Genomic DNA, 56,409 nt, shown 5'->3' with positions numbered 1-56,409 from the left:
CCGCCACCTCCTCGTCGGGCAGGCCGCGCAAGGGCAGGAGCCGCTGCTCCACCCACTCCGCCAATCCCACGTCCGAAGGCGCGTCGCCGCGCGGCAGCACCAGTGCGATGGTCTCCGCGAGGTCGCCCACCTGCTGGTAGCACTCGTCGAACAGCCAGTCCTCGACCTGCGCCAGGTGGCAGGCCAGGCCGACCAGCGAAGCCGTCCTGACCACCTGTCGCGGCTTGCCGCCGGCAAGGAAGTACACGGCCCAGGCGGCGTCGCGCGCCGGCGCCTCGTCGAAATAGCGCGTGAGCGCCTCCACCTTCTCGTTGGTGGAGGTGGTGGCGTCGAGCTCGCTGAAGAGGCGGGAGAAGCGCTTCATCGGGCCACCGCAACACCAGACAGCCGAACGCAGAGGGCGCAGAGAAAGCGCAAAAGACGCAGAAGGATTCCATCCAGAAAAGGGCTGTTCCTTCTGCGTCTTCTGCGTAACCTTTGCGCCCTCTGCGTTCGGTATCTGGTTTTGAGGGACCTCACGATACCTCTCCGCCCGCCTCCAGGTCGGCCTCGACCACGTCGTCGCCGTACTCGGTCTCGAACGCCTGCGCCTGCAGGCCGCGCTCGCGCAGGTGGCGCACCATGGCCGGGGAACTGCCGTGGGTGACGATCACGCGCTGCGCGCCCGTGGCGGCGATGGCTTCGTGCAGGCCGGGCCAGTCGGCGTGGTCCGAGAGCACGAAGCCGCGGTCGTAGCCGCCGCGGCGGCGGTTGCCGCGCACCTGCATCCAGCCGCTCGCGAAGGCGGTCTGCGCGGCGCCGAAGCGGCGCATCCACGGGCTCGCCGCGGCGCTGGGCGGGCAGATGACGAGGCAGCGCCGCAGGTCCGCCTTGTCCTTCACGTCGGTGACCATTGTCGTGTCCGGCAGCGACACGCCCGCCGCGCGGTAGGCCTCGTTGAGCGGCTTCACCGCGCCGTGCACGACGATGGGCGCGATGGAGGGATCGACCCCCGCGAGCACCCGCTGGGCCTTGCCGAAGCTGTAGCAGGCCAGCACGCTGGCGCGCCCGTGGTCCACGTTGCGGGCCCACCAGGCGTTGATGTCGCCGAACACCTCCTCGTCCGGGCACCAGCGGTAGATCGGCAGCCCGAAGGTGGACTCGGTGATGAAGACGTCGCAGCGCACGGGCTCGAACGGCGTGCAGGTCGGGTCGGGCGCCACCTTGTAGTCGCCGCTCGCCACCCACACCTGCCCGCCGTGCTCCAGCCGCACCTGCGCGGACCCGAGCACGTGGCCGGCGGGATGCAGCGAGACCGTCACCCCGTGGTGCTGCAGCGTCTCGCCGTAGGGCAGCGTCTGCAGCGCGATGTCGCCCAGCCGCGCCCGCAGCACGCCTTCCGCGGGCGCGGCGGCGAGGTAGTGGCCGTTGCCGTGGCGCGCGTGATCGGAATGCGCGTGGGTGATCACGGCGCGGGCCACCGGGCGCCACGGGTCGATGTAGAAGTCGCCCGGCGGGCAGTAGAGTCCCTCGGGCCGCTGGACCACGAGATCGCCGTTCACAGGTACTTCTTCCCCTGGATCGCCAGCAGCGCCCGCATCACGATCAGCGCGAGCCGTTCCTTGGCGCGCTGCAGCGGCGGCCGCCGCTCGTAGGCCGCCGCATCCATGCGCTGGCCCTCGTGCTGCATCGCGGCCACCAGCCGCTCGCGCAGCCGCGCGGCGAAGCCCCGGTCCTCGACGACGACGTTCGCCTCCCGCGCCAGCAGCAGGCTCAGCGGATCGAGGTTCGACGAGCCCACCGTCGCCCAGCGGCCGTCGATCACCGCCACCTTGGCGTGCAGGAAGCTCGGCGCATATTCGTGGATCTCCACGCCCGCGCGCAGCAGCGCGCCGAACACCGGACGCGAGGCGTAGTACTGCATGAAGTACTCGTAGCGTCCTTGCAGCAGCAGGCACACCCGCACGCCGCGCCGCGCCGCGCTCACCAGCGCCCGCCGCATGCGCCCGCCCGGCACGAAGTAGGCGTTGGCAATGAAGATCTCCCGGTGGGCCCGGCCGATGGCGCGCAGGTAGGCGCGCTCGATGACCGCGCGCCGCCGCAGGTTGTCGCGCAGCAGCAGCGCGGCCCGCACGTTGGCATGCACCGCGTCGGGCGGCACCGGCGGGGCGGCCGTGCGGCCCGCGGCGGTGCGCAGCAGCTCGAAGGCCCCACTCCACTTCGCGCGGCGCAGTTGCCCGACGGCCGCGATGCGCGACCACTGCCGCACGATGGTGGCGCGCATCTCCTGCACCAGCGGACCCTCGACGCGCAGCGAGAAGTCGAGGCGCGGCGAATCGAGGGGCCCGTGGTTCGGGTCGTGGTAGTCGTCCAGGATGTTGATGCCGCCGCAGAAGCCTGCCGCGCCGTCCACCACGCACAGCTTGCGGTGCAGGCGCCGCCACTGCCCCGGCCACAGCAGGCCGAAGTACCCCAGCGGCGAATAGACCACCCATTGCACCGGCGCCTGCTCGAAGCGGTCGCGCCAGAACGGCGGCAGCTCCGGCGTGCCGACGCCGTCGACGATCAGGCGCACGAGCACGCCGCGCCGGCCGGCGCGCTCCAGCGCGTAGGCCACCTCGGCCCCGCTGCCGGTGAAGTCGAAGATGTAGGTCTCCAGCAGCACCTCGCTGCGCGCCGCGTCGATCGCGGCGATCAGCGCCGGGAAAAACTCGCGGCTGCCCTCGAGCAGCTGGAGGTGGTGGCCGGGGCGCAGGGGCGGGACTGCGTGCGGCATGCGGGCCTACAGCTTGAAGTCGGCGATCAGGGGCAGGTGGTCCGACATGCGCCACCAGATCCGGCCCCGCGGTATGTGCATGCCCGCGGGCTTCATCCCGCGCGCGTAGACGAAGTCCAGCTGCGTGAGCGGCAGCCGCGACGGATAGGTATGCGTGCGCTCGCCCACGAAGTCCTGCAGGCCCAGCTTGTTCATCGCCGGGCGCAGCTTGGCGCCCCAGTCGTTGAAGTCGCCGGCCACCACGATGGGGGCCCTGCGCGGGATCTCGCGCTCGATGTAGCGCCCGAGCTGCTCGACCTGGCGCAAGCGGCTGCCGGCGATGAGCCCCAGGTGCAGCACGATCACGTGCACCTTGTGGCGCTTGACCTCCAGTTCCACGTGCAGGAGGCCGCGCTGCTCCCAGCGGTGGTCCGACATGTCTTCGTGCCCGTGCGACACCACCGGCCAGCGCGAAAGCAGCGCGTTGCCATGTTCGCCGTGCCTGGTGCGCGCGTTGGTCTGGTAGACGGCGAAATAGCCTTCGGGGCACAGGAACTCGGCCTGCGGCAGCTCGGGCCACTGGGTGAAATAGCGCTCCTCGCGGCGATGGACCTTGCGCACTTCCTGCAGGCAGACGACGTCGGCGTCGAGCTGCTCCACGGCGTGGCCGAGGTTGTGGATCTCGAGCCGCCGCACGGGGCCGAGGCCCTGCACGCCCTTGTGGATGTTGTAGGTGGCGACCCGCAGCACGCTCATGGCATGAATTCTGGCAGCATCAGGATCGCTTCGGCGTTCGAGGGCGAGAAGCAGGCATCCGCCGCGTGCCGGTACGGCAGCCACTGCCAGGCCGTGTGCTCGCGCGGGTTCAGCGTGACCGGCGTGCCGGCCGGCACGCACAGGCCGAACACGTGCTCGCGGTTGCGCGTCACGCCGGGGGCGTAACGGTGCAGGTAGCGCGGGTAGATGTCGTAGACGTTCTCCAGGCCCCAGTCGGTGAGCGTGCCGGTCGCGGCGTCGATGCCGGTTTCCTCGCGCACCTCGCGGATCGCGGCTTGCTCGAAGGGCTCGTCCTCTTGGTCCTTGGAGCCGGTCACGGATTGCCAGAAGCCGGGCGAGTCCGTGCGGTTGATCAGCAACACCTCCAGGGCCGGCGTGTGGATCACGACCAGGACCGAGAGCGGGATCTTGAACGGCTTGGACATGCGCGGGATCATTCTGCCGCAGGGGCAGGAAAAAGGTTCCTCGCAGATGTCCGGGGGCTTCTGGCGAGGGAGTTCTTGCGTGCAGTGGCTTTCTTGCCGGACCAGAGCGGGGCTGTCCGTCTCTGCGACTGTCCCCCGGCGCGGATGAGAACCGCGCCCCGGGTGAGCGCGGCGCCCGCGCCTCCTCCTTTATGTCGCCGAGCCGGACAGCCCCGCCCTGGTCCTGCGCCGCGCCAGGTACATGCGCAGCGGCTCCGTTGACGCGTGCTGCAAGCGGTGCGTCGCGAGAAGCAGGCCCGTCCTGGTCCGGCCCACAGGCAACAAAAAGGGCGCTTGCGCGCCCTTTGCCGGATCCCGCCCTGCGGGAATGACGGCCCTTCGCCGTGACGAGGCTTACGCCGCGCCCGGATTGCGCAGGCGGATGTGCAGTTCCCGCAGCTGCTTCTCGTCGACCGGGCCGGGGGCCTGCGTGAGCAGGTCCTGCGCGCGCTGGGTCTTGGGGAAGGCGATCACGTCGCGCAGCGACTCGGCGCCCGTCATCAGCATCACGAAGCGGTCCAGGCCGATGGCGATGCCGCCGTGCGGGGGCGCGCCGTACTGCAGGGCGTCCAGCAGGAAGCCGAATTTCGCCTTGGCCTCCTCCGGGCCGATCTTCAGCGCGCGGAACACCTTGCTCTGCACGTCCTCGCGGTGGATCCGGACCGAGCCGCCCCCCAGCTCGATGCCATTGAGCACCGCGTCGTAGGCCTTGGCCACGCAGCGGCCGGGGTTGGTCTCGAGCCAGTCCTCGTGGCCTTCCTTGGGCGAGGTGAACGGGTGGTGCACCGCGTTCCAGCGCTGGGCGTCCTCGTCGAACTCGAACATGGGGAAGTCCACCACCCACAGCGGCTGCCACTGGCCTTCCAGCAGGCCGTGCGTCTTGCCGAACTCGCTGTGGCCCACCTTCACGCGCAGCGCGCCGATGGCGTCGTTCACCACCTTCGCCTTGTCGGCGCCGAAGAAGACCAGGTCGCCGTTCTGCGCGCCGGTGCGCCGCAGGATCTCGGCGATCGCGCGGTCGTGCAGGTTCTTGACGATCGGCGACTGCAGGCCGTCGCGGCCGGCGGCCACGTCGTTGACCTTGACCCAGGCCAGGCCCTTGGCGCCGTAGATCTTCACGAACTCGGTGTAGCCGTCGATCTCGCCGCGGCTCATCCCGCTGCCGCCCGGCACGCGCAGGCCCACGACGCGGCCGTCCTCGGCGTTGGCCGGGCCCGAGAACACCTTGAAGTCGACGTCCTTCATCACGTCGGTGAGCTCGGTGAATTCGAGCTTCACGCGCAGGTCCGGCTTGTCCGAGCCGTACAGGCGCATCGCGTCGACGTGCTTCATCACCGGGAAGGGCGGCAGGTCGACGTCGATGACGTTCTTGAAGGTGCTGCGGATCATGCCCTCGAACATCGTGCGGATCTCCTCCTCCGTCATGAAGGAGGTTTCCACGTCGATCTGCGTGAACTCGGGCTGGCGGTCCGCGCGCAGGTCCTCGTCGCGGAAGCACTTGGTGATCTGGTAGTAGCGGTCGAAGCCCGAGACCATCAGCAGCTGCTTGAACAGCTGGGGCGACTGCGGCAGCGCGAAGAACATGCCGTCGTGCACGCGCGAGGGCACCAGGTAGTCGCGCGCGCCTTCCGGCGTGGACTTGGTGAGCATCGGCGTCTCGATGTCGATGAAGCCGTTGACGTCCATGAACTTGCGCACTTCCATCGTCACCCGGTAGCGCAGCATCAGGTTGTTCTGCATGTACGGGCGGCGCAGGTCCAGCACGCGGTGCATCAGGCGCGTCGTCTCGGACAGGTTCTCGTCATCGAGCTGGAAGGGCGGCGTGACCGAGGGGTTCAGCACCTTCAGCTCGTGGCACAGGACTTCGATCTTCCCGCTCTTCAGGTTCTCGTTGGTGGTGCCGGCGGGACGCGCGCGCACGACGCCCTTGACCTGCACGCAGAACTCGTTGCGCAGGCCTTCGGCGGTCTTGAACATGTCCGGGCGGTCGGGGTCGCAGACCACCTGCACGTAGCCTTCGCGGTCGCGCAGGTCGACGAAGATCACGCCGCCGTGGTCGCGGCGGCGGTTGACCCACCCGCACAGGGTGACGGTCTGGCCGAGCAGTTCCTCGGTGACCAGGCCGCAATAGGTGGTACGCATGGATTGAGCAGTCACGGACATCACGCGCCCGCCTTGCGGCGGGGCGTCCTTCTACGGGTTCAGGTGGAGATTCGGGGGGAGACGACGCCCATGGAGACGACGTACTTGAGCGCCTCGTCGACGCTCATCTTCAGTTCGATGCAGTCGCTCTTGCGCAGCATCACGAAATAGCCGCCGGTGGGGTTCGGCGTGGTGGGCACGTAGACGCTGACGTACTCGTCGCCGCGCAGGTAGGTGGTGACGTCGCCGCCGGGAGTGCCGGTCACGAAGGCGATGGTCCAGACCTCGGGGCGCGGCCACTGCACCAGCACCGCGGTGCGGAAGGCATTGCCGCTTTCCGAGAAGAGGGTGTCGGAGACCTGCTTGACGCTGGAGTAGATGCCGCGCACCACCGGGATGCGGGCGACGATCCGGTCGCCCACGACCACCAGCTTCTTGCCGATGAAGTTGGACGCCGCCGCGCCCACCAGCAGCAGGATCGCCAGGGTCAGCAGCACGCCGAAGCCCGGGATGTGGATGCCGATGAGGCGGTCAGGCTGCCAGGCTTCCGGCAGGATCAGCAGCGTCTGGTCGAGCTTGTCGATGATCCAGCGCAGCACGGCGACCGTGATGGCCACCGGAACGATGACGAGCAGCCCCGCCAGCAGCCACTTGCGCAGGGCGTGCATTCAGCCTCCGCCGAGCCGTCTCAAGGAGGCTGAAGCCCCCGCGGGGGGCAGCGACCCACACGAAGTGGGGGAGCGTGGGGGCACCATTTCCTCAGTGGCAGGCGCAGGAGCCGCCGCAGCCGCCGGCGGCCGCCGTGGGCGAGGAGTCGGGAGTGCTCTCGGTCTTGCCGCCGTCGGCCGGCTTGTCCTCGGACTTGGATGCGGTGGAGGCGCTGCTGCCGCCGCGGAAATCGGTGGCGTACCAGCCGGAGCCCTTCAGCTGGAAGCCCGCGGCCGTGATCTGCTTGGCGAACTGTTCTGCCCCGCAGGCCGGGCAGGTGCCCAGGGCCGGATCGGAAATCTTCTGCAGGACGTCCTTGGCGTGGCCGCAGGAGCCGCACTTGTAAGCGTAGATGGGCATGGCTTCCGAGGTCGGGAATGCAAAGCCATCAATTATAGGTTACAGCCCGGAATTCAATCCCCGCTCTTCCGTCACCCCCGCCGGAGGCGGGAATGACGGCGGGGCGCCGGGTCGACGGCTTTATTGCGCCGACTGGGCGGACTGCGTCGGCAGTCCCGGCACGTGCCCGGCCGCCTCGTGGCGGTTGCGCAGCTTCTGCGGCGCCAGGGAGCCGAGGACCATGCCCAGGAAAGCGGCGATCAGGCCTGCCAGCTGGCCCGGGAAGCGGCTGGCCAGGAGTTCGCCGCCCACCTGCGGGAAGAAGACGATCCAGGTGCCGATCCCCAGCACGAGGGAGGTGATCGCGCCCTGGGTGGTGGAGCGCTTCCAGTACAGGCCCATCACCAGGGGCACGAAGGCGCCCACCAGGGTCACCTGGTAGGCGGTCGACACCAGGTCGTAGATCGAGGTGCCCTTCATGGCCATCGCGTAGGCCAGCACCAGGCCCGTGAAGGTGACGATGGTGGCGCGCATCGCGAACAGCCGCTCCTTGTCGCTCATGCCGGGCCGCATGTTGCGCAGGATGTTCTCGACGAAGCTGGTGGAAGGCGCCAGCAGCGTCGCCGAGGACGTGCTCTTGATGGCCGACAGCAGGGCGCCGAAGAACAGGATCTGCATGACCAGGGGCATCTTCGTCAGCACGAAGGTGGGCAGGATGCGCTGGTACTCGTTGCGCGCCATCTCCATGACGCTGTCGCCCATCACCACCATGGCGCTGGCGACGATGAACATCGGCACGAAGGCGAACAGGATGTACGACAGGCCGCCGATCACCGCGCCGTTGCGGGCGGTTTCGGCGTTGCGGGCGGACATCACGCGCTGGTACACGTCCTGCTGCGGGATGCTCCCCAGCATCATGGTCACGGCGGCCCCGAGGAAGAAGGCGATGTCGGTGAAGCGGGGGGGCGGCAGGAAGTGCCAGAGGTCCTTGGACTGGATCGCCGCCATCACCTTGTCGCTGCCGCCGGCGAGGTCGGCGGAGAACACGGCGATGATCGCCAGGCCCACGACCAGCACGATCATCTGGATGAAGTCCGTCCAGGCCACGGCCAGGAAGCCGCCGATCACCACGTAGACCAGCACCGCCAGGGTGCCGACGACCATGCCGGCGGTCTCGGACATCGCGCCGTTGGTGAGGACGGAGAAGACCAGGCCCAGGGCGGTGATCTGCGCCGCCACCCAGCCCAGGTAGCTCAGGATGATGGCGCTGGAGCAGAACACCTCGATGCCGCGCCCGTAGCGCTGGCGGTAGAAGTCGCCGATCGTCAGCAGGTTCAGCTTGTAGAGCTTGGTGGCGAAGAACAGGCCGACCAGGATCAGGCAGGTGCCGGCGCCGAACGGGTCCTCCACGATCGCGCCGAGCCCGCCCTGCACGAACTTCGCCGGGATGCCCATCACCGTCTCGGCGCCGAACCAGGTGGCGAAGGTGGTGGTGACCACCATGATCAGCGGCAGGCTGCGGCCGGCGATCGCGAAGTCGCTGGTGTTCTTGATCCGGGTCCCTGCCCAGACCCCGACCGCGAGCGTCCCGAGCAGGTACAGGACGACGAAGGTGATCAGCGTGTAGTTCATCGACGGTCCCCTGGCACCGCTAGTTTGGGCTGCGGAATTATGCCCGACAGTAGAGCAGGGACAAAGGGGCTTGGGCCTGCCTCAGAACAGCCGGACGCGCACCAGGAATTGCATCACGATCAGCCCCAGCGCGAAACCGATCGTGGTGAAGATGATCCCCTGCAGCAGGCGGTTGGTCTTGCGCAGTTCCACCACCAGTTCGTCGGTCTCGCGGTCCCGGTGGCCGCGCTGCTTGCGCAGGTACTGGTCCAGCAGGTGGGGCAGTTCCGGCAGGATCTTGGCGTAGCGGGGCGCCTGGTCGCGCAATTCCTCCCACAGCTTGTGCGGGCCGACCTGGTCCAGCATCCAGCGCTCCAGGAAGGGCTTGGCCGTGCTCCAGAGGTCCAGGTCCGGGTCGAGCTGGCGGCCCAGGCCCTCGATGTTCAGCAGCGTCTTCTGCAGCAGCACCAGCTGCGGCTGGATCTCCACGTTGAAGCGGCGCGAGGTCTGGAACAGGCGCATCAGCACCATGCCGAGCGAGAGCTCCTTCAGCGGCCGGTCGAAGTACGGCTCGCAGACGGTGCGCACCGCCGCCTCCAGTTCGTCGACGCGGGTGCCGGCCGGCACCCAGCCCGACTCGATGTGCAGTTCGGCCACCCGCTTGTAGTCGCGGCGGAAGAAGGCCGTGAAGTTCTGCGCCAGGTACTCCTTGTCGTACTCCGTCAGCGTGCCGATGATGCCGAAGTCCAGCGAGATGTAGCGGCCGAAGGTGCCCTGCTGCAGGCTCACCTGGATGTTGCCGGGGTGCATGTCGGCGTGGAAGAAGCCGTCGCGGAACACCTGGGTGAAGAAGATCGTGACGCCGTCGCGCGCCAGCTGGCGCAGGTCCACGCCGGCGGTCACGAGCCGGTCGACCTGGCTGATGGGAACGCCGGCCATGCGTTCCATCACCATCACTTCCGGGTGCACGAAGTCCCAGTACATCTCCGGCACCAGCACCAGGTGCAGGCCGGCCATGTTGCGGCGAAGCTGCGCGGCGTTGGCCGCCTCGCGCACCAGGTCCAGCTCGTCGTGCAGGTACTTGTCGAATTCGGCGACCACCTCGCGCGGCTTCAGGCGGCGGGCGTCGTGGGAGAGGCGCTCGACCCAGCGGGCCATCATCCGCATCAGGTCGAGGTCCTTGTCGATCACCGGCAGCATGCCGGGGCGCAGCACCTTGACGGCGACTTCCTTCAGCTCCCCGGTGCGCAGCCGCAGCGTGGCGAAGTGCACCTGGGCGATGGAGGCGCTGGCGATCGGCTCGCGCTCGAAGCTCTCGAAGATGCTGTCGAGCGGGCGGCGGAAGGCGCGCTCGATGGTCGCCACGGCGACTTCGGTGGGAAACGGGGGCACCCGGTCCTGCAGCAGGGCCAGTTCGTCGGCGATGTCCGCCGGCAGCAGGTCGCGCCGCGTGGACAGCACCTGGCCGAACTTGACGAAGATGGGCCCCAGGTGCTCGAAGGCCTGGCGCAGGCGCTGGCCGCGGGGCGCGTCGAGGCGGCGTCCGAGCCGCACGACCCGCGCCAGTCCGCGCGTGACGCGGAAGCCGGAGAGCGCCAGCTCGTCCAGCCCGTACCGCAGGATCACCCAGACGATGAAGGCGGCGCGCAGGTAGCGCGTCATCCGCCGGCCTGCCCCGGTGTCGTGGGACCGCCCTGCGGCGCGGGCGCGGGCGCGGGCGCGGGCGCAGGCGCAGACCCAGGCGCGGGCGCGGGCGCCGCGCCGCCGCGGCCGACGAAGCTTCGCAAGGCCTCGACCATCCGGCGGCCGACGCCGGCCACCGCATGCGCGGGCGCGTCGCCGAAGATGCGCGCGAGGTCTTCCTCGAGGTCCCAGCGGACGTGGTCCACCATCCACTGCACTTCGGCGGCGAGCTGCACGTCGCCCACGATGCGCACGGCGGGCTTCTCGCCGCGCAGCGCGCTCTGGGCCAGCGACCAGGGGGACTCGTCGGCGAGGGTCAGCGTCAGGTCGGCGTTCTGCGTGATCGGGCCCAGGTCCAGCAGGCCCGCCGGCGTGGCCAGCAGGCGCACGCTGAACCCGCGCCAGTGCGCCTCCACCACCCGGCCGGCCTGCCGTTGCAGGCGGGCCTGCGCCTCCGGCTCCTGCTGCAGCACGTGGTTGAGGGCCAGCACCAGGCGGCGCTGCAACTCCTCCACCAGCCACGGCGGCGGCTGAAAGAGCTTGCCGGCGCGGTCGAACAGCTGGTCCAGAAACGAAGCGGGGGATGGTGTGGCCATCCCCCGATTATCACGTCCGCGCCGAGGGCTATTGAAGCGCCTGCACGCCCGCGACCAGCCAGCCGGCGGAACCGTCCTTCGGCTTGACCATGTTCCACACCTCGCGGAACGGTGCCGGGCCGGCCGAAGGCTCCTCGCGGATCATGCCGGAGAACTCCACGCTGGCCAGGTACTCGGTGGGGAGCTCCTCGATCCCGAGCAGCTGCGCCTCCAGCATCGCGACATCCGTGTTCTGCGACGAGGCCTGCGGCTGGCGATCGCGCTCGGCGAGCTGGTTGCGGATCTCGCCCAGCATCTCGTCGGTCATCATGCTGCGCAGGGTGGTCATGTCGCCGCGGTCCCACGCGGACTGCAGGGTCGTGAAGTTTCGCTTGGCGGCCACCAGGAAGCCCTCGGTGTCGAAGCCCGCCGGCACACCCCAGGACTGCGACCCCCCCAGCCCGCCGCGCTGGACTTCCAGCCCCGAGCCGATGCGCAGGCCGCTGCCGCCAGGCGACGGGGCCGGCGCCTCGGCACCGAAGGTGGATTCCCACGGGCGCGCCGAGGCGTCGTTGCCCACCTTGGCCGGGTTGTACTGGCGCGGCGACGCGGGGGCGTCGGCGCTGGTGCCGGCGCCCTGGTAGGCATAGCCGCCGGGCCCGCCGGGCCCGCCGGCCGCCGCGGCCGCGTGACGACGGGCGCGCATCATGCCGATCACCGCCATGACAACCAAGGCCAGCAGGGCGAACAGCAGGAACTGGCTGAAGCCGGCGCCCAGGCCGAGCGAGTTGGCCAGCCAGGCGAGGCCCAGGCCGGCCGCGAGGCCGCCCAGGATGCCGCCCCAGCGGCTGCGCGCCGGCTGCTGCGCGGGCGTGGTGGCCGGCGCGGGCTGCGCCGTCGGGCTGCGCTGCGGCTGGGCGTTGGCCGGCGCCACCGGCGCGGCAGGCGGGGTGGCCTGCCGCTGCGTCACGTTGGACGACTGGCGGCCGAACGAACTGCCGCCGCCGAGGCGCCGGGCCGCATCCGCATCCGCGATGGCCCCCACGGTGAGGGCCACTGCCAGCAAAACGTTCCAGAGCTTCATGGTCGCACTCCTTGCCTGCCCGGATCGAGGCTCAGCACTTGATTCCAACATGCAGGGCCGCCACGCCCGCGGTCAGGTTGTGGTAGTCCACGTGGCCGAAGCCGGCCATCTTCATCATCCCCTTGAGCTCTTCCTGGCCGGGATGCATGCGGATCGACTCGGCCAGGTAGCGGTAGCTCGCCTCGTCCCGCGCGATGAAGCGGCCGAGGCGCGGCAGCACGTTGAAGGAATACCAGTCATACGCCTTTTCCAGCGGCCGCGCGACCTTGGAAAACTCCAGCACCAGCAGCTTGCCGCCCGGCCGCAGGACCCGGTTCATCTCGGCCAGCGCCTTGTCCTTGTGGGTCATGTTGCGCAGCCCGAAGCCGACACTGACGCGGTCGAAGCTGTTCGCCGCGAAGGGCAGTTTCTCAGCATCGCAGACCACGGTGGGCAGGACCAGGCCGGCATTCAACAGCCGGTCGCGTCCGACGCGCAGCATGGCGGCGTTGATGTCGGTGTGCACCACCGTGCCCGAAGCGCCGACCTTGCGCGCGAACGCCTGCGCCAGGTCGCCGGTGCCACCGGCGATGTCCAGCACCCGCTGGCCCGGCTTGAGGTCCGCGACCAGCACCGTGTACGCCTTCCAGGCGCGGTGCAGCCCCATGGACATCAGGTCGTTCATCACGTCGTAGCTGGACGCGACGGAATCGAACACGCCGCGGACGCGCCTGGCCTTTTCGCGTTCCTCGACGGTCTCGTAGCCGAAGTGGGTCTTGCTCATGTTGTTCTCGTCTTCAGTGGCCGCAGGCGTGGCCGCCCTTGGCGGGCATGGGGGCGTCGCGGTCGGCGCCGGCGTCCCGCAGCCGGCGTTCGTAGTCCTCCCACAGCTGCGCCTGCTGCGAGCCGAGGAAGTACAGGTAGTCCCAGGAATAGATGCCGCTGTCGTGCCCGTCGGAGAACACCGGCTTGACCGCGTAGTTGCCCACCGGCTCCAGCTCCACCACGTCCACCTGGCGCTTGCCGGTCTGCAGCACTTCCTGCCCGGGGCCGTGCCCCTGCACCTCGGCCGAGGGCGAAAACACCCGCATCAGCTCGAACGGGATGCGGAACACCGAACCGTCGGAAAAACCGACCTCCAGCACGCGCGAGGCGCCGTGCAGGGTGAGGGATTCGGGAGAAGGAGTCTCGCTGCGCAAACCGGCCATGCCGCCAGTTTAAGCGCAGCGCGGCCGTTTAGAAGTGATACGACACGTTCACGTACACACGGTCGTCGCCGTCCTGCGGCGCGTCTGAATTCAGCGACAGCGGCACCCGGCTGCCCTTGACGATGCGCCCGTATTCCAGCGAGGCGGCGAAGCCGCCGATCCCGTAGCGCAGCCCCGCGCCGACGCTGGCCAGCCGGTCCGAGGAGGGCTTGTTGAGCCCGTTCGGCTTGTTGTTCCGGAGGTACCCGGCATCGACGAAGCCGTGGGCGCGCAGCCCCGGCCAAAGCTCGGGCGTGGTCAGCTCCAGGGTGGCCGAGAGGCCCTTGTCGCCCGAAATCGGGCGCTCGACATCCGTCCCGCGCACGGAGCCCACCCCGCCCAGGCCGAACTGCTCGCCCGAGATCAGCACGTCCGGGCTGTACTGGAACAGGGCGCGGGCGGACCACAGCCAGGCCTGCGCCAGCGCCGCGGTGTAGCTGGCGCCGCCGCGCAGGGCCTTCCAGTGCACGGTGTCGATCCGGGGGTCCTCGCTCCGGTACGAAGGCAGATCGTTGTGCGTGCCGGTGCCGGTGTTGGCCGCGATCTCCGCGTTGTAGCCCCACACCGCCTTGTCGCTTTCCGTGCGCGCCGTGTAGCCGAGCGTGACCGGGCGGCTGCGGCGGTCGAGCGCGCCGGGCGAGACGGTGTCGTTGATCCGGGCGGCGTCGAACACCTTGTCGTCGAGGCCGAGGGTGACGTAGCTGCGGCGCCCGCCCTGCGGCGGCAGGTAGGCGGTGTAGTTCAGGCCGAAGGTGTGGCCGGCGCCGGTGCTGTTGAAGGCGCCGAAATTGCCCACCACGTCGGACTGCGTGTAGCTGGCGCCGAGCACGCCGCCGGCGGCGTACAGCGGCGCCTTGTAGGCCAACCCCAGCTGCTGGACGTCCTCGGCGCGCTCGATCGAGGTCGTGTAGGCGCCGATGAACTGGTGGTCGCGGTCGAACAGGTTGGTGTGGCCGGCGGTGACCGTCAGCCGGTCGCGGCCGGTGGTGGAGGAGCCGGCGTTGGATGCGAGCACGCCCAACGTCCAAGGACGCTGCTCGCGCACCGTGAGGGTGGCGTCTATCCTGTCCGGCTCGTCGGACTCGCGCAGCCCCACCTGCACCTGCTTGTTCGGGTTCTCGTTGGCGATGGCTGCCTGCACCGCGAGCCGTCTGAAATTGGGGGTCTCGCCCTCGCGCAGTTCGGGCAGCGTGCGGCGGATGTTCTGCTCGCTGTAGATATTGCGACCTTCGATCTCCACCTTGCCGACCACGAACTTCACGATGGAAAGCCGCACCGCCTGCCCCACCTCCTGCGGCGGCAGCGCGACGCGGTGCAGGCCGTAGCCGGCCGCGCGGAAGGCGGCTTCGAGGGCGGCGGTGGCCTGCTGCAGCGTTTCCAGGGTGGCGTCAGCCCGCACGAAAGGCGCCAGCACGCGCTGCGCCTCGGCCTGGCCGATCGGGTTCTCGCCTTCGAGCTGGAAGCCGCGGATCGCGAACACCGCGGGCGCGGCCGGCTGCGCCATGGGCGGCACGGGCCGGACGGGGGCGGGCACCGGCGCCCGCTGCGCCTGGGCGGCGCCGGCCGCGGCCGCCAGCAGCGCCACCAGCGAATGCGCCGCGCGCGGCAGGGGAGTGGTTCGTCTCATGGTTCTTCCCGCTCCGTCGTTCTTCTTGGTCGCGCGCGCGGCGGCTAGCGGCACACGTGGCTGCTGCGGATGCCGGACTCGTTCAGGACCGACGTGAGCATCGGGTTGCGCGCGGTGGGCAGCGGCATGCGGTCGAATTCGATGAACTTCGGCACCGTCTCGGGACGCAGCGTCTCGCCGTTGGCGCCCGCGAAGCCCGCCTCGCCCTTGCCCAGGTGCAGCACCTCGCGCGCGCTGGCGATCTCGATGTGGCCGTCGCGCACGAACACGAACAGGCCCTCTTCCGCATCGGAGACCCCGGCCATGGCGAACAGCTTGGGCGGCACGATGACCTGGTCGGGACGCGCGCCTTCCATGGGCGGCTGGGTCGTCACCGGCTGGACCGTCCCGGCGGGCGAGATGAACAGGCCCTGGCCCGCCTGCAGCACCTGCAGCGCCGTCTGGCCCTGCGGGGTGACGGAGACGGTGCCCAGCCACGTCCATACCGTCAGCCCGTCGGCCGGCCCGAAGGACGCGAGCTCGCCCGCGCAGGGCCCCGTGCACACCACGTCGAAGCCGGTGCCGCGGATGCCGATGGTGGCGGTGGCGGTGCCGAAGCCGACGTTGCGGTTGTTCGCCCGGCCGATCAGGCCCGTCAGCGCGCGGACGGAACCGCGCAGGATGGAGGCGAGGAAGCGCCCGTCGGCCGGGTTCTGGTCGTCGTACACGAAGTTGTCGAGGCGGAAGCGGGTCTGCGAGCCCAGCGTCACCCGCGATTCGTCGCGAAAGGCGAGCACGGCCTGGGAGCCCCTCGCCGTCTCCACCACCTCGCCGGGATAGACGCTGCCGCCCTCGACCAGGCGGCGGCGCTCGCCGGCACCGTCGACGGCGGAGACCTCGCCCTGCGCGCTCACGACCTTGGCGCTGGCCTGCACGGCGTTGGGCCGCGCGCTGTCCTGGATCTGCGCCGACTCCGCCCCGCAGTCGCGCGCGCACAGGCGGGCGTCGAAGTCCGTGCCGCGGATGCCGATGGTGGCCGTCTGGGTCTGGATGCGCGCGGCGTCGGGGGAGCCCTTGGAGATCAGGCCGGTGACGGCGCGGAAGCCGCCGCGCACCATCTGCATCAGCATGCCGTTGCTGTCCGGGGTTTCCGGCTTGAACTGGTACTGCTGCAGCACGAACTCGGAGTTCGGCCGGATCGTCATGCGGGTGCCGTCGGCCAGCCGGATGATCGCGGAGCCGCCGTCGGCGGTGGTCAGGCGGTCGCCTTCCTTCAGGGCCAGGCCGCGGCCCAGCGTGCGGGGGGATTCGCCGGGGCCCTGGGCGAAGCCGACGCCGCGGGCGAACTCGACTTCACCGGCCGTCTGCGCGAGGACGGGACACGCCAGGAGGACGGTGGCAGCCAGCGATGCAAGCCATCGGAATGCGAGTTTTCTGGCGCGCATGTCGTACCTCCGGCGACCGGCTGTTGCGCCGGAATACTCGACTTCACCCTTATACCCGGTCGGGATGGGACGGAACTTCGCCCAATGGAGGGGTCCTGCACGATGCTCGTGCAGGAGTTCACTCCGCCGCGCTTCAGGGCGACCGCGGCGCCAGGCTCATCAGGTCCTGCTCCACCTCCGCCAGCCGCTCCTCGACGGCTTGCAAGCGGACGGGATCGGCCGGACGCTGGGGCTGGGCCCACACGGCGCCGGGAAAATGGCTGTCCCAGGCGAAGCGGCCGATCACGTGCCAGTGCAGGTGCGGCACCGCATTGCCCAGCGAAGCCAGGTTGACCTTGTCCGGTTGCAGGTGGCGCAGCAGGGCCTGCTCCATGCCGACCAGCACGTCCATGCTCTCGGCCCGCTCGGCGGCCGGCAAGTGGGAGAACTCCCTGACGTGCGCCTGCCACACCAGCCGGTAGAAGGCCGGGAAGCCGGCCTCCTGCGCATGGACGATGCGCCAGCGCGGCGCCTGCACCACCACCCGGCCGCCGGCAGCGTCGCAGAGGGGGCAGGCGGTCATACGAGCACGCGCTCGATGCCGCCCTCGTTCGCGGCCTTCACGTAGTCCTTCATCCAGTCCGCGCCCAGGATCTTGTTCGCCATCTCCACGACGATGTAGTCGGCTTCCAGCAGGCCGTTCTGCAGGTCGTGGCTGTAGCGGTGCATGCCCTGCAGGCAGCTCGGGCAGCTGGTGAGGATCTTGATGTTGCCCTTCTCGCCGACCGCGCCGGAAGCGCGCAGCGCAGCCTCGTCCTTGCGCAGTTCCTCTTCCTTGCGGAAGCGCACCTGGGTCGAGATGTCCGGCCGCGCGACCGCCAGCGTGCCGGACTCGCCGCAGCAGCGCTCGGACTTGCGCACGTTCTCGCCCACCAGCGCCTTCACCGTCTTCAGCGGCTCCTGCAGCTTCATCGGCGAGTGGCAGGGATCGTGGAACAGGTAACCGCCCGCGCCATCGAGCTTGATGCCCTTCTCCAGCAGGTACTCGTGGATGTCGATGATGCGGCAGCCCGGGAAGATCTGGTCGAACTCGTAGCCCTGGAGCTGGTCGTAGCAGGTGCCGCAGGAGACCACCACCGTCTTGATATCCAGGTAGTTCAGCGTGTTGGCCACGCGGTGGAACAGCACCCGGTTGTCGGTGATCATCTTCTCGGCCTTGTCGAACTGGCCGGCCCCGCGCTGCGGATAGCCGCAGCACAGGTAGCCCGGCGGCAGCACGGTCTGCACGCCGGCGTGCCACAGCATCGCCTGCGTGGCCAGGCCCACCTGCGAGAACAGGCGCTCCGAGCCGCAGCCCGGGAAGTAGAACACCGCCTCGGTCTCGGAGCTGGTTGCCTTCGGGTCGCGAATGATCGGGACGTAGTTCTTGTCCTCGATGTCCAGCAGCGCGCGGGCCGTCTTGCTCGGCAGGCCCCCGGGCAGCTTCTTGTTGACGAAGTGGACCACCTGCTCCTTGATGGGAGCGGGCATGTGCGTCTCGGGCGGGGCCTTGACCTGGAAGTGGGCCAGGCCGCGCATCAGCGTGTTGCCCAGGCGCTGCGCCTTGTAGCCCACGCCGATCACCGCGGTGCGCAGCATCTTGATGCTTTCCGGGTTGGTCGCGTTGAGCATCAGCATCGCCGCCGCGCTGCCGGGACGGAAGCTCTTCTGCCCCATCTTGCGCAGCAGGTTGCGCATGTTCATCGACACGTCGCCGAAGTCGATCTTCACCGGGCACGGGTTCACGCACTTGTGGCACACGGTGCAGTGCTCGGAGACGTCCTCGAACTCCTCCCAGTGCTTGATCGACACGCCGCGGCGCGTCTGCTCCTCGTACAGGAAGGCCTCGACCAGCAGCGAGGTCGCCAGGATCTTATTGCGCGGGCTATACAGCAGGTTGGCGCGCGGCACGTGGGTGGCGCACACCGGCTTGCACTTGCCGCAGCGCAGGCAGTCCTTGACCGAATCGGCGATGGCGCCGATGTCGGACTGCTGCATGATGATCGACTCGTGGCCCATCAGGCCGAACGACGGCGTGTAGGCGTTGGTGAGGTCCGCGTACACCGAGGTGTCCGCGTCCACCTGGCCCGCGGTCGAGGGCCGCAGCAGCTTGCCCTTGTTGAAGCGGCCCTGCGGATCGACCCGCTCCTTGTAGTCGGCGAAGGGCGCGATCTCCTCGTCGGTCAGGAACTCCAGCTTGGTGATGCCGATGCCGTGTTCGCCCGAGATCACGCCGTCCAGCGAGCGCGCCAGCAGCATGATGCGCTTCACCGCCTCGTGGGCGGTCTGCAGCATCTGGTAGTCGTCGCTGTTGACCGGGATGTTGGTGTGCACGTTGCCGTCGCCGGCGTGCATGTGCAGCGCCACCCACACGCGGCCCTTCAGCACGCGCTGGTGGATCGCGTTCAGCTCCGCCAGGATGGGCGCGAGGGCGTCGCCGGAGAAGACCTGCGCCAGCGGCGCGCGGATCTGCGTCTTCCAGCTCGCGCGCAGGCTGTGGTCCTGCAGCTGCGGGAACAGCGCGTCGGCCTCGTCCAGCCAGCCCTGCCACTGGGCCCGCACCTCGCGGATCAGCGCGATGGCCTGTTGCACGCGGTCTTCCAGCAGTTCGGCCGAAGGGATCTCGCCGGCGTCGTCCTGCCGGCCCAGCGGCAGATTGCCGCGGGTGAAGAACAGCTCCAGCTCGTTGGCCAGCGCGATCTTGTTGCGCAGGCTCAGCTCGATGTTGATGCGCTCGATGCCGTCGGTGTACTCCGCCATCCGCGGCAGCGGGATCACCACGTCCTCGTTGATCTTGAAGGCGTTGGTGTGCTTGCTGATCGCGGCGGTGCGCTTGCGATCGAGCCAGAACTTCTTGCGCGCCTCGGGGCTGATGGCGACGAAGCCCTCGCCGCTGCGCGAATTGGACAGGCGCACGACCTCGGAGGTGGCGCGCGCGACCGCATCGGGATCGTCGCCGGCGATATCGCCGATCAGGACCATCTTGGGCAGCACCGCCCGCTTGGACTTGGTGGCGTAGCCCACCGCCCGCAGGTAGCGGTCGTCCAGGTGCTCCAGGCCCGCCAGCACGGTGCCGGTGCGGCCCTGCTCGGCGAACATGAAGTCCTTGATCTCCACGATGCTGGGCACGGCGTCCCGGGCGTTGCCGAAGAACTCCAGGCACACCGTGCGGGTGTGCTGCGGCATGCGGTGCACCACCCAGCGCGCGCTGGTGATCAGGCCGTCGCAGCCTTCCTTCTGGATGCCCGGCAGGCCCGAGAGGAACTTGTCCGTGACGTCCTTGCCCAGGCCTTCCTTGCGGAAGCGCGAGCCGGGGATCTCCAGCCGCTCGGTGCGGTCCGGCTTGTTCCAGTCGATGCGGCTCGATGCGGCGAAGTAGCGCAGCTCGAAGGTGGCGACCGGCGCGTCGTGGATCTTGCCCAGGTTGTGGTCCAGGCGGACCACTTCGAGCCACTCGGCATCGGGCGTGACCATGCGCCAGGACGCCAGGTTGTCCAGCGCCGTGCCCCACAGCACCGCCTTCTTGCCGCCCGCGTTCATGGCGATGTTGCCGCCGATGCAGGAGGCTTCCGCCGACGTGGGGTCCACCGCGAACACGAAGCCGGCGCGCTCGGCGGCGTCGGAGACGCGCTGCGTGACCACGCCCGCCTCGGTCCAGACCGTCGCGACCGGCTCGGCGTGGCCAGGGATGGCGACGCGCTCGACCTCGGTCATGGCCTCGAGCTTCTCGGTGTTGATCACCGCGCTCTTCCAGGTCAGCGGGATCGCGCCGCCGGTGTAGCCGGTGCCGCCCCCGCGCGGGATGATGGTCAGGCCCAGCTCGATGCAGCCCTTGACCAGGCCCGCCATCTCGGCCTCGGTGTCGGGGGTGAGCACCACGAACGGGTATTCGACGCGCCAGTCGGTGGCGTCCGTCACGTGCGAGACACGCGACAGGCCGTCGAACTTGATGTTGTCCTTGCGGGTGTACTTGCGCAGCAGCCGCTGGGTGCGCCCGCGCAGTTCGGCCGTCTCGGCGAAGGCGGCGTCGAAGCGCCGCACGGCGCCCTGGGCCGCCAGCAGCAGCTCGCCGACGAGCGCATCGCGCTGCGCGTCGCCCTGCGGGTCGCGCCGCTTCTCGATCTCGCTCAGGCGATGGTGCAGGGCCTCCACCAGCAGCTTGCGCCGCCTGGGGTTGTCCAGCAGGTCGTCCTGCAGGTAGGGATTGCGCTGGACGACCCAGATGTCGCCCAGCACTTCGTACAGCATGCGGGCGGAACGGCCGGTGCGGCGTTCCTCGCGCAGGCGGCTCAGGACTTCCCAGGCACGGAAGCCCAGGAGCCGGAGCACGATCTCGCGGTCCGAGAACGAGGTGTAGTTGTAGGGAATCTCACGCAGGCGGGGCGCATCGCCATCCACCGCGGCCATCAATTGTTCGAGCGTCGTTGGCGCGTTCATCTTGTCAGTGCAACGTCAGCCAACCATGCATCTCGGCTGATGGGGGATGTTACCGCAGTGCAGCAAGCCCCTGGGTGCAGGGCTATCGGAAACCCGCTTGCCGCTGGGGTAGCCCGACTGTCTAATCCGCGCCACAAACAGATCGTAGAGTGTCGGGCTCGGCACCCAGAAGGAGATCGACTGCATGAATTCGAAGTTTTCCGCCCTCGCGCTGGCGGCCGCCCTGTTCGGCGCCGCCCCGGCCCAGGCCCAGACGGAGATCCAGTGGTGGCATTCCATGGGCGGCGCCCTCGGCGAATGGGTCAACGACCTCGCCAAGGACTTCAACGCGAGCCAGAAGAACTACAAGGTCGTGCCCACCTTCAAGGGCAGCTACGACGAGTCCATGACGGCGGCCATCGCCGCCTACCGGGCCGGCAATGCGCCCCACATCCTGCAGGTGTTCGAAGTCGGCACCGCCACCATGATGGCCAGCAAGGGCGCCATCGTGCCGGTGGGCAAGGTGATGACGGACGCCGGCCTCAAGTTCGACCAGAACGCCTATGTGCCGGCGGTGGCGGGCTACTACACGGCCCCCAGCGGCCAGATGCTGAGCTTCCCCTTCAACAGCTCCACGCCGGTGCTGCACTACAACAAGGACGCCTTCAAGGCCGCCGGGCTCGATCCCGACACGCCGCCCAAGACCTGGCCGGAAGTGGCGCTGGCAGCCGCCAAGCTCAAGGCGTCCGGCCACAAGTGCCCGTTCACGACCAGCTGGGTCAGCTGGACCCAGCTGGAAAGCTTCTCGGCCTGGCACAACGTGCTGTTCGCGACCAGGAACAACGGTTTCGGCGGGCTCGACACGCGGCTGGCGTTCAACACGCCGCTGCACGTGCGCCACATCGAGAACCTGGCCAACATGGCCAAGAGCGGCCTGTTCATCTACAAGGGCCGGGGCAACGCGGCCGACGCGACCTTCGTGTCGGGCGAGTGCGCCATGATCACCGGCTCGTCGGCGCTGTACGGCAACGTCACGCGCAACGGCAAGTTCGCCTACGGCATCGGCACCCTGCCCTACTACCCCGATGTTCCCGGCGCGCCGCAGAACACCGTGATCGGCGGCGCCAGCCTGTGGGTGATGTCCGGCAAGAAGCCGCAGGAATACAAGGGCGTGGGCGAGTTCTTCCAGTTCCTGTCGCAGCCCGACGTGGCAGCGAAGAGCCACCAGCGCACCGGCTACCTGCCGGTGACGAAGGCCTCGTTCGAGCTGACCGACAAGTCCGGCTTCTACAAGAAGAATCCGGGCAGCGACGTCTCGGTGACCCAGATGATCCGCAAGACCACCGACAAGTCGCGCGGCGTGCGCCTGGGCAACTTCGTGCAGATCCGCACCATCATCGACGAGGAGATGGAAGGCGTGTGGCGCGGGGCGAAGACGCCGAAGGAGGCGCTGGATGCGGCGGTGCAGCGCGGGAACGAGCAACTCGAACGCTTTCAGAAGGCTAACAAGACCTGACGGTCTTGCCGCCTTCTGCACGCGTTCTACGCTGCTCGCGTCTGATTGACGGCACCCCCTCCCCCTGCCCCCTCCCCCGCCAGGCGGGGGAGGGGTTCGTTGGTTGAACGAGAATAAGAGGCCATGGAGAAGAAGGTCCGATTCAAGTCCGCCTGGCTGCCGTGGGTGCTGGTGGCGCCGCAGATGGCCATCGTGCTGGTGTTCTTCTTCTGGCCGGCGGCGCAGGCGCTGCTGCAAAGCCTGATGCAGCAGGACGCCTTCGGCGGGAGCAGCGAATTCGTGGGCCTGGAGAACTTCCAGCGCCTGTTCGACGACCCGAGCTACCTCGAATCCTTCAAGACGACCGCGCTGTTCTCGGCCCTGGTCGCCTTCGCCGGGCTCGCCGTCGCCCTGCTGCTGGCGGTGATGGCCAACCGCGTGCTGCGCGGCGCGGACGTCTACAAGACCCTGCTGATCTGGCCCTACGCGGTGGCTCCCGTCGTCGCGGGCGTGCTGTGGCTGATGATGTTCGCCTCGCCCTACGGCGTGATCGCCTACTACCTGCAGGAGCTGGGCATCCCCTGGGACCACCTGCTCAACGCCAAGCACGCCATGGCGCTGATCGTGATGGCGGCGGTGTGGAAGCAGATCTCCTACAACTTCCTGTTCTTCCTGGCCGGCCTGCAATCGATCCCGCATTCGCTGATCGAGGCCGCCACCATCGACGGCGCCTCGCCCTGGAAGCGCTTCTGGAGCATCGTGTTCCCGCTGCTGTCGCCCACCACCTTCTTCCTGCTGGTGATCAACATCATCTACGCCTTCTTCGACACCTTCGCCATCGTCGACGCGGCGACCCACGGCGGGCCCGGCAAGGAGACGGCGATCCTAGTCTACAAGGTGTACTACGACGGCTTCAAGGCCCTGGACATCAACGGCTCCGCGGCCCAGTCGGTGGTGCTGATGGCGATCGTCATCGCCCTCACGGTGGTGCAGTTCCGCTTCGTGGAAAAGAAGGTCCAGTACTGATGGTCGAACGGCGCCCCGTCCTCACCTTCGTTTCCCATCTGATCCTGGTCCTCGGGGTGGCGATCGTGGTCTTCCCCGTCTTCGTCGCGCTGGTGGGCTCCACCCAGACCGCCCAGCAGATCACGAGCAGCCATCCGCTGTCGCTGGTCCCGGGAAGCAACTTCCTCGAAAGCTACCGGCTCGCCCTGTTCGGCGGCAAGACCTTCAGCGGCTCCACCATCGCGCCCGTCGCGCCGATGCTGTGGGTGAGCTTCGTGAGCGCCATGACCATCGCGCTGGGCAAGATCGCCATCTCGCTGCTGTCGGCGTTCGCGATCGTCTACTTCCGCTTCCCGCTGCGCAGCCTGGTGTTCTGGATGATCTTCGTCACCCTGATGCTGCCGGTGGAGGTGCGCATCGGGCCGACCTACCAGGTGGTGGCGGACCTGCGCATGCTGAACACCTATGCCGGCCTCACGGTGCCGCTGATCGCCTCCGCCACCGCGACCTTCCTGTTCCGGCAGTTCTTCCTCACCGTGCCCGACGAACTGGTGGAGGCGGCGCGCATGGACGGCGCCGGGCCGATGCGCTTCTTCCGCGACGTGCTGCTGCCGCTGTCGCGCACCTCGATCGCGGCCCTGTTCGTGATCCAGTTCATCTACGGCTGGAACCAGTACCTCTGGCCGCTGCTCGTGACCACCAGCGAGGACATGTACCCGGTGGTGCTGGGGATCAAGCGCGCCATCTTCGGCGAGGTCTACGTCGAGTGGAACGTGGTGATGGCCACCGCCATCCTCGCGATGATCCCGCCGGGGCTGGTGGTGGTGCTGATGCAGAAGCAGTTCGTCAAGGGCCTCGTGGACACCGAAAAATAAGATGGCAGCCATTTCTCTGCGCAACGTCGTCAAGCGCTACGGCAAGGGCCGGCACGAACTGCAGGTGCTGCACGGCATCGATGCCGAGGTCTCGGACCGCGAGTTCGTGGTGATCGTCGGGCCTTCGGGCTGCGGCAAATCCACCCTGCTGCGCATGGTGGCGGGCCTCGAGGAGATCAGCGGGGGCGAGATCGCGATCGGCGGCCGCGTCGTCAACGAGCTCGAGCCGGCGGAGCGCGACATCGCGATGGTGTTCCAGAACTACGCGCTGTATCCGCACATGAGCGTATTCGACAACATGGCCTACGGCCTGAAGATCCGCAAGCTGCCTGTCGCGGAGATCCGGGCCCGGGTGGACAAGGCGGCGGCGATCCTGGAACTGGGGCACCTGCTGGAACGCAAGCCGCGCCAGCTCTCCGGCGGCCAGCGCCAGCGCGTCGCCATGGGCCGCGCCATCGTGCGCCAGCCGCAGGTGTTCCTGTTCGACGAGCCGCTGTCCAACCTCGACGCCAAGTTGCGCGCGCAGACCCGCATCGAGATCCAGAAGCTTCACGCCGAGCTGGGCATCACCTCGCTGTTCGTGACGCACGACCAGGTCGAGGCCATGACGCTCGCGCAGCGCATGATCGTGATGAACGCCGGCCGCATGGAGCAGTTCGGCACGCCGGAGGAGGTGTACCACCGCCCGGCCTCGACCTTCGTCGCCAGCTTCATCGGCTCGCCGCCCATGAACCTGCTGAAGGACGTGCCCGGCGGCCGCGCGGGCGCGCTGCTGGGCGTGCGGCCCGAGCACCTGGACGTCGGCGACGGCGGCTGGGAGATGCGCACCGACACCGTGGAGCTGCTGGGCGCCGAGCGCCTGATCTACGGCCGGGTGGGCGAGGAGCCGATCATCGTGCGGGTGGAGGAAGACCACCGGGTGCCCGCCGCGGGGCAGGTGATCCGGGTGCGCCCGCGCGCCGACCGGCTGCACTGGTTCGATGCCAGCAGCGGCCGGAGGATCGCGGCATGAGCACCTTCGGGCCGCCCGAAGGTGCGAACGCCCCCTCGGGGCGCAGCGCAGTCCACGAAGTGACAAGCGTGGGGGCTCCATGACGTCCTGGCCGTATCCGCGCTGGATCGCGCACCGGGGGGCCGGCAGCCTGGCGCCGGAGAACACGCTGGCCGCCTTCCGGCTCGGCGCGGCGCATGGCTACCGCATGTTCGAATGCGACGTGAAACTGTCGGCGGACGGCGTGCCCTTCCTGATGCACGACGCGACGCTGGAGCGCACCACCAACGGCATCGGCCTGGGCGGCGACCAGCCCTGGGACCAGCTCGCGCGCCTGGACGCCGGCAGCTGGCATTCGCGCGCCCATGCCGGCGAGCCGCTGCCGACCTTCGAGAACATCGCGCGCTTCTGCCTGGCCAACCGCCATTTCCTGAACATCGAGATCAAGCCGACGCCCGGCCTGGAGCGGGAGACCGGCGAGGTGGTCGCGCAGTACGCGGCGCGGATCTGGGCGGGCGAGGCGGTGCCGCCGCTGCTCACCTCGTTCCGGCCCGAGTCGCTGCAGGCGGCCCGGGCGGCCCGTCCGGAACTGCCGCGAGGGCTGCTGCTGGACACCCTGTGGGAAGGCTGGTTCGACACCGCGCGCGCGCTCGACTGCGTGGCGATCGTGTGCAACCACGCCTTGTGGGATGCGCAGACGGTGGCGCAGGTGCAGGGCGCGGGGATGCGCTGCCTGAGCTACACGGTGAACGACGAATGGGCCGCGCAGCGGCTGATCGCGCTGGGCACGGACGGGATCATCACGGACCGGGTCGAGCTGTTCCCCCCGGCCTGAACCTCACTTCAGATCCCCGGCCAGGGAGGCGAGCGTCTCCGGCCCCACCGCCACATGGGCCGGGTAGTTCGTGTGGTCGCATCCCAGCTTCACGCCCGCCCCGGCCTTCACCGCGTCGCGCATCGGGCCCGTGAGCTCGAAGCGCAGGAAGTGCACCGCGGAGGTCTTCTCCTCGTTCTCGCGCTCCAGGTCCTCGTCGGCGATGGCGTAGACACGCGGGTGGCCCTCCACCTCGACGAACATGCGGTCCTCCACGCCGATCAGGCGGGCCAGCTCGCGCTGGCGCTCGTTCACGTCCGGGTACTCGATCAGCATCGTGGACTTCCAGTTGCCGCCGTCCGGCACCAGGGGCGTGTAGGTGTCGATCTCCGCCTGGATGTCCTCCTCCTCGAAGATCTTCTCGAGGCGCAGCATCTCCTGGATCTGGTAGCGCATGGTCAGCTCGCTCTCGAACTGCACCGTGACGTGCTCGCCCAGCGCCACGCTGCGCAGCTTGCGGTGGGCGATCACCTCCGGCTTGTGCTGCTTGCGCCACCTGGCATACGCCTCCAGCGTCATCAGGTTGTCGGGCGCGATCCTGCCGGTCAGTTGCATGGTCATTCCAGTCCGTAGGCGATGCGCAGCAGCGTCAGCGGATGCTGCAGCTGCGGGCTGCCCAGTGCGTTCACGTCGAATCCCTGGCCGATGTGGTGCCCGGCGAGCGCGCAGTCGGAGCTGACGTAGTCGGGCGCGCCGCCCTGCGGGTGCTCCGCCATCCGCTTGAACAGGGGCTTGCCGATCTGCATGGCGGCCTCGTGCGTGGGCTTCTTCACGCCGTAGGTGCCGGCGTGGCCGGAGCAACGCTCGTTGGTGTGCACCGTGGTGCCGGGGATCATCTTGAGCAGTTCCTCGGTCTTGCGGCCGATGTTCTGCACCCGCTGGTGGCAGGGCACGTGGTAGCTGACCTTGCCCAGCGGCTGCGGGAATTCGGTCTTGAGCAGGCCGTCCCGCCGCCGCGCCGCGAGGTATTCGAAGGGATCCCACATCGCCTCCTTGACGGCCTGGACCTCGGCTTCGTCGGGGTACATCAGCGGGATCTCCTGCTTGAACATGAGTGTGCAGCTCGGCACGGGGGAGACGATGGCCCAGCCCTCGCGCGCGTACTTCGCGAGCACGGGGATGTTGGCGCGCTTGCCCGCGTCCACCGACTCCAGGTCGCCGAGCTCCAGCTTCGGCATGCCGCAGCACTTCTCCTTGCTGACCACCACGTAGGGGATGTCGTTGTGCTTCAGGACCTTCAGCAGGTCCAGGCCGATGCCCGGCTCGTTGTAGTTCACGTAGCAGGTGGCGTAGACGGCCACCTTGCCGGGCGTGCGCTCGCCGTCCCGGACCGGCAGTTCGCCCGACTTGGGTGCGGCGCTGCGGAAGCGCCGCGTGGCCAGCGAGGGCAGCCAGGCGTGCCGGTCGACGTGCAGCGCCTTCTCCAGCGCCGCGCGCGCCGGCCTGGTGTGGCTCACGGCATTGGCGACCTGCGTCACGATGGGGATGCCGGCGAACTGCCCGTGCACGTCGGTGGAGGCGAGGAACTTCGCCCCGGCATCGACGCCGCCCTGGCGGAACTTGATCGCCTTGGCGCGCAGCATGGTGTGCGGGTAGTCCACGTTCCACTGGTGCGGCGGGACGTAGGGGCACTTGGTCATGTAGCACAGGTCGCACAGGTAGCAGTGGTCCACCACCTTCCAGTAGTCCTGCCGCGCGACCCCGTCCACCTCGCCCGTCTTGCCCCCGTCCACCAGGTCGAACAGGGTCGGGAAGGACTTGCACAGGCTGACGCAGCGGCGGCAGCCGTGGCAGATGTCGAAGATGCGCTCCAGCTCCTTGAAGCACTTCTCCTCGTCGTAGAACTCGGGGTTCTTCCAGTCGATCGGGTGGCGCGTGGGCGCCTCGAGACTGCCTTCGCGGACGGACATGGTGCTTGTTCTCGCAGGAAGGGCTGGGGTGAGGGGACGGCTGCGCGCCCTCACCCCAGCCCTCTCCCAGGGGGAGAGGGAGGAATGCCGGGGAGCAAGCCGCTCAGTCGGCCAGCTCGTTCAGGGCCTTGGTGTAGCGGTTGGCGTGCGAGCGCTCGGCCTTGGCGAGAGTCTCGAACCAGTCGGCGATCTCGTCGAAGCCTTCCTCGCGCGCGGTCCGGGCCATGCCCGGGTACATGTCGGTGTACTCGTGGGTCTCGCCGGCGACGGCGGCCTTGAGGTTGTCGCGCGTGCTGCCGATGGGCAGGCCGGTGGCCGGATCGCCGACCTGCTCCAGCCACTCCAGGTGGCCGTGGGCATGCCCGGTCTCGCCTTCGGCGGTGGAGCGGAACAGCGCCGCCACGTCGTTCTGGCCCTCCACGTCGGCCTTGTTGGCGAAGTAGAGGTAGCGACGGTTGGCCTGCGACTCGCCCGCGAACGCGGCCTTCAGGTTCTCTTCCGTCTTCGATCCCTTCAGTGCTGCCATGGATATCTCCTGCGTGGTGGTGGACACGGTGCCTGCCCCGGCGATGCCGAAGACGCAACAAGCGTAGTGAGCACGGGGGGCGCCGTCTAATAGCCGCAGTCAATGCGAGCCATTGCCATAGACTATTGACGCAATCGAATTGATAACACTTTACATCCTGCCGGGCGATGATGGCAAGGCGCAACAAGGTCATTCCGGTAAAGTGAATCCGTCCCCATCGCCGAACGAGGAAGTCCCATGGCCGCCGTTCTCCGGGCGCCCGGCGCCCTGCCCGCACCCGCGCCCATCCAGCAGTTGCACCATTACGCCTACCGCGCACGCGATGCGGAGGAGACGCGCCATTTCTACGAGGACATCCTGGGGCTGCCGCTGTACCACATCATCCAGAGCGACCACGTTCCGAGCACGGGCGAATACTGCCCGTACACGCATTTCTTCTTCCGCCTGCAGGACGGCTCGTTCATCGCCTTCTTCGACCTCGGCGACGACCAGGCCTGCGAGCCCTCGCCCAACACGCCGAAGTGGGTCAACCACATCTCCTTCCGCGTCGATTCGATCCAGGCGCTGCAGGACATGAAGGCGCGGCTGGAGGCCCACGGCGTGGAAGTGCTGGGCATCACGGACCACCACATCTTCCACAGCATCTATTTCTTCGACCCGAACGGGATCCGGCTGGAGCTGACCGCGCAGCTCGCGGACGAATTCCAGATGCTGCAGGAAAGCCGGACGGCCCACGCCCGCCTGCGCGAGTGGACGGCGCGCAAGGAACAGTGGCGACGGGACCGCGCCGCGGGCAAGGGCGACGCGCCGCTGAAGCCGCAGCAGAACGACCGGCCGGAGTTCGCGAACAAATAAGTAAGCAGGTCCCGCTGGGAAGTAAGCATGTCCCGCTAGGATGGGAACCCTGCGAGGAGGAGCTCACGATGGCGGACCACTACGCCGAGACGGCGTATTCCAACGGCTACGAATTCACCCAGGGCAGCGGCTACGAGCTGCCCGAATACCCCTTCAAGGAACCGCCGGAGATCGCCGGCGGCCAGCCCAGCCACCACGAGATCGTGATCGTGGGCGGCGGCATCACGGGCCTCACCCTGGCCTGCGCGCTGGCCCAGTACGGGATCAGCGCCGTCCTGCTGGACGAGGACAACACGGTCGGCGTCAAGGGGGCCTCCTCGCGGGGCATCTGCTACACGCAGAAGTCGCTGGAGATCTTCCAGCGCCTGGGCGTCTACGAGCGCATCGCGGCCCGGGGCATCCAGTGGAGCGTGGGCCGCACCTTCGCCGGCCAGGACGAGGTCTATTCCTTCGACCTGAAGCAGCAGGGCGCCTTCAACCTGTCGACCCAGCCGGCCTTCATCAACATCCAGCAGTTCTACATCGAGGGCTATCTCGTGGAGCGCATCTACGAGCACGGCAACGTCGAACTGCGCTGGAAGAACCGTGTCACCGCCTTCTCGCAGGACAACGAGTGCGCGACGCTCACCGTCACCACCCCGGCCGGTGACTACCAGATCCGCGCCGACCACGTGATCGACGCGACCGGCTCCCACAGCCCCTTCCGCGAGTGGGCGGGCGCCTCCGTCGCGGCGAAGAAGGGCGACGACCGCTGGTGCATCGCCGACGTGCGCTTCACCAAGCACCCGCCGGTGGAGCGCCACACCTGGATCGAGGCGCCGTTCAACGACAACCGCGCCGTGTGGCAGCACCTCATGGGCGACAACGTCTGGCGCATCGACTACCAGATGGCGCCCGATTCCGACCCGGCCGAGGCCAGCCGCGAGGAGGTGGTGCGCGAGCGCCTCGTGCGCCAGTTCGGGCCCGACGCGGAAGTCGAGATCGTGTGGGTCGGCCCCTACGCCTACCGCAGCGAGTGCGTGGACCGCATGCGGCACGGCCGCGTGTTCTTCATGGGCGATGCCGCCAAGGTGGTGAGCCCGTTCGGCGCCCGCGGCGGCAACACGGGCATCGCCGACGCCGACAACCTGGCCTGGAAGCTGGCCGCCGTCCTGAAGGGCCGCGCCGCCCCGGCGCTCCTGGACAGCTACCACGAGGAGCGGCACGAGGCCGCGCAGCAGAACGTCAAGGTCACCAACCGCACGGCGCGCTTCCTGCGCCCGGCCACGACGACCGAGAAGATGTTCCGCGACGCGACCCTGAGCCTGGCGCGCCAGTACATGTTCGCGCGCCAGCTGGTGAACACCGGCCGCATGGCGATCGCCAACCCCTACACCCGCTCCAGCGCCTGCGAGCCCACCGGCGGCCTGTCGGTGCAGAACGTGGCCTTCGAGTGGCCCGACGGCGCACCCGGCACGGTCAACGACCTGCTGCGCTGGGCCGACGGCTGCCTGCTGGTGCTGGTGTTCGGCTCGACCAGCCCGGCGGCGCTGCAGCGCCTGTCCGAGATCACGCGCATGGCGCCGGTGCGCGCGGTGCAGGTGCTGGGGCCGGACGACCGCCCCGGGGCGACGGAGTGGATCCGGGACAACCGGGACCACCTGCAGGGCGCCTGCCACGTGTTCGGCCATGCCTGGGCGCTGCTGCGGCCGGACAGCTACGTCGCCGCCACGGGCGAGAGCGTGGATGCCACGCTGGTGCACGCCGTCGGCAAGGCCCTTGGCACGGCCCTGGAGGAGGAAACCGCATGAAGACGCAACTGAACTTCCAGGACGCCGACGCCTTCTACGAGCAGCTGCTCGACGCCCACCAGGACCTGAGCGCCGAGCAGTCCGCGATGCTCAATGCGCGGCTCGTGCTCCTCCTGGCCAACCAGGTCGGCGACGCCAAGGTGCTGAAGGAGTGCGTGGAGGCGGCCAAGGCCTTTCCTTCCTGAACCGGAGGGCGCGGCGCCGCCCTCTTAAAATCCCCGGGTGAGCACCGACACCGAACAACCCGGGCTGAACAGCCTCTCCAAGTCTTTCGAGCCCGCCGCCATCGAGGCCAGGTGGGGCCCGCTGTGGGAACAGCGCGGCTACGCCAGGGCGGGCTACCGCGGCACCGGCGCGGCCCGGGAGGCAGAGCCCGCCTTCGCCATCCAGCTGCCGCCCCCGAACGTGACCGGCACCCTGCACATGGGCCACGCGTTCAACCAGACCATCATGGACAGCCTGACGCGCTACCACCGGATGCGCGGCTTCAACGCCCTCTGGCTGCCCGGCACCGACCACGCGGGCATCGCCACGCAGATCGTGGTGGAGCGCCAGCTGCAGGAGCAGGGGCTCAGCCGCCACGACCTGGGCCGCGGCGCCTTCGTGCAGAAGGTGTGGGAGTGGAAGGAGAAGTCCGGCAACACCATCACCATGCAGATGCGCCGCATGGGCGACAGCGTGGACTGGTCGCACGAGTACTTCACGATGGACGAGAAGCTCTCGAAGGTCGTGACCGAGACCTTCGTGCAGCTGTACCAGCAGGGCCTGATCTACCGCGGCAAGCGCCTGGTCAACTGGGACCCCGAGCTCAAGACCGCCGTGTCCGACCTGGAGGTGGAGAGCGAGGAGGAGGACGGCTTCCTCTGGCACATCCACTACCCGCTCAGCGACGGCTCCGGCCAGCTGACGGTGGCGACCACGCGCCCCGAGACCATGCTGGGCGACGTCGCCGTCATGGTCCACCCCGAGGACGAGCGCTACCGGCACCTGGTGGGCAAGACGGTGGAGCTTCCCCTGTGCGACCGCGCCATCCCCGTGATCGCCGACGAGTACGTGGACCGCGAGTTCGGCACCGGCGTGGTGAAGGTGACGCCGGCGCACGACCCGAACGACTACCTCGTGGGCCAGCGCCACAGGCTGCCGATGATCGGCGTGCTGACGCTGGACGCCCGGATCAACGACAACGCCCCGGCCGCCTACCGCGACATGGACCGCTTCGAGGCCCGCAAGCAGGTCGTGAAGGACCTGGAAGCCCGCGGCCTGCTCGCCGAGACGAAGAAGCACAAGCTGATGGTGCCGCGCTGCGCCCGCACGGGCCAGGTGGTGGAGCCGATGCTGACGGACCAGTGGTTCGTGGCGATGACGAAGGTCAGCGACCAGGACCCCACCGGCCAGTCGATCGCCCAGAAGGCGATCGCCGCGGTAGAGAGCGGTGCGGTGCGCTTCGTGCCCGAGAACTGGGTCAACACCTACAACCAGTGGATGAACAACATCCAGGACTGGTGCATCTCGCGCCAGCTCTGGTGGGGCCACCAGATCCCGGCCTGGTACGACGAGCAGGGCAACGTGTACGTGGCCGCCAGCGAGGCCGAGGCCCAGGCGCAGGCCCCGGGTCGCACGCTCACGCGCGACCCCGACGTGCTGGACACCTGGTATTCGTCGGCGCTGGTCCCCTTCTCGACGCTGGGCTGGCCGGCGAAGACGCCGGAGCTGGACCTGTACCTGCCGTCCACGGTGCTGGTGACGGGCTACGACATCATCTTCTTCTGGGTCGCCCGGATGATCATGATGACGACCCACTTCACCGGCCAGGTGCCCTTCCGCCACGTCTACATCCACGGCCTGGTGCGCGACTCGCACGGCAAGAAGATGAGCAAGTCGGAAGGCAACGTGCTCGACCCGGTCGACCTGATCGACGGCATCGCGCTGTCGCCGCTGCTGGAAAAGCGCACCACGGGCCTGCGCAAGCCCGAGACGGCGCCCACCGTGCGCAGGAACACCGAGAAGGAATTCCCCGAGGGCATTCCCGCCTACGGCGCCGACGCGCTGCGCTTCACCTTCGCCGCGCTGGCGACGCTGGGCCGGTCGATCAACTTCGATGCGAAGCGCTGTGAGGGCTACCGCAACTTCTGCAACAAGCTCTGGAACGCGACCCGCTTCGTGCTGATGAACTGCGAGGGGCAGGACCTGTCGGAGCAGGACGCCACGCTCACCGCCGCCGACCGCTGGATCATCTCGCTGCTGCAGAAGGCCGAGGGCGAGGTGGCGAAGGGCTTCGAGGAATACCGCCTCGACAACGTCGCCAACACCATCTACCAGTTCGTCTGGGACGAGTACTGCGACTGGTACCTGGAGATCGCCAAGGTGCAGGTGCAGACGGGCGATGCGGCGCAGCAGCGCGGCACCCGCCGCACGCTGATCCGCGTGCTGGAAGCGATCCTGCGCCTGGCGCACCCGGTGATCCCCTTCATCACCGAGGAGCTGTGGCAGAAGGTCGCCCCGGTGGCCGGCAAGCCGGGCGAGTCGGTCAGCGTCGCGCCCTACCCCGAGTCCAACGCCGCGAACGTGCATCCCGAGGCGGAAGCCTGGATGGCGCGGCTCAAGGGCGTGGTCGACGCCTGCCGCAACCTGCGCGGCGAGATGAACGTGTCGCCCGGCACGCGGCTGCCGGCCTACGTGGTCGGCGACGCGGCCTTCATGCGCGAGGCCGCGCCCGTGCTGCAGGCGCTGGCGAAGCTGAGCGAAGTGCGCATCTTCGACGACGAGGCCGCGTGGGCGGCGGCGGCGGGCGTGGCGCCGGTCGCCGTGGCGGGCGACGCGCGCCTGTGCCTGTACATGGAGATCGACGTGGCCGCCGAGAAGGCGCGCCTCGCGAAGGAGGTCGGCCGCCTGCAGGGCGAACTGGCCAAGGCGAACGGCAAGCTCGCCAACGAAGCCTTCGTGGCCAAGGCGCCGCCGGCGGTGATCGAGCAGGAACGCAAGCGCATCGCCGACTTCACCGCCACCCTGCAGAAGATGCAGGCGCAGCTGCAGCGGCTCGGCTGATCAGACGGGGCCCGGCGCGGAGGGCGTCGCCGCCCCGTCGTCGTCGAGCGGCACCGGGCCGCTGAGGATGGTGTCGAGCCCGGTGCTGCGCGGCGTGGTCAGCGTTTCGTGCAGCTTCTGGGCGACGTACCAGCTCGCCCGCAGGCGGGATTCGTGCGTCAGCGAACCGATGCGCGGCGTGAGGTACAGGTTGGGCAGGTCGGCCAGCGGCGTGCCCTTGCCGGCGAAACCCGCTTCCGCGCCATCGAGCATGGCTGCTTCGATGCGCCCGTCCTTCAGGGCCTGCGCGAACGCGTTGGGATCGAAGATCCGGGACCGCGTGGTGGCCACCCAGAGCTGGCCGGGCTTGCAATGGGCCAGCACCTTCTCGTTCAGGAAGCCCTGGAAACGCGAGGCGTACAGGACCTGCACCGACACGGCGTCGGCCATCGACAGCATTTCCTGCAGGCCCACCGGTTCGATGTGCAGGCGATGCCAGACCGAGGCGGTGTGGTGCACCGCCGGGTCGTAGCCGATCAGCCGCGCGCCGAGGCCATGCAGCATCATCGCGAGCGCGTGGGCGGCCGGCGCGAGGCCCAGGATGCCGACCACGCTGCCGTGCAGCTCGCGGCCCATCAGGGGAGGCGCGTCGCGTTCGCCCTTCAGCGCCGCGCCGATGCCGCGCCGCATCAGCAGCAGCAGGCTGGCCAGCAGGTATTCGGCATTGGAGCGCACGTGCGCGTGCCGTCCCTGGATCACCCGGATCCGGTGGTCCCGGCAGGCTTCGAGGTCGGTGTTCTCGGTGCCCACGTGCAGCCGCGCGACGGCGCGCAGGACGGGGGAGAAATCCAGCATTTCCCGGGTGACGACGATCTTGCGCGGCAGGACGAGCGCCTGCACGTTGTACAGCTCGCGGCGCAGGGCGCCGGCGTCCTCGGCCAGTTCGGGCCGGAAGCCGACCCGGTGCCGCGCCTGCAGCCAGGCCTGCGCGTCGGGAGCCAGTCGCTCGAGCAGAAGGATTTCCAAAGCAGAATCTCGTTTCAGAACCGGGTGCGGTTCGTTTCCCTGCACTGTCGCGGACCCGTCAGTACACTCTAACCACTACTCTACAGGTGGTCGATGAAAAACTTCACGAATGTCAACAAGGCTGTTTTTCCGGTCGCCGGGCTCGGCACGCGCTTCCTTCCCGCCACCAAGGCCCAGCCCAAGGAGATGCTGCCGATCGTCGACAAGCCGCTGATCCAGTACGCCGTGGAGGAGGCCTACGAGGCCGGCATCCGCCACATGGTCTTCGTCACCGGCCGCAACAAGCGCGCCATCGAGGACCATTTCGACACGGCCTACGAGCTGGAGAACGAGCTGGAGGCCGCGGGCAAGGCGGAACTGCTGTCGGTGGTGCGCTCCCTGACCCCCGAGGACATGGACTGCACCTACGTGCGGCAGCCCCGCTCGCTCGGCCTGGGCCACGCGGTGCTGTGCGCGCGCCCGATCGTCGGCGACGAGCCCTTCGCCGTGCTGCTGGCCGACGACCTGATGACCGGCCTGGCCGGCGGTCCCGGCGTGCTGGCCCAGATGGTGGAAGTGTTCCGCCAGGTGCAGGCTTCCGTGATCGCGGTGCAGGAAGTGCCGCTGGAGCACGTCAAGCGCTACGGCATCGTGGCCGGCACCCCGGCCGGCGAGCGGCTGGTGAAGGTGCAGCAGATGGTGGAAAAGCCCTCGCCCGAGCACGCGCCCTCCCGCATGGGCGTCTCCGGCCGCTACGTGCTGACCCCCGCGGTCTTCGATGCGATCAAGAACCAGCCTCGCGGCAGCGGCGGCGAGATCCAGCTCACCGACGGCATCGCGCAGCTGATCGCGCCGGAGGGCGTCTACGCCTACCAGTACGAGGGCCGGCGGTTCGACTGCGGCAGCAAGCACGGCTTCCTGGAAGCCAGTGTCGAATTCGCCATGCGCCATCCGGAAGTTGGCGCCGGCTTCCGCGAATACCTGCGCGGATTGGACCTTTCGGCCTGAACTTCAGGCGCCGGCCTGGGTGACCTGCGCCGGATCGAACTGGGGCAGCTGCGGCAGTTCCAGCCGCTGCAGCCCCCGCCAGGTCTTGCCGGGCGGCAGGTGCACGGGCGGGAGGACGGCGGCCGCCTCGATGCACACCATGCGCTCCCAGTCCGCGGGCGGCATGTCACCGAGCTGCGCGGCCTTGGCCGGCCCGGGATTCCAGACGACGGCGTCCGTGAATCCCTGCTGCACGACGCGGCGCTCCGCGGCTGCGTCGTGCAGGCGCAGCACGGGCGGCACCTGCAGGTAGACGCGGTCGATCTCTCCCGTGACCGCCAGCGCGGCACCCGGTTCGCGCTCGCGCCGGAGCGCCGCGAGGTTGTCTTCGTATTCGCAGCCCTGCAGCCCGTGCAGGCGCGCGGTCGGCACGTCCACGGCCAGGTAGGTATGCAGCGCCGCCGTGAAATCGAAGCCGCTGCGGCCGGTGTTGGCCGCCTGCAACTGAAGTTCGAGCCAGCCGGGGCCCAGCCGTGCGACCAGCACGAGGCAGAAGGCATGGTCCCAGCGCGGGGCGCTGGCGCCGGAATCCACCTGGAAGCGGGCCTCGGCCACGGCGCCGGAGGACACCGGTGCGACCAGCTCCCAGCGGGCGGTGCGCACGAAGCCGTGCTTGGGCAGGGGCCCGCGCTCCGCGAACTGGGGAAAGCAGACGGGGGTGCCCCCGCGCGCCGCCTTGCCGGGCGTCGGCGGCGACAGCGCGCTCAGGTAGATCTGGTCGCCGGCGCCGGCGGGCTTCCATGACAGCAGCTGGGCGCCATGCAGGCTGAAGATCGCCTGGTCGCCCGCGGCATTGCGCAGCGCGACGAGCGCGCGATCCGTACCGGCCGACTGGGTCCCCATCGCGCGGGCCGCGTTCAGCGCCGCCGCAGCACGTGGATGAACTCGTCGCCGACCGTCTGCTGGTCCACCAGTTCGTTGCCGGTCTGCTTGGAGAAGGCCTGGAAGTCGCGCATGGACCCGCCGTCAGTGGAGATCACCCGCAGCAGCTGGCCGCTCTGCATGTCGCTGAGCGCCTTCTTGGCCTTCAGGATGGGAAGCGGGCAGTTCAGCCCGCGGGTGTCGATTTCCTTGTCGATCTGCATCTGTTTTCCTCAGGACGCGCGCGCCGGAGGCTCCATGAATTGGGGTTCGTGGCCGCGCGACCGCAGCCAGTCGGCGAGGGCCTGCCCCGTGCCCGCGGGCCAGCAGCGCACCTGCTCGAAGGCGAACAGGCGGTAGTCCACGAGCTCGGGGGACAGCTTCACCTCGCCCTCGCACTCGGCATGGTAGGCGATGATGACCTGGTTCATCCGCTGGAAGTCGTAGACGCCGATCAGGTCGAGGGAGCGCGTGCGCAGGCTGGTTTCCTCGGCGATCTCGCGCGCGATGCCCTCGCGCGGCGTCTCCCCCGCTTCCATGAAGCCGGTGATCAGCGCGTACATCTTCTGCGTCCACGCGGCGTTGCGGGCCAGCAGGATGCGGCCCTGGTACTCGATCACCGCGGCCAGCACCGGCGTGGGATTGTTCCAGTGGGTCCAGGCGCAGGCGGGGCAGCGCAGGCGCTGCCGCTCGCCGCCGTCCTCCTGCTGGGCGAGCCACTGCAGGGGCGTCGCGCACTGCGGGCAGAAGCGGTACTCGCTCATGGCCGGCGCGGCGGCTTCAGGCAGGGAACACTCCCGTGGACAGGTAGCGGTCGCCGCGGTCGCAGACGACGAAGACGATCGTGGCGTTCTCCACCTGCTGCGCGAGCTGCAGCGCGACCCAGCAGGCGCCGGCGGCCGAGATGCCGCCGAAGATGCCTTCCTCGCGCGCCAGCCGGCGGCACATCTCCTCGGCCTCGTCCTGGCTCACCAGGACCAGTTCGTCGACCGCGCTCGGGTCGTAGATCCGGGGCAGGTATTCCTCCGGCCACTTGCGGATGCCGGGGATGCGGGAGCCTTCGCTGGGTTGCGCGCCGATGATGCGGATGGCCGGGTTCTTTTCCTTGAGGAAGCGCGACACGCCGGTGATCGTGCCCGTCGTGCCCATGGCGGAGACGAAATGCGTGATGCGGCCTTCCGTCTGCTCCCACAGTTCGGGGCCGGTGGTCTCGAAATGGATGCGCGGGTTGTCGGCATTGGCGAACTGGTCGAGCACGCGGCCCCGGCCTTCGCGCTGCATGTTCTCGGCGAGGTCGCGGGCGTACTCCATGCCGCCGCTCTTCGGGGTGAGCACCAGCTCGGCGCCGAAGGCCTTCATCGTCTGGGCGCGTTCGATGGAGAGGTCTTCCGGCATGATCAGCACCATGCGGTAGCCGCGGATGGCCGCGGCCATCGCGAGCGCGATGCCGGTGTTGCCGGAGGTCGCCTCGATGAGCGTGTCGCCCGGCTTGATTTCGCCGCGCTCCTCGGCGCGCTTGATCATCGACAGTGCGGGGCGGTCCTTCACGGACCCGGCGGGGTTGTTGCCTTCGAGCTTGCCGAGGATCACGTTGCCGCGTCCGGCGTTCTCCCGCGCACCGACGCGCTGCAGTCTCACGAGGGGCGTACGACCAATCGCGTCCTCGATCGTGGGGTAGTTCATGACCTCACTGTGCCATAATTTCGCGCGCCTCTTTTTCCCGCCGGAGTGGCGAAATCGGTAGACGCAGCAGACTCAAAATCTGCCGGTGGCAACACCGTGCCGGTTCGATTCCGGCCTCCGGCACCAACGGTTTTCAGCTATGGAAATAGGAGCGGATTTCCGCATCCGATTTCCTCGGGGTTTCCGCATGGCCAGTCGGACAGGTTTGGATCCCTGTCGGGCCGGCCGGGACAAAGCCGGCACATGTGAGACTGATCTCGGCCGCGTCGGCACCTCCTCAACTTAGTCGTCCGACCCTCGCAGCCCCTCCACTCGTGCGAGCGCCCCGCTCCATTCCCGTTGGATCATGTCCACCAGCTCGCCTTCCAGGTCTAGGTGCTCATCCTGCTGGAACCAGTACCGGTTGTGCGCGGCGACGCGGTCTTTGTATCCACCGCCCTGCCCCCACTCGCTCTGACATGCGCTCCAGAGGGCCTTGTCCACCTTCATCTCATCCCGGAACGCCGGGACCCTGGCGGGCGGGGCAGGACTGTGTGCATTCCTACCGCTTCGTGCCACGTCGGCCGCTAGTGCAAATGGCTCGGATATCCTTATGTGCTCAGCCGTGATGCTCCATGCCCCTCCAGCCTCCGCTGGCCGCGCCAAGCCGCACGACTCTGACATAGATCCAACTTACCCCCATGCTCACAGGCGAACTACGCAGCCAAGTCGATGCCATCTGGAATGCCTTCTGGTCCGGCGGCATCGCTAACCCTATCGAGGTCATCGAGCAGATCACCTATCTGCTGTTTCAGCGCCGGCTGGATGACCTTCACACGCTGGAGGAAAACAAAGCCATCCGCTTGGGCAAACCTATCGAGCGCCGCATCTACCCGCCGGGCGCCGACGCCAAGGGTCGTGACTACCAGGATCTGCGCTGGTCGCGGTTCAAGAACTTCGCCCCGGCGGAGATGTTTACCGTGGTCGGCGAGCACGTTTTCCCCTTCATGCGCAGCATGGGTGGCGACGGCTCGACCTTTGCGCACCACATGAAGGACGCCCGCTTCACCATCCCGACGCCCGCACTGCTGGCCAAGGTGGTGGACATGATCGATCATGTGCCGATGGAGGACCGCGACACCAAGGGCGATCTGTACGAGTACATGCTAAGCAAGATCGCCAGCGCCGGCCAGAACGGCCAGTTCCGCACGCCGCGACACATCATCCGGCTGATGGTGGAGATGACCGCGCCCACGCCCAAGGACGTGATCTGCGACCCGGCCGCAGGCACCTGCGGTTTCTTGGTTGTGGCGGGCGAGTACCTGCGCGAGCGGCACCCCGAGATCTTCCGCGACGCCAAACTGCGTGAGCACTTCCACGGCGGCATGTTCCACGGCTACGACTTCGACAACACCATGCTGCGCATCGGCAGCATGAACCTGGCGCTTCACGGGGTGGACAATCCCGACGTCCGCTACAAGGATTCGCTGGCGCAGGACCACGCCACGGATGAAGAGGCCTACACGCTGATTCACGCCAACCCGCCGTTCGCGGGCAGCCTGGACTACGAGAACACCGCGAAGGACCTGCTGTCCATCGTCAAGACGAAGAAGACCGAACTGCTGTTCCTTGCCCTGTTCGTTCGCCTGCTGAAGCCCGGCGGCCGGGCGGCGGTAATCGTGCCCGACGGCGTGCTGTTCGGCAGCAGCAAGGCGCACAAGGAACTGCGCCGCCTGATCGTCGAAGACCACAAGCTCGACGCCGTGGTGTCGCTGCCCTCGGGAGTGTTCAAGCCGTATGCGGGCGTGTCCACCGCCATCCTGTTCTTCACCAAGACCAATTCCGGTGGCACGGACCATGTGTGGTTCTACGATATGGAGGCGGACGGCTGGAGCTTGGACGACAAGCGCCAACCGCTGCTGGCGGAGGCGAAGTTGGGTGCGACGCCGGCGCAGGCTTTGAACGATGCCGAGCATGCGAAGAACAACCTGCCCGACGTGCTGGCGCGCTGGCGGCAGCGGGATGGGGCCGAGCGGCAGAGGGCTCGGACCGAACAGAGTTTTTGCGTGCCGAAGGCGGACATCGCTGGCAACGGGTATGACCTGTCGATCAATCGGTACAAGGACGTGGTCCACGACGCGGTGGAGCATCGGCCGCCGAAGGAGATCCTGGCGAGGTTGGCTGCGCTTGAGGTGGAAATTCAGGCGGGGATGAAGGAGCTTGAGGGGATGCTCGGATGACTCGACATCCTACCGCCCGTATCGGAGACTTTTGCCAAACGGGCAGCGGGAGCACACCTTCGCGCAGCCAACAGGAGCGCTACTACGCGGGAGGCGCGATTCCCTGGGTGAAATCTGGTGAGCTTCGTGAGGGTCTGATCGTCAAAACAGAGGAGCACGTTACCGACGCCGCAGTTAAAGAAACCGCCGTCAAGCTTGTCCCTGCCGGCGCGATTTTGCTTGCCATGTACGGAGCGACCGTTGGGCGGCTTGCTATTCTTGGGGTCGAAGCCACGACAAACCAGGCCGTATGTCACATCGTGCCTGACGCCGAGACTGCGGACACCCAATACCTCTATCGGGCGATCGCAGGTCAAGTCCCCGCGATCATTGCGATGGGCGTTGGGGGCGCGCAGCCGAACATCAGTCAAGCGATTGTTAAGAACTTACAGGTTCCCCTCCCCCCCCTTCCTGAACAACGCCGCATCGCCGCGATCCTCAACAAAGCAGATGCGCTAAGAGCGAAGCGCCGGGAAGCCTTGGCGGAACTGGACAGCCTCACGGAGTCCATGTTCATCGAGATGTTTGGGGACCCGCGAGAGTTGCCGTTGTCCTGGCCTTCGAAACCGCTGAAAGCGCTCGGGACGGTGATGACTGGCCGGACACCTTCGTCCACTAAGGAGGGAATGTTCGGAGGTGCAGTGCCATTCATCACGCCAGGCGATCTCGAATGCGATGAACCGCCCAAGCGCACTCTCACCGAAGAGGGAGTCGTTGAAGTCAACTCAGTCCGAGCGGGCGCGTCACTTGTGTGCTGCATCGGCACCATTGGCAAAATGGGAATGACCAAAGTTCGGAGCGCCTTCAATCAACAGATAAACGCTGTCGATTGGAATGAAACCGTGGATGACGCATACGGCCTTGCCGCGCTTCGATTTCTCAAGAGTCAGATGGCGGCTCAAGCCGCCAGCACCACAGTGCCGATCCTGAACAAGTCAGCCTTCGAGAGATTTGAAATCCCGGTACCGCCGCTCCCCCTTCAGAGTACCTTCGCCACCCGCATCAAGGCCGTCGAAGCGCTGAAGGTCAGCCACCGCACCGCCCTAGCCGCGTTGGACGCCCTCTTCGCTTCACTCCAACATCGCGCCTTCTCCGGACAACTCTCGTAGCCCTCGGCCGATGCGCACGCCGCCCGAACAACTCCAGCAGTGGCTCACCGAGCCCGAGAGCACCCGGCTGGAGTTCAAGGAGGCAAAGGCGCGCTACGACTTCGAGAAACTGCTGCAGTACTGCGTGGCGCTGGCCAATGAAGGCGGCGGCAAGATCATCCTTGGCGTCACTGACCGCCGCCCGCGCACGGTGGTCGGCACCGCCGCGTTCGACGAACCGGGCCGCACCGAGGCCGGCTTACATCAACGCCTGTCGCACCGCATCCCGATCGAGGAGCTGAAGCTGCCCGAAGGCCGGGTGCTGGTGGTACATGTGCCCGGCCGCCTTCCCGGCACGGCGTGGCAAATCGACGGGCGTTACCTGAAACGGGCCGGCGACGAACTCGCCACCTTGGGCGATGCCGAACTGAAAGCCATCTTCGCCGAGACCGGCCCGGACTTCTCGGCCCAGGTGTGCCGGACGGCCACGCTGACGGACCTGTCGCCGGCGACCGTTGCCGGTTTCCGTGCCCGCTGGGCGCAGAAGACCCGCGACGAACGCAAGACCGGCTGGAGCGATGCGGAAACTCTGGCCAACGCCGAACTCCTAGTCGACGGCGGCGTCACCTACGCAGCCTTGATCCTGTTCGGCACGCGGCCCGCATTGGGCCGCCACCTCGCGCAGGCCGAACTGGTGTTCGAGTACCGCTCCTCGGAAGCTTCCGGCCCAGCCGCCGAGCGCGAGGAATACCGGGAGGGCTTCTTTGCCTGGCACGACGCGCTGTGGACGCGCATCAACCTGCGCAACGACCGGCAAAGCTACCAGGATGGCTTGTTCCGCCTGGAAGTGCCCACCTTCGACGAAGTGCAGGTGCGCGAGGCCTTGCTCAACGCGGTGACGCATCGCGATTACCGGCTGGGTGGCTCGATCTTTGTGCGCCAGTTCGCCCAGCGGCTCGAGGTGGTGAGCCCGGGAGGCTTTCCGCCGGGCATCACGCCGGCCAACGTGCTGGACCAGCAAAGCCCGCGCAACCGGCGCCTGGCGGAGGCGCTGGCCCGCTGCGGGCTGATCGAGCGCTCTGGCCAGGGCATGAACCTGATGTTCGAGCGCGCCATTCGCCAGGGCAAACCGCTGCCAGACTTCACCGGCACCAGCGCCCATGAGGTGCGGCTGTCCCTGAACGGGCTGATCGGCGATCCGGCTTTCGTGCGCTTCATGGAGCGACTGGGCGAAGATACGTTGCGCGGCTTCTCTACGCATGATTTCCTCGTGCTGGACCACCTGCATCGCGAGCAGCCCTTGAACGAGGCCTTGCGCTCGCGCCTGCCGCGGCTGGCGGAAATGGGCGCAGTCGAAGCGACCGGGCGGGGCCGGGCGGCGCGCTACCTGCTGTCGCAGCGCCTGTACGAGGCGATGGGCGCCAAGGGCGTGTACACGCGCAAGAAGGGCCTGGACCGCGACACCAACAAGGCGCTGCTGCTGCGGCACATCGAACGCAACAGGAAGGTGGGTGCTCGGATGGAGGAATTCCGCCAGGTGCTGCCCGCGCTGGAGCGCAGCGAGATCCAGGTGCTGCTGCGCGAGTTGGCGGCCGAGCAGGCCATCCACAAGCAGGGCGTGACCCGGGCCGCGCGCTGGTATCCCGGGCCGCCCCCGCCCGATTACAGCCCCGGCCAGCCAGTTGCAAACGAGCCGGGTTGAATTGCAATGCGTCCTGAATTTTCCTTGTTTTTCAATGGCTTAGCGCGTTGGAGCTTTTGCAACTCGCATGTCGGCGGTTGCAATCGGGGAGGCAGACACGGATGAGCAATTTCAGGTTCCTGGAGGCTGAATGGCCGCTGCTGTACGAGTCGGCCGCCAAGGCCGAAGCCCTCGTGTACGCCGACGCCCGCGCCGCCTGTTTCTACACCCGGCGGACGCTGGAGCTGGCGGTCGCATGGCTGTACAAGCACGAGCGCAGCCTGCGCTTGCCCTACCAGGACAACCTGAGCGCATTGATCCACGAGCCGACCTTCGGCCGTCTGGTCGGCGAGGCTGTCTTCACCAAGACCAAGGTGATCAAGGATCTGGGCAACCTGGCCGTCCACAGCGCGCGCAAGGTGCTGCCGGCCGATGCGCTGGCCGCCACCCGGGAGCTGTTCCATGTCTGCTACTGGGTGGCCCGCACGTACGGCCAGCGCGCCCGGCCCGATCCAAGTCTGTCATTTAACCCGGCGCTGCTCATCCAGCCCGTCGCCCCCGCGCCGGCGCAGACGTTGGACCAGTTGCAAAGGCTGCAGGCCCAACTGACGGAGCGCGATGAAAAGCTCTCCACCCTGCTGGGCGAGAAGGCCTCACTGGATGCCGAGCTGGCCCGGATGCGCGACGAAGTGGCCGCCGCCAAGCAGGCCAATGCCGCCGCGCCCGACACGCACGACTATTCGGAGGCCGAGACTCGCGACTACTTCATCGACTTGCTGCTGAAGGAGGCGGGCTGGGAACTGGACCCGAAGAAGAACTTCGAGGTCGAGGTCACGGGGATGCCCAACGCCGAAAACAAGGGCTTCGTCGACTACGTGCTGTGGGGCGACGACGGCAGGCCGCTGGCGCTGGTGGAAGCCAAGCGCACAAAGAAGGGTGCCAAGGAGGGCCAGCAGCAGGCGAAGCTGTACGCTGACTGCCTGGAGCAGCAGTACGGGCAGCGGCCGGTGATCTTCTGCTCGAACGGCTACGAGCACTGGATATGGGACGACGCCATGTATCCGCCGCGGGCGGTACAGGGCTTCTACAAGAAAGCGGAACTGGCGCTGATGATCCAGCGCCGCGCCAGCCGCAAGCCGCTCGCCAGTGCAACGATAGATGCCGGCATCGTCGAACGCTACTACCAAGTGCGCGCCGTGCGCCGCATCGGTGAGACCTTCGAGAAAGACAACCTGCGCAAGGCGCTGGTGGTGATGGCCACCGGCGCCGGCAAGACGCGCACGGTGATCGCTCTCGTGGACCAACTGGTGCGCACGAACTGGGTCAAGCGCGTGCTTTTCCTGGCAGACCGGGTGGCGCTGGTGAACCAGGCCGTGAATGCCTTCAAGCGGCATCTACCGGATTCTTCCCCCGTCAACCTGGTGACGGACAAGTACACCGAGAGCCGGGTGTTCGTCTCCACCTATCCGACGATGATGGGTCTCATCGATGATGCGAGCGATGGACAGCGCCGCTTTGGCGTGGGGCACTTCGATCTCGTCGTGATCGACGAGGCGCACCGCTCGGTCTATCAAAAGTATCGCGCCATCTTCGAATACTTTGATTGCCTGCTGGTGGGACTGACGGCCACGCCGAAGGACGAAATCGACCACAACACCTACGGGCTGTTCGATCTGGAAGACGGCGTGCCGACGGATGCCTACTCGCTGGACCAGGCAGTGGCCGATGACCATCTGGTTCCGCCAGTGGCGGTTTCGGTGCCGTTGAAATTTCAGCGCGAGGGCATCAAGTACGCCGAACTCAGCGAAGACGAGAAGGAACAGTGGGACGCCCTGGAGTGGAGCGAGGACGGTGCACCGCCGCCCGACGAGGTGGAGGCGGCAGCGTTGAACAAGTGGCTGTTCAACACCGACACAGTGGACAAGGTGCTGGCGCATCTGATGACCAAAGGCCAGAAGGTGGCCGGTGGAGACCGATTGGGAAAGACCATCGTGTTCGCCAAGAGCAACGAACACGCCGAGTTCATCGCCGAGCGCTTCAATGTCAACTACCCCCACTACAAGGGCGAGTTCGCTCGCGTCGTGACCTACAAGACGGTCTACGCCCAGAGCCTGATCGAAGCGTTCTCGGCCAAGGACAAGCCGCCGCATATCGCCATCTCGGTGGACATGCTCGACACGGGTATAGATGTACCCGAGGTCGTGAACCTGGTGTTCTTCAAGATCGTCCGCTCGCGCACCAAGTTCTGGCAGATGGTCGGGCGCGGTACGCGGCTGTGCCCTGATCTGTTTGCGCCAGGCGAGCACAAGAAGTTCTTCTACCTGTTCGACTATTGCCAGAACCTTGAGTTCTTCAGCCAGAACCCCGCCGCTGCGGAGGGCTCGGTCAGCGAGGCCCTGAGTACCCGGTTATTCAAGGCGCGACTGACGCTGGTGCATGAGCTGGACCTGAAGGCAACCAACGGCAGTCAGATCAGTGAGCCGGCCACGCAGTCCGCGGCCCCCCCAAGCAACCAAGAGTTGCGCGAGGGAACGGCAGATTTCCTTCACCAGATCGTCGCCGCCATGAACATCGACAACTTCGTGGTGCGGCCGCAGCGGAAGCTGGTGGAGATGTTCGCAAAAGCGGATGCTTGGAAGGTCTTGACTGACGATGCACGGGCAGAGCTCGCGACGCGGCTGGCCAGCCTGCCCACCGAGTTCGTCGACAACGACGAAGAAGCCAAGCGCTTCGACCTGTTGATCTTGCGTACGCAACTAGCCATCCTGCAGGCCAATCCTGGTTTCAGCGGACTGCGCGATCAGATCCGCTCGATCGCCAGCGCGCTTGAGGAGCAGGAGGCCGTGCCCGCCATCAAGGCCGAGATCGTGTTGATCCAGGCCATTGCCGGCGAGGAATGGTGGAACGACGTAACGCTCGGCATGTTGGAGAACGCCCGCAAGCGCCTGCGTGCCTTGGTCAAGCTGATCGAAAAGTCGAAGAAGAAGGTGGTCTACACCGACTTCGTCGACGAATTGGGCACCGAGACGGCCATCGAGCTACCCGAGATCGCAGACGGCCTGGACATGTCGAAGTTCAAGGAGAAGGCGAGACAGTTCCTGAAGGCTCATGAAGGCCACCTGGCCTTGCAGCGCTTGCGACGGGGCCAAGCGCTCACACCGACTGACCTGACGGAGCTGGAGCGCATGCTTACGGACGCTGGCGGCACGCCTGAACTGATTCAGAAAGCGGCTGAGGGCAAGCTCGGCCTGGGCATCTTCATCCGCTCCTTGGTCGGCATGGATCGCGCGGCCGTGTCGCAGGCTTTCAGTGACGTAATCGCCGGCACCAAGGCTACGGCGGATCAGATCGAGTTCATTGAACTTGTCGTTTCAGAGCTGACCGCCAATGGCGTCATGGAGGCGGGCCGACTGTACGAGTCACCGTTCCTCGACATCAGCCCGCAAGGGCCTGAGGGGCTGTTCCCGGTAGCCAAGGTGGAGCGGATGGTGCAGGTGCTTGAGGAGATCAAGCAGCGGGCCGTGGGATAGGCGGGCGTTGCGAAGGTCGCCGTAAGTCGCTCGCACCGGGAGGAGATAGTGGTGCGGGCGAGGCCGCGACGCCCCAGCGTCGCGACAAACGCCGGCCGACAGGCCGGCGTTGAGCCCCGAAGGGGTGAACCGCGGCAGCGGCTCACGGCGAAGTCGCCCACGACTTCGCCGCGTGCAGGGGCCGCGCCTGACGAAACGAAGGGCCGCCAGGCCCGAAGTGGCGCCCGCCCCAAGCGGGCGTCGACTGGCGTGGGGCGCCGCCCGGGTCCCGGGCCGCGCCCGGGTTCCCGCCGACGAGGGTGAGCGATAGCGTTCGCAGCCGTTCAGGCGAGACACCCGCACATCGGCGGGAACCCGGGCGCGCAGCGCTCGGACCCGCCAAAGCAAGGACGGCGCCCTAGCGCCGAAGAGGGGGGATCCGCCCAAGCGGACGCAGGGCTTTAGCCCGGCGCCCCTCTGGTCCTGGCGATCACGAGCCAATCTCGGCAGCCGTGGGCCGGGCTATGTAGCCGCTGACAAGCGGGTGCATAGCCGATAGGGGGCGATGCGGAACGAGCCCTATGTAGGGCAGACGTGCGCGCGGCAAAGGCAGGATTGCTAGACGCCGCATGACTACCCCCGCACAAGCTGCCGGCGCTCAGCTCACACAACAGCGCCCGACAAACCCGAACACGACGTGCCAGCAGAAAACGAAGCTGGCGCCGACCACTCGCGCTCGAGACAAAGAGGCAATAACGCTCGCCTGGCTCGGCATCTTCGCATGCAGCACTACGCCGCAGATCAAGAAGCTCCTGGCAATCAAGGCCGACGGCTACCTGCCGAAACTGCAACATGACGGCCTGGTGGAGGGCCGGACGGTCGGGAAGATGAACGAGAAGATTTGGACCCTGACCCCACGAGGGCGTGAAAGCGCAGCGCAAATCCTGGGCTGGCATCCTTACAAGATCCGTGCCGAGCGCGTGAATGTGTCGATCGCGTCACACAACGGAAAGGCGCAGGACATCGCCCTCGACTGGATCCTGACGCGCAAAGGTCCCCGCGTAGAAGAGATCCGCAAGTTGACTGCGTACCTCGACATGCAGCGCACCTTGAGCGTGGCCGCGCCGGACGTCGTTTACGCGAGCGAAGGCCGCTATGGAGGGGTGGTCTGGCTGGCTTGGGAAATCGAATGCAACCCCAAGGCCGACAAGGAACTCACGAACAAAGTGAAGCGCCTCGCCGAACTGCAGGTCCGCCACGGTTACTGCGACCGGCTCCACGTCGAGTGGCATATCCGGGGAGGGGAAACGGTCCTGAGGCGCTACGAAAGAGTCTGGGAAGAGGCCTGCCGCGCGCTTCGAGCCGAGATGATCAAGGACGCGTACCCCAACGAGCCGGAGATGAAGCGGATCAAGGCAATGGCCTTCCCGACCTGCAAGACGCATCACCTCCCAGACTGACCTTACCGATGCTTCGAGCTCACACCAGCCTGCACGCTGTCGGTGATCTCGCCTGACGGCCGCCAATCCGAATGTAGTCGCTACACGGCGGAGCGAACACGGCGTCGCGCAACTTTAAAGGACATATGACACCAAAACTCTGGCCCGACTCGCTCGGGAGGCACCCCTTCGCGCACGATTCGTGGTGCGGCCAAGCAATGTGGCAAACCCTCGACCTGAAGAGTTCGACAGACGAAGGGCCACTCCACGTCTTGAACCTGGCAGTACCTCCGAGCCTCCACCGGCTTGCCTGCAGCGGGAGAGTTCCGAGGGCGCTAGCCAGCTTCCTCCCATGGGGCATGGATTCGGGTGTCGGTGTGGTCACCCTGGCCGCGGTAGACGAAGCTCTGGTGGTCGTCGCGGACCTCGCTGGAAGGACGGACCTTCAGGCGCTCCATGCCGCCGGGATCGAGAACAGGGTCGCAGCGGCGGCCTGCACGGAAAAGCAGCTCGGGATATGCCCACTCTTCCCCGTAGTAGGACTCGCCGAAGCGATGAAAGAGGCTTCCTCGTGCCGACGGCTCGCCACGCGAGAGTTCATCGAGGCAGTCGAGAGCCTGCGGTGGATTCTCCGCAGTCCGGCGCTCTTTCCCCTGATCGGACGGAGTCGACAACCCGGTCCACCGCCCTTCGACAGCACCGACTTGAAGTCGCTGACGCTGAACGTGTGTCAGCCGCTCTGAAGGGCTTGCCTGACACACGCCGCACATGACGTCGGCAGACGTCGCCTTGGTTGATCTCCGAGGCACCTGAGACCCCGCCAGTTGGCGGGGTCTTCTTTTTGACAACGCCTGTCGTGTGTTTCGGCCTACCGCGTCGCGCTCTTAGAACAGGCTTGTCCGCATGCGGACTCTCGTCAACACGATCCAGAACCTGCGTGTCCCCATGCGGACACCGGTCGTCGAGGTCGCGTCCGCATGCGGACGAGCGTCAACGGGAGATGCAACCCGTTCATCCGTATGCGGACGCGAAGAACAATTCCTCGCGACGCGGTGTCCGCATGCGGACATCAACCCCTTGGGCGGGCAGCCCTTGCTTCCGCATTACCCGTGCATACACCTATTCCGCATGCGGCTAGTTTTGGCCGCAGCTAAACCGAACTGAAAAGGACAGACATGAGAATCCGTGAACGAGATGGCAACTTCTACCTGGTCCGGTGCGCGTACAGCGCGGACGCCCGCCGGGGCAAAGAAACTGGTCTGGGCTGCATCCCCTTCTGGGCGACCCCGGAAGACATCGACAGATGGTGGAAGCCGCGAGACGGCATTACGCTGACGCCGGACGAGCGTGCCCAGCTTGAGCGCCACTTGGCGTCCGCTAATCCACCCAAGGACCCGCTGGACGAGGCGGCTGCCTGGCTGAAGAAGAGCGCGACTGAACTGGCCGACCTGCCCCTGCGGGATCGCCAGGCGCGGATCCGTCAGGTCCGTCCTCAATGGACCCGGCTGTCTGCACTTGCTGGCACGAAGCGAGGCCAAGTGCAAGACGAGTAGGCGCCCCACAACGAAAAGAACGCCCAGCGCTAGTGCCCTTGAAGGACACCGGCGCAGGGCGCTCAGGACGCCGTCGAATTCAGCTGGCGAACGGATCAGACGACGACCAGCAGCTTGAGGGGCTGTCCCAGGTCGCATCCATCGTCCTGCCAAGATCCCGGTCGGCGAAAAGGTTCTCGAAGAAGTACACGGAAGGGTCCTTTCGTATCGTTGTTGTTGAGGCCGGTCTCGCCGGCGTACAGGCGGCTCAACCTGCGTGCCCCCGCACTGACGCGCGGTAGCCGGAGTCAGTCCTCGTCATCCCCCGACAGCAGCGCAAGCGCTGTCAGGAGAAAGACGACGCTGACCATGAGCAGGGAACGAGCAAATGCGGTCAGGGTCACGGAAGTCACGTCGGCACCGTTCTGCAGCGGCGAGCAACTGGATTCACGAAGCGCACTCCGTGGCGCGCGCTGCGTAGTGGATCGTGATCGCGATTTTTCGCTGCTGCATCGATCCAGTATACGGAGCGTTTCGCCGTTTGATCACACGACCGATCCACGTGTCGCGTCGTGCCGCGCGCCTCGAATTTCGACAACCGAAGACCGTTCGTCGGCTGAATCTTGTCCACGACCCATGCGTCTTACATGACCGGCATGGACAACTTTGAAAACACACTCCGAGCCTACCGCCAGATGGCGGCGGGCGTGGCGCCGGTGAGGCGGAACCCCAGTGCGCGCGAACTGGCCAAGGCGCGCGCGCTGGTGGCGATCGGACTCGTCTGGCGACATGCTGCACGCGCCTGCTGGTCTCCTGAGCAGTTGGTGAAAGGCGTCGCTGAGGCGGCCGAAGAGTGGCCCAAAGACGCCCTGCCCGAGGCGGGCGAACGCATTGGCAGCAACGGTGCTGGCGCTGCCCGGGAGGAAGGACTGCCGTCAGAAGAACGAGGCGCCCAGCTCAATCTGAACCCGACTCCTCCTGAACTCGCCTGGGCGCGCCTCACCCTGCGAGAGGAAGCGAAGCGACGCGGAATGATCAAGGACGACAGCATCGAATCGGACAGGGGAGGCGCGGGCGCCCCCCAAATTACGGAAATACAGAAAGAAGACCAAACGCCATCAAGCGGCCGTGGGGAAACGTCGGGGCATTCAGCGATCCCCGTGTCGGCGACGAACGCGATCGCCCGCGCATGGTCCGACCCAGGCACGGCTGCGCAACTGGAGAAGTGGGGGCCGGCGACGCTCGCCGCGGGCTTCACTGCGGTTCCCAGCCTGCTCCTTGCCCACCTTGAGCGCCTGGCGTTGGATCCCCTCGAAATGCTTCTGATCGTCCACTTGATCAGCTTCTGGTGGCGCGCAGGCTCGCACCCTTTTCCCTCCAAGGAGACCCTGGCAGATCGGATCGGCAAGAGCCCGACTACCGTCCGCCGGAGCATGCAGCGCCTGGAGAGGCTCGGCTACGTGGAACGGATTTCCCGCGGCCATCACGACACCAACCAGTACGACCTGAGCGGGCTGGTGCGCGCCTTGGAGAAGCTCGCCACGACGTGTGACATGCACCATGGAGCTCGCGAATGAACGGCTTGGCGCTCGGAAGTTATGTGCCCTGCACCAACGCGTGCCCCGCATGCCGTGCCCGCCGCGAATGGCACCCGGACCCGAGCGGCCCGAATGGCCAGATTTGGAGGATCTGCGAAGGCTGCCGGCTTATGCGCGACCACCGGGGACTGCCGGTGAGCGAGAGCAATCTCTGGCGTGGGATCCCGATGAATAGGCGGTGCGCAAGCCAAGCGCTGGCGCGCAGACCCGTTGACGAATCTCGGCGCAGATGCAGTATTCTGGTCGAGGAGACGGGGCCTTACTGGCAAGCGCAAACGGCAATCGCGCGCTGACCGCCGGGTAGTCCCCACGTGTTCCAGCCGCTCCAAGGGTTGGTCTGGAATCCGGTCCCACTGCAGAACGCCGGCAGGCGTTCACCAATTGCACGACCCTCGCCCACGCGGCGCAGGTCACCTCTTCATCGTTCCGCGCGCGCCTTGGCTGACAAGCGACCTCGTTCGCATCCTCTGTGTTCGCGCACGCCTTTTTTCGACAGACAGCTTGAAGACTTCGAACTGCTTTGGTGACGGCCGCCTGACGGGGGCTGCCCCGGTGTACCGGCCGGGATCTCTCTCAACCTCCTGCGGCTCCCCTCTTGCGCCGCTCCATATCGCCACCGCCGGAACCACGACGCACCCGTCCGACGGCGCAAGGCCTTCACCCGAACTTGTCGCGCTGTTCGCCTTCATCGAACGCGTCATGGCTACGCTGCCGCAATCGAGCACCGGCGCCTCGGACCTGTACGGGCCGGACGAATTGCGACAACTGACGGACAGAGCACGGGCGGCCGAGCAGTCGGCGTGGCTGCGACAGCGCGGCATCCCGCACCAGCGGGACGGATCGCGCGTTCTTGTCGCACGTCTGCACGTTCGAGCGTGGCTTGAGGGTCGCGACACGGTCGCATCTGAAGGTCCCAACTGGAGCGCCTTGAACGCTCCGCTGAAAAGGTCCGCCCAAGGGGTTGCGCATGCCTAGGCAGACCCAATACCCGCGCCTGCGGCCGCATGTTCGCAAAGGAAAGGGGGGGCGTGTGTACGTCTACTACTACTACGACATGCGGCCGGAAAACAAGCCCGACGTGCCCTTGGGCAAAGACCGGGAGCTGGCGATCGCAAAGTGGGAGGAGTTGCACTTGGGCCGGCCCCGCATCCGTGGCCGCATCCGGGAGGCGATCCAGCACTGGACTTGCGACGAGCTGCCCACCTATGCCAACGAAGGCACACGACGCAACTACAAGATGCACCTGAATCGCGTCGACGCCGTGTTCGGGATGATGACGTGGGATCAAGTCACGTTGCTGATGCTGAAGCAGTACCTGAAGAACCGCCGGAACGCAACAGATCCCACCAAGCCGGCGGGCGTGCAGGCGAATCGAGAGATGGCTGCCTTCCAGATCGTCTGGAATTGGGCGCGCCAGACCGCACCCGAAGGGCGCAACGAGGCGTACACCGCCCTGCCCTGGCCGGCAGCCGGAATGGAACGCAGCCGGTGGAAGAATCCGGAGCAGGCCCGCGAGTTCGAGGTCACCGACGAGCTCTTCGGCGCGGTGTACGTGCACGCCTGCCAGTTCCTGAAGGACACCATGGACCTGTCCTCGGCCACCGGCATGCGCCTGACCGACTGCATCAAGGTGGTGTTGCCGAAGGACGACGTGCTGCGCCTGAAGGCCAACAAGACCGGCAAGAAGGCTGACTTCGACCTGTCACTGTCGGAGGTGCTGCCGCAACTGCTGGCGCGCCGCCGCGGGTACGACGCCAACCACCTGATGCTGGTCTCCACCCCGGACGGCTTCCCCGTGCACCTGAAGGACCTGCGCCGCGAGTGGGACAAGGCCCGGGCCAAGGCGGCCGCAAAGGCGCGCGCGGCCGGCACGCCGGAGGGCGAGGCGCTCGCCAAGGAGATCGAGGCGATGTGGCTGCGCGACATGCGCAAGTACGCCGCCGACCTGGCCGAGGACGCCGAGGCCGCCAGCAAGCTGTTACAACACAGCTCCGTGGCGTTGACGAAACGCCACTACCGCACCAAGGGCGACACGCTCAAAACGACGAGGTGAGTATGGAGAGTTCTGCGGATTTCAGTCCTTGCCGGCGGTACCGATATGCACTGCGTCGTATCTGGGCGCCAGGCAAACCTTCCGCCATGTTCGTCGGCCTGAACCCTAGCACCGCCGACGAAGTGGACGACGACAACACAGTCACCCGCTGCATCGGCTTCGCCGGGCCTGGGGCATGTCGAACATTTTCGCCTGGCGAGACACCGATCCACGTGCCATGAAAGCAGCACCCGAGCCGGTAGGCCCGGAGAACGATCAGTGGCTGCGACAGCTTGCCGACGAGGCGGGCATTGTGGTGGCCGCCTGGGGCAACCACGGGCGGCACCGCGGGCGCGGTGAGCAGGTTCGCAAGCTCCTCGCAAAGCCTCAAAACTGCGCAAACTTCGAGACGCCGCCCAAGCCCGGCGCCCCCCGCGAGGGCCTCCCTAGGTTCAGGCTTTGCAGGTACTAAATATGCGAACAGCCCCTCGCCGAGGGGCTGCGAGTCAGGCCGCTCTGCGGGCGCTCACCGCCGCTGAACGAGCCCGGGCCGATTGGTCGTCGAAGTCTGCAGTCTCATCCGTTTCGTCAGTTCACCGTGAACACCCAGTCGAATGGAGTGTTCGGAGTGTCCGGGTTAAGGACGAATCGCATTTTCCCGTCAGAAAGTGAGTGAGCCCAGAAGACGTATTCGATACCGTTCCAAGCCCCGCTCCACCACTCGCGGTCGAACGACAGATAGAACCGGCAGAGCTTCTGAGTGGGGAACTTGTCGGTCAGCGTCAGCGTGCCGCTGCGCCCGGGGAGCCAGTCATAGGTGCGGCCGAGCACCACCCTTGGGAAGCTAGGGCCTGCAAGCTCCCAGCGCATGTCCTGCCCCGATCCGGAGAAAGTAAGCGTCGCACCTGGGAAGCTCGTGGGGTAGTCAGGGCCGCCGTTCGCACTGACCCACGTCAACTTGCGGTTTACAAGCGCCGCCCACCACTGTTCGCAAGTTGCCGAGGCGGCAAGCGAGCCGGTACCGCCATTGCTGGGAGATGGGCTCGGCTGCGGAGCCGGGCTCGCCGGGCCGCTTGGCAGCTTTGTATATTTCTTAGCCCCCAGAGAAGCGCTGTTGATAACGAACTCTGTGTCATCTTGCTTCGTGATCGTGCCGGTCTCGCGCGTGAAGTTTTCGAGCACGCCGTTGTTGAACTTCGGCGAGAGGACTTGCCCGGTACATGAAATAGCGTCGCAGCTGATGCCGCTAACGAGCGGTGTTCCTAGCGGCAATACGCCCGGGTTCGTTCCGAGGTTCGAGGTGCCGAAATCCTGAATGACCAGATTATCGCCGTCGAGTGCCACCACGAGGGAGTCGACGTCCTTGAACGCCCCTCCAGAAAGAAAGTTCATGGCCGCGGATATCCCGGAGTCGATGATGCTTTCGCCACCACCGCCGCCGCATGCGACTACTGCCGCGCTCAGAACAACTCCTGCACAAAACTTGGAAAACCGGATCGCATTTGCTTTCATTGAGTCTCCTCCACAGGCTGGGAAAGCTGTCGGCCAAACACGGCAGGCCGGGAGGGTCACATGCGATACAAAGTGAAACATTGATCCGCGTCAAAGGTGCAGCGCCGCTACACCTTTTGGCGGAGTGTTTCGAGAGCGGACTAGCGAAGACGACTTAGGTACAGGCGCCCGTAATGGCCCCTGTGTTCACGAACGAGATCCCGGTCGCACACGCAGTCAGTGGCAGGTGCCGCAGGTGGGCAGCTTTGTCGCCCCTAATCGGAACAGAGGAGCCGGTGGAGGAAGCGAGCAAGGAGATGTCGGCGGGACCCGAAGGAGATTGCGATTGCTTCTCAGATAAAGAAGCGCCTCCGTCGTCGTTGTCGGGGGCGGATTGTGCGACCGGCAGAGCGGCCCTCCCAACCAGATTTGAGAACGGCTAGCCCCTTCGGGCGCCTTTTTCTTTTCCGCATCCACGCGCTACAGGGGGAGGTTTCAGCCCAAAAAAGCGAGGTTGATGCGGAAAGAATCGGCCGCCAGCCCGCGCCAATCCTAGAAATGGCGTCAGACTCAAAATCTGCCGGTGGCAACACCGTGCCGGTTCGATTCCGGCCTCCGGCACCAGTCAGGCAATTCCCGACCAAAAAAGGGCCCGTGCATGAACGGGCCCTTTTTATTTTTTCCGTGCGTGAGATTCGTCGTTGCCTGCTCAAAAGGATGAGGGGTTCGTCGAAGCGTTAGCTCATCCGTGCGGTTAAGATGGCGCGCGACTAACAATATGAAACACTTCTCGCAACACGCGCTTGCGGCCGCTGCCGCATTGGTTTGCTGCACCGCCGGCGCGGTGGACACCAATCTCGCCACCGGAGGATTCACCGGCCTCTCCCTCACGCCGAATGCTCGCATTCTGGAATGGGGACAGTTGGGCCTCGTGTACGACCGCCAGTTGCCCGGGGCGGCCGATCCTTCCGGACACAACTTCCTCGCCGGCTTCGGCCTGCTGCCCTCCGTG

The 56,409-nt window shown here is 67.3% G+C and carries 51 protein-coding genes and 1 tRNA gene (2 of these 52 only partly in view); 24 read left to right on the top strand and 28 right to left on the bottom strand.

The genetic code is table 11. The annotated features are described in order from the left end of the window. The 18 genes from JJ685_RS23900 to JJ685_RS23815 form a co-directional block, all read right to left on the bottom strand. Window positions 1-364 carry the start of an ATP-dependent DNA ligase gene (locus tag JJ685_RS23900; protein WP_201676864.1) on the bottom strand. Its footprint begins 1,361 nt before the window's first position, so only the first 364 of its 1,725 coding nucleotides appear in the window; its start codon is at window positions 362-364; the stop codon falls past the left edge of the window. Between the two features lie 151 nt (window positions 365-515). Continuing rightward, window positions 516-1,541: a ligase-associated DNA damage response exonuclease gene (locus JJ685_RS23895; protein ID WP_201676863.1), complete on the bottom strand. Its 1,026-nt coding sequence runs from the start codon at window positions 1,539-1,541 to the stop codon at window positions 516-518. Continuing rightward, the gene (gene clsB / locus JJ685_RS23890; protein WP_201676862.1) at window positions 1,538-2,755 is read right to left on the bottom strand and encodes a cardiolipin synthase ClsB; all 1,218 of its coding nucleotides are present in this window, start codon (window positions 2,753-2,755) and stop codon (window positions 1,538-1,540) included. Before clsB ends, JJ685_RS23895 begins: the two co-directional genes overlap by 4 nt. Window positions 2,756-2,761: 6 nt before the next feature. Beyond that, window positions 2,762-3,490: an endonuclease/exonuclease/phosphatase family protein gene (locus JJ685_RS23885; RefSeq protein ID WP_201676861.1), complete on the bottom strand. Its 729-nt coding sequence runs from the start codon at window positions 3,488-3,490 to the stop codon at window positions 2,762-2,764. Then, window positions 3,487-3,936: a dihydroneopterin triphosphate diphosphatase gene (gene nudB / locus JJ685_RS23880; RefSeq protein ID WP_236599227.1), complete on the bottom strand. Its 450-nt coding sequence runs from the start codon at window positions 3,934-3,936 to the stop codon at window positions 3,487-3,489. The genes JJ685_RS23885 and nudB overlap by 4 nt, the downstream gene beginning before the upstream one ends. Before the next feature lie 393 nt (window positions 3,937-4,329). Beyond that, window positions 4,330-6,138: an aspartate--tRNA ligase gene (gene aspS / locus JJ685_RS23875; RefSeq protein WP_201676859.1), complete on the bottom strand. Its 1,809-nt coding sequence runs from the start codon at window positions 6,136-6,138 to the stop codon at window positions 4,330-4,332. 38 nt (window positions 6,139-6,176) lie between these two features. Beyond that, window positions 6,177-6,785 carry a DUF502 domain-containing protein gene (locus JJ685_RS23870; protein ID WP_201676858.1) on the bottom strand — a complete coding sequence of 203 codons (609 nt, stop codon included), beginning with the start codon at window positions 6,783-6,785 and terminating at the stop codon, window positions 6,177-6,179. Window positions 6,786-6,876: 91 nt separating this feature from the next. Further along, window positions 6,877-7,185, bottom strand: a complete 309-nt coding sequence (locus tag JJ685_RS23865) for an FmdB family zinc ribbon protein (protein ID WP_201676857.1) — start codon at window positions 7,183-7,185, stop codon at window positions 6,877-6,879. 120 nt (window positions 7,186-7,305) lie between these two features. Next, a complete protein-coding gene (locus tag JJ685_RS23860) occupies window positions 7,306-8,796 on the bottom strand; it encodes a sodium:solute symporter family protein (protein ID WP_201676856.1) in 1,491 nt (496 codons plus the stop codon). A gap of 81 nt (window positions 8,797-8,877) precedes the next feature. Continuing rightward, on the bottom strand, window positions 8,878-10,437 hold the full coding sequence (gene ubiB / locus JJ685_RS23855; protein ID WP_201676855.1) for a ubiquinone biosynthesis regulatory protein kinase UbiB: 1,560 nt from the start codon (window positions 10,435-10,437) through the stop codon (window positions 8,878-8,880). Next, entirely contained in the window at window positions 10,434-11,054 is a 621-nt protein-coding gene (locus JJ685_RS23850) for a hypothetical protein (RefSeq protein ID WP_201676854.1), read from the bottom strand. Before JJ685_RS23850 ends, ubiB begins: the two co-directional genes overlap by 4 nt. A gap of 28 nt (window positions 11,055-11,082) precedes the next feature. Then, window positions 11,083-12,117, bottom strand: coding sequence for a Tim44 domain-containing protein (locus tag JJ685_RS23845; RefSeq protein ID WP_201676853.1), 1,035 nt, complete (start codon window positions 12,115-12,117; stop codon window positions 11,083-11,085). A 31-nt stretch (window positions 12,118-12,148) separates the two neighbouring features. Continuing rightward, on the bottom strand, window positions 12,149-12,880 hold the full coding sequence (ubiE, locus tag JJ685_RS23840) for a bifunctional demethylmenaquinone methyltransferase/2-methoxy-6-polyprenyl-1,4-benzoquinol methylase UbiE (protein WP_201676852.1): 732 nt from the start codon (window positions 12,878-12,880) through the stop codon (window positions 12,149-12,151). A gap of 13 nt (window positions 12,881-12,893) precedes the next feature. Further along, complete coding sequence (locus JJ685_RS23835) at window positions 12,894-13,304, bottom strand: gamma-butyrobetaine hydroxylase-like domain-containing protein (RefSeq protein ID WP_201676851.1); 411 nt, start codon at window positions 13,302-13,304, stop codon at window positions 12,894-12,896. Window positions 13,305-13,332: 28 nt separating this feature from the next. Continuing rightward, window positions 13,333-14,970, bottom strand: coding sequence for a ShlB/FhaC/HecB family hemolysin secretion/activation protein (locus JJ685_RS23830; protein ID WP_201676850.1), 1,638 nt, complete (start codon window positions 14,968-14,970; stop codon window positions 13,333-13,335). Between the two features lie 44 nt (window positions 14,971-15,014). Then, complete coding sequence (locus JJ685_RS23825) at window positions 15,015-16,394, bottom strand: FecR family protein (RefSeq protein ID WP_236599226.1); 1,380 nt, start codon at window positions 16,392-16,394, stop codon at window positions 15,015-15,017. Between the two features lie 133 nt (window positions 16,395-16,527). After that, window positions 16,528-16,956: an HIT family protein gene (locus JJ685_RS23820; RefSeq protein ID WP_201676849.1), complete on the bottom strand. Its 429-nt coding sequence runs from the start codon at window positions 16,954-16,956 to the stop codon at window positions 16,528-16,530. Further along, on the bottom strand, window positions 16,953-20,849 hold the full coding sequence (locus tag JJ685_RS23815) for a DUF3683 domain-containing protein (protein WP_201676848.1): 3,897 nt from the start codon (window positions 20,847-20,849) through the stop codon (window positions 16,953-16,955). The genes JJ685_RS23820 and JJ685_RS23815 overlap by 4 nt, the downstream gene beginning before the upstream one ends. Window positions 20,850-21,033: 184 nt before the next feature. Between JJ685_RS23815 and ugpB the strand changes: the two genes are divergently transcribed. The 5 genes from ugpB to ugpQ all read left to right on the top strand — a co-directional run bounded on the left by ugpB (window position 21,034) and on the right by ugpQ (window position 26,029). Next, window positions 21,034-22,344 carry a sn-glycerol-3-phosphate ABC transporter substrate-binding protein UgpB gene (gene ugpB, locus JJ685_RS23810; protein WP_201676847.1) on the top strand — a complete coding sequence of 437 codons (1,311 nt, stop codon included), beginning with the start codon at window positions 21,034-21,036 and terminating at the stop codon, window positions 22,342-22,344. Window positions 22,345-22,467: 123 nt separating this feature from the next. Next, on the top strand, window positions 22,468-23,349 hold the full coding sequence (gene ugpA / locus JJ685_RS23805; protein WP_201676846.1) for a sn-glycerol-3-phosphate ABC transporter permease UgpA: 882 nt from the start codon (window positions 22,468-22,470) through the stop codon (window positions 23,347-23,349). Continuing rightward, a complete protein-coding gene (ugpE, locus tag JJ685_RS23800) occupies window positions 23,349-24,203 on the top strand; it encodes a sn-glycerol-3-phosphate ABC transporter permease UgpE (RefSeq protein WP_201676845.1) in 855 nt (284 codons plus the stop codon). The genes ugpA and ugpE overlap by 1 nt, the downstream gene beginning before the upstream one ends. Window position 24,204: 1 nt before the next feature. Then, a complete protein-coding gene (ugpC, locus tag JJ685_RS23795) occupies window positions 24,205-25,215 on the top strand; it encodes a sn-glycerol-3-phosphate ABC transporter ATP-binding protein UgpC (RefSeq protein ID WP_201676844.1) in 1,011 nt (336 codons plus the stop codon). 79 nt (window positions 25,216-25,294) lie between these two features. After that, entirely contained in the window at window positions 25,295-26,029 is a 735-nt protein-coding gene (gene ugpQ, locus JJ685_RS23790) for a glycerophosphodiester phosphodiesterase (RefSeq protein ID WP_201676843.1), read from the top strand. 3 nt (window positions 26,030-26,032) lie between these two features. Here ugpQ and JJ685_RS23785 read toward each other — a convergent pair whose 3' ends face one another. The 3 genes from JJ685_RS23785 to JJ685_RS23775 all read right to left on the bottom strand — a co-directional run bounded on the left by JJ685_RS23785 (window position 26,033) and on the right by JJ685_RS23775 (window position 28,504). After that, window positions 26,033-26,623, bottom strand: a complete 591-nt coding sequence (locus JJ685_RS23785) for a DUF3501 family protein (protein WP_201676842.1) — start codon at window positions 26,621-26,623, stop codon at window positions 26,033-26,035. A gap of 2 nt (window positions 26,624-26,625) precedes the next feature. Continuing rightward, window positions 26,626-27,978, bottom strand: a complete 1,353-nt coding sequence (locus JJ685_RS23780; protein WP_201676841.1) for a (Fe-S)-binding protein — start codon at window positions 27,976-27,978, stop codon at window positions 26,626-26,628. 103 nt (window positions 27,979-28,081) lie between these two features. Beyond that, a complete protein-coding gene (locus JJ685_RS23775; protein WP_187074474.1) occupies window positions 28,082-28,504 on the bottom strand; it encodes a rubrerythrin family protein in 423 nt (140 codons plus the stop codon). A 237-nt stretch (window positions 28,505-28,741) separates the two neighbouring features. On the opposite strand from JJ685_RS23775, the gene JJ685_RS23770 reads away from it, so the two are divergent. The 4 genes from JJ685_RS23770 to JJ685_RS23755 all read left to right on the top strand — a co-directional run bounded on the left by JJ685_RS23770 (window position 28,742) and on the right by JJ685_RS23755 (window position 34,194). After that, window positions 28,742-29,359, top strand: a complete 618-nt coding sequence (locus JJ685_RS23770; protein ID WP_201676840.1) for a VOC family protein — start codon at window positions 28,742-28,744, stop codon at window positions 29,357-29,359. A 68-nt stretch (window positions 29,360-29,427) separates the two neighbouring features. Continuing rightward, window positions 29,428-31,149, top strand: a complete 1,722-nt coding sequence (locus JJ685_RS23765; protein WP_201676839.1) for an FAD-dependent oxidoreductase — start codon at window positions 29,428-29,430, stop codon at window positions 31,147-31,149. Next, entirely contained in the window at window positions 31,146-31,334 is a 189-nt protein-coding gene (locus tag JJ685_RS23760; protein WP_201676838.1) for a DUF2783 domain-containing protein, read from the top strand. Before JJ685_RS23765 ends, JJ685_RS23760 begins: the two co-directional genes overlap by 4 nt. Before the next feature lie 37 nt (window positions 31,335-31,371). Then, window positions 31,372-34,194 carry a valine--tRNA ligase gene (locus JJ685_RS23755; protein ID WP_201676837.1) on the top strand — a complete coding sequence of 941 codons (2,823 nt, stop codon included), beginning with the start codon at window positions 31,372-31,374 and terminating at the stop codon, window positions 34,192-34,194. Here the strand turns inward: JJ685_RS23755 and JJ685_RS23750 are convergent, their stop codons facing one another. Continuing rightward, a complete protein-coding gene (locus tag JJ685_RS23750; protein ID WP_201676836.1) occupies window positions 34,195-35,199 on the bottom strand; it encodes an NAD(P)-dependent oxidoreductase in 1,005 nt (334 codons plus the stop codon). A 93-nt stretch (window positions 35,200-35,292) separates the two neighbouring features. Between JJ685_RS23750 and galU the strand changes: the two genes are divergently transcribed. Beyond that, entirely contained in the window at window positions 35,293-36,186 is an 894-nt protein-coding gene (gene galU / locus JJ685_RS23745; RefSeq protein WP_201676835.1) for a UTP--glucose-1-phosphate uridylyltransferase GalU, read from the top strand. A 3-nt stretch (window positions 36,187-36,189) separates the two neighbouring features. Here the strand turns inward: galU and JJ685_RS23740 are convergent, their stop codons facing one another. The 4 genes from JJ685_RS23740 to cysM are packed head-to-tail and all read right to left on the bottom strand — an operon-like array spanning window position 36,190 to window position 38,769. Next, window positions 36,190-37,068 (bottom strand): D-hexose-6-phosphate mutarotase, encoded by an 879-nt coding sequence (locus JJ685_RS23740; protein WP_201676834.1) that lies wholly within the window; start codon window positions 37,066-37,068, stop codon window positions 36,190-36,192. 14 nt (window positions 37,069-37,082) lie between these two features. Next, window positions 37,083-37,310 carry a sulfurtransferase TusA family protein gene (locus JJ685_RS23735; RefSeq protein ID WP_201676833.1) on the bottom strand — a complete coding sequence of 76 codons (228 nt, stop codon included), beginning with the start codon at window positions 37,308-37,310 and terminating at the stop codon, window positions 37,083-37,085. Between the two features lie 9 nt (window positions 37,311-37,319). Continuing rightward, on the bottom strand, window positions 37,320-37,850 hold the full coding sequence (locus JJ685_RS23730) for an NUDIX hydrolase (RefSeq protein ID WP_201676832.1): 531 nt from the start codon (window positions 37,848-37,850) through the stop codon (window positions 37,320-37,322). Between the two features lie 16 nt (window positions 37,851-37,866). Next, window positions 37,867-38,769, bottom strand: coding sequence for a cysteine synthase CysM (gene cysM / locus JJ685_RS23725; protein WP_201676831.1), 903 nt, complete (start codon window positions 38,767-38,769; stop codon window positions 37,867-37,869). 39 nt (window positions 38,770-38,808) lie between these two features. Between cysM and JJ685_RS23720 the strand changes: the two genes are divergently transcribed. Next, window positions 38,809-38,895: transfer RNA gene (locus JJ685_RS23720), tRNA-Leu, on the top strand. A gap of 156 nt (window positions 38,896-39,051) precedes the next feature. On the opposite strand, the gene JJ685_RS23715 is transcribed toward JJ685_RS23720, so the two are convergent. Further along, entirely contained in the window at window positions 39,052-39,252 is a 201-nt protein-coding gene (locus JJ685_RS23715) for a hypothetical protein (RefSeq protein WP_201676830.1), read from the bottom strand. 197 nt (window positions 39,253-39,449) lie between these two features. Here JJ685_RS23715 and JJ685_RS23710 point away from each other — a divergent pair, with 197 nt between their 5' ends. The 12 genes from JJ685_RS23710 (at window position 39,450) to JJ685_RS30510 (ending at window position 54,378) form a co-directional block, all read left to right on the top strand. After that, a complete protein-coding gene (locus tag JJ685_RS23710; RefSeq protein ID WP_201676829.1) occupies window positions 39,450-40,988 on the top strand; it encodes a type I restriction-modification system subunit M in 1,539 nt (512 codons plus the stop codon). Then, the gene (locus JJ685_RS23705) at window positions 40,985-42,136 is read left to right on the top strand and encodes a restriction endonuclease subunit S (protein WP_201676828.1); all 1,152 of its coding nucleotides are present in this window, start codon (window positions 40,985-40,987) and stop codon (window positions 42,134-42,136) included. The genes JJ685_RS23710 and JJ685_RS23705 overlap by 4 nt, the downstream gene beginning before the upstream one ends. A 10-nt stretch (window positions 42,137-42,146) precedes the next feature. After that, window positions 42,147-43,817, top strand: a complete 1,671-nt coding sequence (locus JJ685_RS23700) for an ATP-binding protein (RefSeq protein ID WP_201676827.1) — start codon at window positions 42,147-42,149, stop codon at window positions 43,815-43,817. Between the two features lie 101 nt (window positions 43,818-43,918). Continuing rightward, window positions 43,919-47,326, top strand: a complete 3,408-nt coding sequence (locus JJ685_RS23695; protein WP_201676826.1) for a DEAD/DEAH box helicase family protein — start codon at window positions 43,919-43,921, stop codon at window positions 47,324-47,326. 608 nt (window positions 47,327-47,934) lie between these two features. Next, on the top strand, window positions 47,935-48,765 hold the full coding sequence (locus JJ685_RS23690) for a hypothetical protein (RefSeq protein WP_201676825.1): 831 nt from the start codon (window positions 47,935-47,937) through the stop codon (window positions 48,763-48,765). 197 nt (window positions 48,766-48,962) lie between these two features. Then, a complete protein-coding gene (locus JJ685_RS23685) occupies window positions 48,963-49,487 on the top strand; it encodes a hypothetical protein (RefSeq protein WP_201676824.1) in 525 nt (174 codons plus the stop codon). A 432-nt stretch (window positions 49,488-49,919) separates the two neighbouring features. Continuing rightward, entirely contained in the window at window positions 49,920-50,297 is a 378-nt protein-coding gene (locus JJ685_RS23680; RefSeq protein WP_201676823.1) for a hypothetical protein, read from the top strand. Window positions 50,298-50,923: 626 nt separating this feature from the next. Further along, window positions 50,924-51,853: a helix-turn-helix domain-containing protein gene (locus JJ685_RS23675; protein ID WP_201676822.1), complete on the top strand. Its 930-nt coding sequence runs from the start codon at window positions 50,924-50,926 to the stop codon at window positions 51,851-51,853. 720 nt (window positions 51,854-52,573) lie between these two features. Then, window positions 52,574-52,849 (top strand): DUF4224 domain-containing protein, encoded by a 276-nt coding sequence (locus tag JJ685_RS23670; protein ID WP_201676955.1) that lies wholly within the window; start codon window positions 52,574-52,576, stop codon window positions 52,847-52,849. Window positions 52,850-52,904: 55 nt separating this feature from the next. Then, window positions 52,905-53,927 (top strand): site-specific integrase, encoded by a 1,023-nt coding sequence (locus JJ685_RS23665; protein ID WP_330901831.1) that lies wholly within the window; start codon window positions 52,905-52,907, stop codon window positions 53,925-53,927. Between the two features lie 2 nt (window positions 53,928-53,929). Beyond that, window positions 53,930-54,148: a DUF1643 domain-containing protein gene (locus JJ685_RS30515; protein WP_201676821.1), complete on the top strand. Its 219-nt coding sequence runs from the start codon at window positions 53,930-53,932 to the stop codon at window positions 54,146-54,148. After that, window positions 54,103-54,378 (top strand): DUF1643 domain-containing protein, encoded by a 276-nt coding sequence (locus tag JJ685_RS30510; protein ID WP_201676820.1) that lies wholly within the window; start codon window positions 54,103-54,105, stop codon window positions 54,376-54,378. Before JJ685_RS30515 ends, JJ685_RS30510 begins: the two co-directional genes overlap by 46 nt. A 116-nt stretch (window positions 54,379-54,494) precedes the next feature. Here JJ685_RS30510 and JJ685_RS23650 read toward each other — a convergent pair whose 3' ends face one another. Beyond that, complete coding sequence (locus JJ685_RS23650) at window positions 54,495-55,418, bottom strand: hypothetical protein (protein WP_201676819.1); 924 nt, start codon at window positions 55,416-55,418, stop codon at window positions 54,495-54,497. Window positions 55,419-56,175: 757 nt separating this feature from the next. Here JJ685_RS23650 and JJ685_RS23645 point away from each other — a divergent pair. After that, a protein-coding gene (locus JJ685_RS23645) for a YjbH domain-containing protein (RefSeq protein ID WP_201676818.1) crosses the window boundary here: on the top strand, window positions 56,176-56,409 show its 5' portion. It continues 1,956 nt past the right edge of the window; the window shows 234 of its 2,190 coding nt (coding positions 1-234); it begins with the start codon at window positions 56,176-56,178; the stop codon falls past the right edge of the window.

The sequence above is a fragment of the Ramlibacter monticola genome, from assembly GCF_016722785.1.
GTDB lineage: Bacteria > Pseudomonadota > Gammaproteobacteria > Burkholderiales > Burkholderiaceae_C > Ramlibacter > Ramlibacter monticola.
Note: the sequence above shows the minus strand (reverse complement) of the source record. Positions and strands in the feature narration are given on the sequence as shown.

Excerpts from the sequence above, each read along its gene's own strand:
- clsB (WP_201676862.1), bottom strand. The coding sequence starts at position 2,755 with ATGCCGCACGCAGTCCCGCCCCTGCGCCCCGGCCACCACCTCCAGCTG.
- JJ685_RS23885 (WP_201676861.1), bottom strand. The coding sequence starts at position 3,490 with ATGAGCGTGCTGCGGGTCGCCACCTACAACATCCACAAGGGCGTGCAG.
- nudB (WP_236599227.1), bottom strand. The coding sequence starts at position 3,936 with ATGTCCAAGCCGTTCAAGATCCCGCTCTCGGTCCTGGTCGTGATCCAC.
- aspS (WP_201676859.1), bottom strand. The coding sequence starts at position 6,138 with ATGTCCGTGACTGCTCAATCCATGCGTACCACCTATTGCGGCCTGGTC.
- JJ685_RS23870 (WP_201676858.1), bottom strand. The coding sequence starts at position 6,785 with ATGCACGCCCTGCGCAAGTGGCTGCTGGCGGGGCTGCTCGTCATCGTT.
- JJ685_RS23865 (WP_201676857.1), bottom strand. The coding sequence starts at position 7,185 with ATGCCCATCTACGCTTACAAGTGCGGCTCCTGCGGCCACGCCAAGGAC.
- JJ685_RS23860 (WP_201676856.1), bottom strand. The coding sequence starts at position 8,796 with ATGAACTACACGCTGATCACCTTCGTCGTCCTGTACCTGCTCGGGACG.
- ubiB (WP_201676855.1), bottom strand. The coding sequence starts at position 10,437 with ATGACGCGCTACCTGCGCGCCGCCTTCATCGTCTGGGTGATCCTGCGG.
- JJ685_RS23850 (WP_201676854.1), bottom strand. The coding sequence starts at position 11,054 with ATGGCCACACCATCCCCCGCTTCGTTTCTGGACCAGCTGTTCGACCGC.
- JJ685_RS23845 (WP_201676853.1), bottom strand. The coding sequence starts at position 12,117 with ATGAAGCTCTGGAACGTTTTGCTGGCAGTGGCCCTCACCGTGGGGGCC.
- ubiE (WP_201676852.1), bottom strand. The coding sequence starts at position 12,880 with ATGAGCAAGACCCACTTCGGCTACGAGACCGTCGAGGAACGCGAAAAG.
- JJ685_RS23835 (WP_201676851.1), bottom strand. The coding sequence starts at position 13,304 with ATGGCCGGTTTGCGCAGCGAGACTCCTTCTCCCGAATCCCTCACCCTG.
- JJ685_RS23830 (WP_201676850.1), bottom strand. The coding sequence starts at position 14,970 with ATGAGACGAACCACTCCCCTGCCGCGCGCGGCGCATTCGCTGGTGGCG.
- JJ685_RS23825 (WP_236599226.1), bottom strand. The coding sequence starts at position 16,394 with ATGCGCGCCAGAAAACTCGCATTCCGATGGCTTGCATCGCTGGCTGCC.
- JJ685_RS23820 (WP_201676849.1), bottom strand. The coding sequence starts at position 16,956 with ATGACCGCCTGCCCCCTCTGCGACGCTGCCGGCGGCCGGGTGGTGGTG.
- JJ685_RS23815 (WP_201676848.1), bottom strand. The coding sequence starts at position 20,849 with ATGAACGCGCCAACGACGCTCGAACAATTGATGGCCGCGGTGGATGGC.
- ugpB (WP_201676847.1), top strand. The coding sequence starts at position 21,034 with ATGAATTCGAAGTTTTCCGCCCTCGCGCTGGCGGCCGCCCTGTTCGGC.
- ugpA (WP_201676846.1), top strand. The coding sequence starts at position 22,468 with ATGGAGAAGAAGGTCCGATTCAAGTCCGCCTGGCTGCCGTGGGTGCTG.
- ugpE (WP_201676845.1), top strand. The coding sequence starts at position 23,349 with ATGGTCGAACGGCGCCCCGTCCTCACCTTCGTTTCCCATCTGATCCTG.
- ugpC (WP_201676844.1), top strand. The coding sequence starts at position 24,205 with ATGGCAGCCATTTCTCTGCGCAACGTCGTCAAGCGCTACGGCAAGGGC.
- ugpQ (WP_201676843.1), top strand. The coding sequence starts at position 25,295 with ATGACGTCCTGGCCGTATCCGCGCTGGATCGCGCACCGGGGGGCCGGC.
- JJ685_RS23785 (WP_201676842.1), bottom strand. The coding sequence starts at position 26,623 with ATGCAACTGACCGGCAGGATCGCGCCCGACAACCTGATGACGCTGGAG.
- JJ685_RS23780 (WP_201676841.1), bottom strand. The coding sequence starts at position 27,978 with ATGTCCGTCCGCGAAGGCAGTCTCGAGGCGCCCACGCGCCACCCGATC.
- JJ685_RS23775 (WP_187074474.1), bottom strand. The coding sequence starts at position 28,504 with ATGGCAGCACTGAAGGGATCGAAGACGGAAGAGAACCTGAAGGCCGCG.
- JJ685_RS23770 (WP_201676840.1), top strand. The coding sequence starts at position 28,742 with ATGGCCGCCGTTCTCCGGGCGCCCGGCGCCCTGCCCGCACCCGCGCCC.
- JJ685_RS23765 (WP_201676839.1), top strand. The coding sequence starts at position 29,428 with ATGGCGGACCACTACGCCGAGACGGCGTATTCCAACGGCTACGAATTC.
- JJ685_RS23760 (WP_201676838.1), top strand. The coding sequence starts at position 31,146 with ATGAAGACGCAACTGAACTTCCAGGACGCCGACGCCTTCTACGAGCAG.
- galU (WP_201676835.1), top strand. The coding sequence starts at position 35,293 with ATGAAAAACTTCACGAATGTCAACAAGGCTGTTTTTCCGGTCGCCGGG.
- JJ685_RS23740 (WP_201676834.1), bottom strand. The coding sequence starts at position 37,068 with ATGGGGACCCAGTCGGCCGGTACGGATCGCGCGCTCGTCGCGCTGCGC.
- JJ685_RS23735 (WP_201676833.1), bottom strand. The coding sequence starts at position 37,310 with ATGCAGATCGACAAGGAAATCGACACCCGCGGGCTGAACTGCCCGCTT.
- JJ685_RS23730 (WP_201676832.1), bottom strand. The coding sequence starts at position 37,850 with ATGAGCGAGTACCGCTTCTGCCCGCAGTGCGCGACGCCCCTGCAGTGG.
- cysM (WP_201676831.1), bottom strand. The coding sequence starts at position 38,769 with ATGAACTACCCCACGATCGAGGACGCGATTGGTCGTACGCCCCTCGTG.
- JJ685_RS23710 (WP_201676829.1), top strand. The coding sequence starts at position 39,450 with ATGCTCACAGGCGAACTACGCAGCCAAGTCGATGCCATCTGGAATGCC.
- JJ685_RS23705 (WP_201676828.1), top strand. The coding sequence starts at position 40,985 with ATGACTCGACATCCTACCGCCCGTATCGGAGACTTTTGCCAAACGGGC.
- JJ685_RS23700 (WP_201676827.1), top strand. The coding sequence starts at position 42,147 with ATGCGCACGCCGCCCGAACAACTCCAGCAGTGGCTCACCGAGCCCGAG.
- JJ685_RS23695 (WP_201676826.1), top strand. The coding sequence starts at position 43,919 with ATGAGCAATTTCAGGTTCCTGGAGGCTGAATGGCCGCTGCTGTACGAG.
- JJ685_RS23690 (WP_201676825.1), top strand. The coding sequence starts at position 47,935 with ATGACTACCCCCGCACAAGCTGCCGGCGCTCAGCTCACACAACAGCGC.
- JJ685_RS23685 (WP_201676824.1), top strand. The coding sequence starts at position 48,963 with ATGTGGCAAACCCTCGACCTGAAGAGTTCGACAGACGAAGGGCCACTC.
- JJ685_RS23680 (WP_201676823.1), top strand. The coding sequence starts at position 49,920 with ATGAGAATCCGTGAACGAGATGGCAACTTCTACCTGGTCCGGTGCGCG.
- JJ685_RS23675 (WP_201676822.1), top strand. The coding sequence starts at position 50,924 with ATGACCGGCATGGACAACTTTGAAAACACACTCCGAGCCTACCGCCAG.
- JJ685_RS23670 (WP_201676955.1), top strand. The coding sequence starts at position 52,574 with ATGGCTACGCTGCCGCAATCGAGCACCGGCGCCTCGGACCTGTACGGG.
- JJ685_RS30515 (WP_201676821.1), top strand. The coding sequence starts at position 53,930 with ATGGAGAGTTCTGCGGATTTCAGTCCTTGCCGGCGGTACCGATATGCA.
- JJ685_RS30510 (WP_201676820.1), top strand. The coding sequence starts at position 54,103 with ATGTCGAACATTTTCGCCTGGCGAGACACCGATCCACGTGCCATGAAA.
- JJ685_RS23650 (WP_201676819.1), bottom strand. The coding sequence starts at position 55,418 with ATGAAAGCAAATGCGATCCGGTTTTCCAAGTTTTGTGCAGGAGTTGTT.